Source organism: Lewinella sp. IMCC34183 (genome assembly GCF_003390915.1).
GTDB lineage: Bacteria > Bacteroidota > Bacteroidia > Chitinophagales > Saprospiraceae > Neolewinella.
In genome coordinates, this window is record NZ_QMEM01000002.1 from 115,344 (window position 1) to 173,014 (window position 57,671).

At 64.2% G+C, this 57,671-nt stretch carries 38 protein-coding genes (2 of these 38 cut by a window edge); 18 read left to right on the plus strand and 20 right to left on the minus strand.

The features are described 5' to 3' along the window. From DQG19_RS05825 to DQG19_RS05895, 15 genes are all read left to right on the plus strand, one after another. Nucleotides 1-503, plus strand: partial view of a heavy metal translocating P-type ATPase gene (locus tag DQG19_RS05825; RefSeq protein ID WP_116125299.1) — the final stretch only. The gene continues 1,501 nt to the left of window position 1, outside the view; only the last 503 of its 2,004 coding nucleotides appear in the window; its start codon lies beyond the left edge, outside the window; its stop codon occupies nt 501-503. Between the two features lie 377 nt (nt 504-880). Next, the gene (locus DQG19_RS05830; protein ID WP_116125300.1) at nt 881-1,357 is read left to right on the plus strand and encodes a DUF6428 family protein; all 477 of its coding nucleotides are present in this window, start codon (nt 881-883) and stop codon (nt 1,355-1,357) included. A 3-nt stretch (nt 1,358-1,360) separates the two neighbouring features. Next, nucleotides 1,361-1,681 carry an ArsR/SmtB family transcription factor gene (locus DQG19_RS05835; RefSeq protein ID WP_116125301.1) on the plus strand — a complete coding sequence of 107 codons (321 nt, stop codon included), beginning with the start codon at nt 1,361-1,363 and terminating at the stop codon, nt 1,679-1,681. 106 nt (nt 1,682-1,787) lie between these two features. Beyond that, nucleotides 1,788-2,204, plus strand: a complete 417-nt coding sequence (locus DQG19_RS05840; protein ID WP_116125302.1) for an HYC_CC_PP family protein — start codon at nt 1,788-1,790, stop codon at nt 2,202-2,204. A 72-nt stretch (nt 2,205-2,276) separates the two neighbouring features. Beyond that, a complete protein-coding gene (locus tag DQG19_RS05845; protein ID WP_116125303.1) occupies nt 2,277-5,822 on the plus strand; it encodes an efflux RND transporter permease subunit in 3,546 nt (1,181 codons plus the stop codon). 756 nt (nt 5,823-6,578) lie between these two features. After that, nucleotides 6,579-7,769, plus strand: coding sequence for a TolC family protein (locus tag DQG19_RS21170; RefSeq protein WP_198661667.1), 1,191 nt, complete (start codon nt 6,579-6,581; stop codon nt 7,767-7,769). A gap of 12 nt (nt 7,770-7,781) precedes the next feature. Further along, nucleotides 7,782-9,572, plus strand: coding sequence for an efflux RND transporter periplasmic adaptor subunit (locus tag DQG19_RS05855; RefSeq protein ID WP_116125305.1), 1,791 nt, complete (start codon nt 7,782-7,784; stop codon nt 9,570-9,572). Between the two features lie 10 nt (nt 9,573-9,582). Continuing rightward, on the plus strand, nt 9,583-10,152 hold the full coding sequence (locus tag DQG19_RS05860; protein ID WP_116125306.1) for a helix-turn-helix transcriptional regulator: 570 nt from the start codon (nt 9,583-9,585) through the stop codon (nt 10,150-10,152). An 81-nt stretch (nt 10,153-10,233) separates the two neighbouring features. After that, nucleotides 10,234-10,785, plus strand: a complete 552-nt coding sequence (locus DQG19_RS05865) for a DUF3347 domain-containing protein (RefSeq protein ID WP_157974351.1) — start codon at nt 10,234-10,236, stop codon at nt 10,783-10,785. 64 nt (nt 10,786-10,849) lie between these two features. After that, nucleotides 10,850-11,302, plus strand: coding sequence for a DUF305 domain-containing protein (locus tag DQG19_RS05870; RefSeq protein ID WP_116125308.1), 453 nt, complete (start codon nt 10,850-10,852; stop codon nt 11,300-11,302). A 53-nt stretch (nt 11,303-11,355) separates the two neighbouring features. After that, nucleotides 11,356-11,685 (plus strand): four-helix bundle copper-binding protein, encoded by a 330-nt coding sequence (locus DQG19_RS05875; protein WP_116125309.1) that lies wholly within the window; start codon nt 11,356-11,358, stop codon nt 11,683-11,685. Nucleotides 11,686-11,717: 32 nt separating this feature from the next. Next, on the plus strand, nt 11,718-14,270 hold the full coding sequence (locus DQG19_RS05880) for a multicopper oxidase domain-containing protein (RefSeq protein ID WP_116125310.1): 2,553 nt from the start codon (nt 11,718-11,720) through the stop codon (nt 14,268-14,270). A gap of 27 nt (nt 14,271-14,297) precedes the next feature. After that, nucleotides 14,298-14,852 (plus strand): DUF2231 domain-containing protein, encoded by a 555-nt coding sequence (locus tag DQG19_RS05885; RefSeq protein WP_116125311.1) that lies wholly within the window; start codon nt 14,298-14,300, stop codon nt 14,850-14,852. A 135-nt stretch (nt 14,853-14,987) separates the two neighbouring features. Continuing rightward, nucleotides 14,988-15,209 carry a heavy-metal-associated domain-containing protein gene (locus tag DQG19_RS05890; protein ID WP_116125312.1) on the plus strand — a complete coding sequence of 74 codons (222 nt, stop codon included), beginning with the start codon at nt 14,988-14,990 and terminating at the stop codon, nt 15,207-15,209. 56 nt (nt 15,210-15,265) lie between these two features. Further along, entirely contained in the window at nt 15,266-16,492 is a 1,227-nt protein-coding gene (locus DQG19_RS05895; RefSeq protein WP_116125313.1) for a permease, read from the plus strand. A gap of 211 nt (nt 16,493-16,703) precedes the next feature. Here the strand turns inward: DQG19_RS05895 and DQG19_RS05900 are convergent, their stop codons facing one another. Then, a complete protein-coding gene (locus DQG19_RS05900) occupies nt 16,704-17,399 on the minus strand; it encodes a phosphatase PAP2 family protein (RefSeq protein ID WP_116125314.1) in 696 nt (231 codons plus the stop codon). Further along, nucleotides 17,396-18,583 (minus strand): MFS transporter, encoded by a 1,188-nt coding sequence (locus DQG19_RS05905; RefSeq protein WP_116125315.1) that lies wholly within the window; start codon nt 18,581-18,583, stop codon nt 17,396-17,398. The genes DQG19_RS05900 and DQG19_RS05905 overlap by 4 nt, the downstream gene beginning before the upstream one ends. 134 nt (nt 18,584-18,717) lie before the next feature. On the opposite strand from DQG19_RS05905, the gene DQG19_RS05910 reads away from it, so the two are divergent. Then, complete coding sequence (locus tag DQG19_RS05910) at nt 18,718-19,221, plus strand: DUF3347 domain-containing protein (protein WP_157974352.1); 504 nt, start codon at nt 18,718-18,720, stop codon at nt 19,219-19,221. A 32-nt stretch (nt 19,222-19,253) separates the two neighbouring features. On the opposite strand, the gene DQG19_RS05915 is transcribed toward DQG19_RS05910, so the two are convergent. The 5 genes from DQG19_RS05915 to DQG19_RS05935 all read right to left on the minus strand — a co-directional run bounded on the left by DQG19_RS05915 (nt 19,254) and on the right by DQG19_RS05935 (nt 25,981). Beyond that, the gene (locus DQG19_RS05915) at nt 19,254-19,784 is read right to left on the minus strand and encodes a GNAT family N-acetyltransferase (protein WP_116125317.1); all 531 of its coding nucleotides are present in this window, start codon (nt 19,782-19,784) and stop codon (nt 19,254-19,256) included. A gap of 13 nt (nt 19,785-19,797) precedes the next feature. Beyond that, a complete protein-coding gene (locus tag DQG19_RS05920) occupies nt 19,798-19,998 on the minus strand; it encodes a hypothetical protein (protein WP_116125318.1) in 201 nt (66 codons plus the stop codon). Between the two features lie 84 nt (nt 19,999-20,082). Next, nucleotides 20,083-21,312: an efflux RND transporter periplasmic adaptor subunit gene (locus tag DQG19_RS05925; RefSeq protein WP_116125319.1), complete on the minus strand. Its 1,230-nt coding sequence runs from the start codon at nt 21,310-21,312 to the stop codon at nt 20,083-20,085. Further along, the gene (locus tag DQG19_RS05930; protein ID WP_116125320.1) at nt 21,305-25,606 is read right to left on the minus strand and encodes a CusA/CzcA family heavy metal efflux RND transporter; all 4,302 of its coding nucleotides are present in this window, start codon (nt 25,604-25,606) and stop codon (nt 21,305-21,307) included. Before DQG19_RS05930 ends, DQG19_RS05925 begins: the two co-directional genes overlap by 8 nt. A 60-nt stretch (nt 25,607-25,666) precedes the next feature. Next, on the minus strand, nt 25,667-25,981 hold the full coding sequence (locus tag DQG19_RS05935; RefSeq protein ID WP_116125321.1) for a hypothetical protein: 315 nt from the start codon (nt 25,979-25,981) through the stop codon (nt 25,667-25,669). A 135-nt stretch (nt 25,982-26,116) separates the two neighbouring features. Between DQG19_RS05935 and DQG19_RS05940 the strand changes: the two genes are divergently transcribed. Then, nucleotides 26,117-26,992 (plus strand): DUF6503 family protein, encoded by an 876-nt coding sequence (locus DQG19_RS05940; protein ID WP_116125322.1) that lies wholly within the window; start codon nt 26,117-26,119, stop codon nt 26,990-26,992. Nucleotides 26,993-27,048: 56 nt separating this feature from the next. Further along, nucleotides 27,049-28,323 carry a cation:proton antiporter gene (locus tag DQG19_RS05945; RefSeq protein WP_157974353.1) on the plus strand — a complete coding sequence of 425 codons (1,275 nt, stop codon included), beginning with the start codon at nt 27,049-27,051 and terminating at the stop codon, nt 28,321-28,323. A gap of 32 nt (nt 28,324-28,355) precedes the next feature. Here the strand turns inward: DQG19_RS05945 and DQG19_RS05950 are convergent, their stop codons facing one another. From DQG19_RS05950 to DQG19_RS06010, 13 genes are all read right to left on the minus strand, one after another. Continuing rightward, nucleotides 28,356-29,237 carry an alpha/beta hydrolase gene (locus tag DQG19_RS05950; protein ID WP_116125324.1) on the minus strand — a complete coding sequence of 294 codons (882 nt, stop codon included), beginning with the start codon at nt 29,235-29,237 and terminating at the stop codon, nt 28,356-28,358. 74 nt (nt 29,238-29,311) lie between these two features. Continuing rightward, a complete protein-coding gene (locus DQG19_RS05955; protein WP_116125325.1) occupies nt 29,312-31,603 on the minus strand; it encodes a glycoside hydrolase family 2 protein in 2,292 nt (763 codons plus the stop codon). Nucleotides 31,604-31,663: 60 nt separating this feature from the next. Further along, nucleotides 31,664-32,302, minus strand: coding sequence for a hypothetical protein (locus DQG19_RS05960; RefSeq protein ID WP_116125326.1), 639 nt, complete (start codon nt 32,300-32,302; stop codon nt 31,664-31,666). 137 nt (nt 32,303-32,439) lie between these two features. Beyond that, on the minus strand, nt 32,440-33,009 hold the full coding sequence (nudK, locus tag DQG19_RS05965) for a GDP-mannose pyrophosphatase NudK (RefSeq protein ID WP_116125327.1): 570 nt from the start codon (nt 33,007-33,009) through the stop codon (nt 32,440-32,442). Then, on the minus strand, nt 33,002-33,358 hold the full coding sequence (locus DQG19_RS05970; RefSeq protein WP_116125328.1) for a DUF4406 domain-containing protein: 357 nt from the start codon (nt 33,356-33,358) through the stop codon (nt 33,002-33,004). The genes nudK and DQG19_RS05970 overlap by 8 nt, the downstream gene beginning before the upstream one ends. Nucleotides 33,359-33,415: 57 nt before the next feature. After that, a complete protein-coding gene (locus tag DQG19_RS05975) occupies nt 33,416-33,997 on the minus strand; it encodes a Crp/Fnr family transcriptional regulator (protein WP_116125329.1) in 582 nt (193 codons plus the stop codon). 33 nt (nt 33,998-34,030) lie between these two features. Continuing rightward, nucleotides 34,031-42,745, minus strand: coding sequence for a PKD domain-containing protein (locus tag DQG19_RS05980; RefSeq protein ID WP_116125330.1), 8,715 nt, complete (start codon nt 42,743-42,745; stop codon nt 34,031-34,033). Nucleotides 42,746-42,786: 41 nt separating this feature from the next. Further along, on the minus strand, nt 42,787-43,989 hold the full coding sequence (locus tag DQG19_RS05985) for a PorP/SprF family type IX secretion system membrane protein (protein WP_116125331.1): 1,203 nt from the start codon (nt 43,987-43,989) through the stop codon (nt 42,787-42,789). Nucleotides 43,990-44,413: 424 nt separating this feature from the next. Then, complete coding sequence (locus DQG19_RS05990; RefSeq protein ID WP_116125332.1) at nt 44,414-45,571, minus strand: aldose epimerase family protein; 1,158 nt, start codon at nt 45,569-45,571, stop codon at nt 44,414-44,416. A 124-nt stretch (nt 45,572-45,695) separates the two neighbouring features. Continuing rightward, the gene (locus DQG19_RS05995) at nt 45,696-47,396 is read right to left on the minus strand and encodes an arylsulfatase (RefSeq protein ID WP_116125333.1); all 1,701 of its coding nucleotides are present in this window, start codon (nt 47,394-47,396) and stop codon (nt 45,696-45,698) included. 210 nt (nt 47,397-47,606) lie between these two features. Beyond that, the gene (locus DQG19_RS06000) at nt 47,607-48,650 is read right to left on the minus strand and encodes a sugar phosphate isomerase/epimerase family protein (protein WP_116125334.1); all 1,044 of its coding nucleotides are present in this window, start codon (nt 48,648-48,650) and stop codon (nt 47,607-47,609) included. Nucleotides 48,651-48,681: 31 nt separating this feature from the next. Beyond that, nucleotides 48,682-51,552, minus strand: coding sequence for a PQQ-dependent sugar dehydrogenase (locus DQG19_RS06005; protein WP_116125335.1), 2,871 nt, complete (start codon nt 51,550-51,552; stop codon nt 48,682-48,684). Nucleotides 51,553-51,758: 206 nt separating this feature from the next. Then, nucleotides 51,759-57,671, minus strand: the 3' end of a protein-coding gene (locus tag DQG19_RS06010; RefSeq protein ID WP_157974354.1) for a PKD domain-containing protein. Its footprint extends 9,591 nt past the window's final position; 5,913 of the gene's 15,504 nt are visible here — the last part of the coding sequence; its start codon lies off the right edge, out of view; its stop codon occupies nt 51,759-51,761.

Here is a 57,671-nt window from a genome sequence, read left to right on the forward strand (position 1 = left end):
CGGCCCTGCGTGAACTGGGCATCAAACGCATGATCATGCTCACCGGCGACAACCAGCGAGTAGCGGATGCCGTAGCCCAGGATATTGGCATCACCGACCCCCTAGGCAGCCTTCTGCCCGAGGACAAGGTCGCCGCCATAAAGCGCCTCAAGCAGGAGGAGGGCCGCGTGGCGATGATCGGCGACGGCGTCAACGATGCGCCCGCCATGGCCAGCAGTACGGTGGGCGTGGCCATGGGGGCCGCCGGCTCCGACGTAGCCCTGGAAACGGCCGACGTGGCCCTCATGGCCGACCGCCTCGACAACCTGCCTTTCGCTATCGGCCTTAGTCGCGCCGCCCGCCGCATCATCCGCCAGAACCTGTGGATCAGCCTGGGGGTAGTGGCTATCCTGGTTCCCCTTACGCTACTCGGTATTGCTAACCTGGGGCCGGCGGTGATCGCCCATGAGGGATCTACTATGGTGGTGGTGCTGAATGCGCTGCGGTTGCTGGCGTATAAGTAGGGTTGCTGGCCTGCGGCGCGGTCAAGGGTTTACCACAAAGGACGCAGATGGGCGCAAAGTTTTCGCGGAGGTAGTGATGGTGCCTGGCCTGCGGCCTTTTCTTTTGTTTTACACAGATTCTCACAGATTGGATGCACAGATTCTCACAGATTTGCGGCGGTGCCGCATGGACAGGCCACCGGCCCGTCAAGAATCCGTGAAATCCCGAAGCACTGCGGGACAATCCGTGCTAATCTGTGTGCTAGCGAAGCGATCCGTGGGACGCAGGCCATCTGTGTGAAACCAGAGCCGCTAGCAAACAATTCACGCTAAGCAACCTTCAATATAGTAATATTGCTATATTGCGAATCATTACCGACTCCTTTATCCCTCTACCCATGAAATTATCTGACCTGAAATCCTTCCTCGGCCAACGGGAAAACTTTACCATCACCCTACCCGACGGCACCCTGGTCCCCAGCCACTTCCACGTCACCGAAGTGGGTGAGGTAACCAAAAACTTCATCGACTGCGGCGGCACCCGCCGAATGGAGCGCGTAGCCAGCCTGCAACTCTGGAGCGCCGGCGACTACGGCCACCGCCTGGCGCCCGGCAAGCTCATCGGCATCATTGAAACCGGTGAGCGGGAACTCGGGATGGGCAACCTGGAGATCGAAGTCGAGTACCAGGGAGCGTCCACCATTGAGAAGTTTGGCCTGGAAGTATCCGGCGACACACTACAGCTCACCACCAAGCTCACGGACTGCCTCGCCAAGGACAAGTGCGGCGTCCCCCCCGCCAAGAAGACCATCTCCCTCGGTACCTTTACCGCCAAAACCGCCAGCTCCTGCACCCCGGGAAGCGGCTGCTGCTAGACCATGGGCGTCACCAAAACCGAGGCTTACACCGAGCGTCAACTCCGCCGGGCCAACCTCTGCAAGGCCCTCGGCCACCCGGCCCGCATCGCGATCCTCGAGCACCTGCTGGCGGCCGATTGTTGCATCTGCCAGGACCTGACAGGGGTTATCGACCTTTCTCAGCCCACCCTTTCCCGTCACCTGCTGGTATTGCGGGAGGCCGGACTCATCTGCGGAACGGTCAAGGGCAACAGCCGCAGCTACTGCATCGGCCGGGAGCGGTGGGAAATCGCCCGGAAAGAGATGAGCAGCTTCTTTGGTGAACTGTCGGCCTGCAAATAGACGCACAGGGGGGGCAACCTCCGCACCCCTCCGCGCCAGCCTCTACTTACCTCTCCGCAAAACGAAACACCCAATTAAATTGTATCCAATTCGTTAGCTTAGGACCGTGAATCGCATTCTTCCCCTCTTTCTTGCCCTGATCATGCTCGTCGGCTCCGTCGGCGTGACGGTCAACCGGCATTTCTGCATGGGGGAACTGAAGTCGCTGACGCTCTTCGGGAAGACGGAAACCTGCGAGATGGACCGGCCCGCCCCCGCGGCCTGTCCCATGCACGCCACCGCAACCAAGAAAAAGGGTTGCTGCGACGACGAGCACGAGTTCGTCAAGTGGGACGACGACCGCCAGGCCGCCGAGTATGCTCCCCTGCCGCCATTGGCCTGGACGTTGCCGAACCCACCGGCAGCGAATTTCCCCGACGTACCCCTGCACCTGCGGGCGCGCCGGAATAAGCGCTTCGAAAATTACCGACCGCCTCCGCTGTTGATCGATGTACCGATCCACTGGCAGGTCTTCCGCTTGTAGCTCTGCTTATCACTTCATTTACCTCTGCCGCGCCGCGGCAGGGGCTGTATTCGTTGTGATAAGCCCAACTGAATGTTAGCTGCAAGTATTCGTTTTTTCCTGGAGAACAAGCTGGTCGTCTGGCTGCTGCTCCTCGGTTTTATCGGCTGGGGACTGGCGACCGCGCCCTTTGACTTCGACCTGCCCGGCCTGCCGCGCGACCCGGTGGCCGTGGACGCGATACCCGACATCGGCGAGAACCAGCAGATCGTCTTTACGCCCTGGCCGGGACAGTCGCCGCAGGACGTGGAAGACCAGGTCACCTACCCCCTCACTTCGGCCCTGCTCGGCATTCCCGGCGTGCGCAGCGTACGCTCGACGTCCATGTTCGGCTACTCGAGCATCTACCTGATCTTCGAGGAAGACGTGGAGTTCTACTGGTCGCGCAGCCGCATCCTTGAGAAGCTCAACAGCCTGCCGGCGGGCATTCTCCCGGAGGCTGCGGTACCCGCACTGGGTCCCGACGCCACCGCGCTCGGACAGGTCTACCAGTATACCCTCGAGGGTCGCACCCCCGAGGGCGAGCCCGTGGGTGGCTGGGATCCAGACGAGTTGCGCTCTATCCAGGATTACTACGTGCGCTACGGCCTCAGCGGCGCGGCCGGCGTAAGCGAGGTAGCCAGCATCGGAGGCTTCGTGAAGGAATACCAGGTGGACGTGGACCCGGAGCGGATGCGCGTCTACGGCATCACCCTCGACCAGGTGATGCAGGCCGTACGGAGCAGCAACCAGTCGGTCGGTGCCGCTACCCTGGAAATCAACCGCGCCGAGTACTTCGTGCGCGGCGTCGGCTACATCGAGAACCTGGAGGATCTGGGTTCCGCGGTCGTATCCGAGGTCGACAACGTGCCGGTGCGCCTTTCGGACATCGCCCGCGTCAACGTAGGCCCCGCCGAGCGCCGCGGCCTGCTGGACAAGTCTGGCGCGGAGGCGGTGGGCGGCATCGTCGTGGCCCGCTACGGCGCCAATCCCCTCGAGGTGATCGACAACGTCAAGGCCAAGATCGCCGAGCTGCAGCCCGGGCTACCGCGCCGGGAGCTGGAGGACGGGACCATCAGCCAGGTGACCATCGTACCCTTCTACGACCGCAGCGGGCTCATCCGCGAGACTCTCGGCACGCTGGAGGAGGCCCTAACGCTGGAGATCGTCATCACGGCCATCGTGGTCATCCTGCTGCTGTTCAACCTGCGGTCCTCCCTGTTAGTGGCGGGCCTGCTGCCCGTGGGAGTCCTGATGTGCTTTATCGCCATGCGCTACTTCGGGGTGGACGCCAACATCGTGGCCCTGTCGGGTATCGCGATCGCCATCGGTACCATGGTCGATATGGGCATCGTGCTCACCGAGAGCATGGTCTATCGCCTCGACAACGCGCCGCCCGGCGAGAGTAAACGCGAGAGCATCTACGAAGCGACGGTGGAGGTGGCCTCGGCGGTCATTACGGCGGTGGCGACGACGATCATCAGCTTCCTGCCGGTCTTCACCATGGAGGCGGCGGAGGGCAAGCTGTTCCGGCCGCTGGCCTTCACCAAGACCTTCGCCCTGGTGGCGGCCATCTTCGTGAGCATCGCCTTCATCCCGGCGCTGGCGCACCAGCTGTTCGGGTTGCGGCGGGGCGCGGGTGCCAGGCCCCTCCTCAAGCACGGGTTCAACGTGGTTCTGGCCCTGGTGCTGGCCTGGTTACTCGCCGGGCTCTGGCGGCCCCTGGGCGTCGAGGCGAGCCAGTTGCTAAACTTCCTGTTCATCGTCGTGGTGGCCGGGGGCTTCCTGGGACTATTCTGGGCGGTGATCTACTGGTACGAAAACATCCTCCGGTTCCTGCTGCGGGTAAAGTTGCTTTTCCTGCTGTTCGTCACGCTGATCGTCATCGCCGGCGTGGGCGTGTACCGCAACATCGGTCAGGAATTCATGCCGGCCCTCGGGGAGGGGGCCTTCCTGCTGATGCCGACCGCCATGCCGCACGCGGGCGTCGCCGAGAACCGGGAGAACCTGCGGCTGATGGACATGGCCGTGACGAGTATCCCCGAGGTAGCGTCGGTGGTGGGCAAGGCCGGTCGGGCCAACAGCGCCCTGGATCCCGCACCGCTGTCGATGTACGAGAACATCGTGCAGTACAAAAGCGAGTACCAGACCGACGCCGACGGGCACCGGCTGCGCTTCCGGGTCGACGGGGAGGGCAACTTCGTGCGGCGGTCCGAGGACGGGGACCTCATCCCCGACCCCGACGGGCAATACTACCGGCAGTGGCGCGACCACATTCACAGCCCCGACGACATCTGGGACGAGATCATCGCCGCCGTCAACCTGCCGGGCGTGACCTCCGCCCCCAAGCTGCAACCCATCGAGACGCGCCTGGTGATGCTGCAGACGGGTATGCGCGCGCCCATGGGCATCAAGGTGCGCGGTACCGACCTGCGGCAGATCGAGGCCTTCGGGCTGGAGCTCGAGCGGGAGCTGAAGAACGTGGAGGGCGTAAAGGACGCCGCCGTGTACGCCGACCGCATTGTCGGCAAGCCCTACCTCTTGCTGGAGGTGAAGCGCGACGCCATCGCCCGCTACGGTCTCTCGGTAGGCGCCGTACAGCAGCAGATCATGGCCACCGTGGGCGGTATGCTGATGACCACCACCGTTGAGGGGCGGGAGCGGTACGCGGTGCGGCTACGCTACCCCCGTGAACTGCGCGACGACCCTGAGAGCATCCGCCGCATCCTGGTGCCGGCGGGCGACGGGCGGCAAATCCCGCTGGGCGAGCTGGTCGACGTCGGCTACGAGCAGGGGCCGCAGATGATCAAGAGCGAGGACGGCTTCCTGGTGGGCTACGTGCTCTTCGACCGCCTGGAGGGCTACGCCGAGGTGGAGGTGGTCAACAACGCCCAGAACTACCTCGCCAGCCTCACCCGCACCGGCGAGCTCGACATCCCCGGGGGCATCAGCTACTACTTCGCCGGCAACTACGAGCAGCAGGTGCGGGCCGACGCGCGACTGAAATTAGTGCTACCGATCGCCCTGGGACTGATCTTCCTGATCCTGTACTTCCAGTTCCGTTCGGTGACCACGGCGTTGATGGTCTTCAGCGGGGTATTCGTGGCCTTCTCGGGCGGCTTCCTGCTGCTGGGCGCCTACGCCGAGCCGGGCTTTCTGGACTTCAGTTTCTTCGGCGCCAACCTCCGGGACCTCTTCCAGATGCGCACCATCAACCTGAGCGTGGCGGTGTGGGTCGGCTTTCTGGCCCTCTTTGGCATTGCCACCGACGACGGGGTGCTGGTGGCCACCTTCCTCCGCGACAGCTTTGAGCGCAACGAGCCCACTTCGGTACCGGAGATCCGCGACGCGGTCGTGGAAGGCGGCGTACGGCGTGTCCGCCCGGCGATGATGACCACGGCGACCACCATTCTGGCGCTGTTGCCCGTCCTGACCGCCACCGGGCGTGGAGCCGATATCATGCTTCCCATGGCCATCCCGAGCTTCGGCGGCATGCTGCTGCAGGTGGTGACCATGTTTACCGTGCCGGTACTGTGGAGCCTGCGGGCGGAGTGGCGGCTGAAGCGAAGGAAGAGGGCGGAATTACGAAATGCGAAGTAAGAAATGCGAAGTATGAAGGTGATAACGGGAAATAGTAACGGTGCCGGGCGGGATGTTGGGCGGGCTGCTGCCGTTGAAGTTTCTAACTGCGGAGAGCGGGCTGAACTGCGGCAAAATCTGTGTGAATCCGTGGCCGAGCGAAGCACATCTGCGCGGCCGAGGGCCAAGTATGAGCAATCAGTGCCGCCGCCGGTGGGCCTGCGGCCTTATTCCGTTTCCCACAGATTCGCACAGATTGTAGGCACAGATTTGCACAGAACGGGTAGTCGGGTCCCGTACGGAGAAAATCCGTGTAAATCCGTACCTGCGCGCAGCGCATCTGTGGGCCGGAGGCCATCTGTGAGAAACCAGTGCTGCGGGTCCGAGGCCGTTGGAGGGTTTCACCGCGGAGGGTGCGGAGGGTTTCGTGGAGTGGGGACTGTGCTGCGGGCAAATCCGCGCAAATCTGTGGCCGAGCGAAGCGAATCTGTGGGCCGAAGGCCATCTGTGAGAAACCAGTGCTGCGGGCCTGAGTCGCTTGGAGGATTTCACCGCGTAGCGTTTCGCGGAGTGGGGACTGTGCTGCGGGCAAATCTGCGTAAATCTGTGGCCGAGCGAAGCGAATCTGTGGGCCGGAGGCCATCTGTGAGAAACCAGTGCTGCGGGCCTGAGTCGCTTGGAGGATTTCACCGCGGAGGGCTTCGCGGAGATGCTACCGTATGTCACCGGTCGGGATCTCATCAAGAATCGCGTACGGGCGCACTGCTTATCCTGGTCTTGATCCTGCTGGCAAGCCCGGTGGCAAGCGCGCAATCCCTGGACAGCCTACGCAACCTGCTGCGGGAAAACAACCCCCAGCTGCTGGCGCTGGCCTTCGACTACCGCGCCGAGCTGACCACCGGTGCCCAGTTGGCCCAGCTTCCCGACCTGGAGATCATGGGCGGGGCCTCCATCCTGCCCGTCGAAACCCGACTGGGGCCGCAGATCGCCCGGGCCGGGGTAACCCAGATGCTGCCCTGGCCCGGCACGCTGGCGGCCATGTCGCGGCTGGCCGACGCCCGGGCCCGTCCCCTGCTGGAAGAGGCCGCCGCCCTGCAGCTGGAGCTGATCTTCCAGCTGGAGACCACCTACTACCGGATCGTGGAGGCCGAGGCCACCGTGGCCACGCTGCAGACCAGTCTCCGATTGTACGAGAGCCTGCGGGAGATCGCCCTGGCCCGTGTGGAAAATGCGCGCGGCAGTTCGGTGGAGGTCCTACGAAGCGAAATGGAAACCAACGCAACCCTCCGGCGCATCGAGGCCCTGCGCGCCGAGCAGGCACTGGCGTGGACGGAGATCGAGGAGCTAGTGGCCACCGCCCTGCCCCGGGTGCTGGTCGTGCCGGAGCTCCGTGCCCTTCCCCCGTTGCCCGCAGATTCGCTGTTTACCGACCATCCGCTCGTCCGGATCTTCCGGCTGCGGGAGGAAATTTCGCGGCAGTCGCTGGAGATGAACGACCTCGAGGCCCGTCCGGACTTCGGCGTGGGGGTGGACTACATCGTCACCGGCCCGCGGACCGATATGGAGCCGGAGGGCAACGGTCGCGATGCCATTCTACCGAGGGTAATGGTGCGCGTACCCCTTTCCAAAGGTAAGTACGACGCCCGCCGGCAGGAGGAAGCCGTGCGTCTGGAAGCGATCGCCGCCCGCCGCCGGGGGGTGGTCAACCAGCTCCGGGCGGCCCTCGAGCGGGCGGTGATCGCGGCCGCGGACGCGGACGCCCGCATAGCGTTCCTCGATCGGCAGGTCGAGCTGACCGGGGCCGCCCTCGACATTGCCCGCAGTGAGTACGCCAATTCCCGCCGCCCCTTTGACGAGGTCCTACGCCTGCAGGACGAATTGGTCGGGTACCGGATCGAGGCCCTCGCCGCACAAACCACCCTGTTCATCCAGGTCGCTACGGCGGACCGCTACCTGCCCCGCCGCTAACCTAAACCAACCATGAAGACGCAAACAATTCTCTACCTGCTTTTCGCGCTGCTGATCGGCCTCTTCGGCGGATACCTGCTCTTCGGGCGGGGGGACGCCGCCGAGGAGCACGACCACGCTGCCACGGACGCGAATACGACGCAGGGCGCCGAAGTATACACCTGCTCGATGCACCCGCAAATTCAGCGCGACGAACCCGGTGACTGTCCGATCTGCGGCATGGACCTCATACCGGTGGGCGCGGCCGCCGCCGCCGATCCGGCCCTGCTGACCATGACCGAGGCGGCCGTAGCCATGGCCCGGGTACGCACCACCACGGTGGGTGTGACGGCATCCTCCGCTGGTGGGACGGCGTCCGGAGGCGCCCTGACCCTCACGGGTCGCCTGGCCGCCGACGAGCGCACGGCGGCGGTGGAATCCGTCGACTTCGGCGGTCGCCTGGAGCAGCTGTTCATCACCTTTGCGGGGGAGGAAGTCCGGGCCGGGCAACGCATCGCCACCATCTACTCCCCCGAACTGGTCGTCGCGCAGGAGGAGCTCCTGGAAGCCCTTCGCCTGCAAACCCTCTCGCCCGACTTGCTCACCGCCGCCCGCAACAAACTGCGGAACCTGGAAATCAGCGACGAGCGGATCGCTGAATTAGAAGCGTCGGGGGAGGTGATCACCAACTTTCCGGTATTCGCCGACCGAGGCGGCACGGTACGCGAGGTACGCGCCCGGGTGGGCGACTACGTGAGCGCCGGGGCCGCATTATACACCCTGACCGACCTCAACCGGCTGTGGGCCCTCTTCGACGCCTACGAGCGGGACCTTGGCGCCATCGACGTCGGTGACCCCGTTGCCTTTACGGTAGCATCGCTGCCGGGACAGACCTTCCAGGCGCGGGTGGCGTTTATCGATCCGGTGATCGATCCGGCTACCCGGACCGCAGCGGTGCGGGCGGAGGTAGTGAACCGGCGGGGGCGCCTCAAGCCGGAGATGTTCGTCACCGGGCAACTGGAGACCTCCGCCCGGGGCGGATCGCCGACCGCGGACGCGGAGCTCACCGTGCCCCGCACCGCCGTGCTCTGGACGGGCGAGCGCTCGGTGGTGTACGTGGAGGTGGCCGACACGGAGGTGCCGACCTACGAATTCCGCGAGGTGGAGCTCGGCGATGCGGTGGGCGACGGGTACCGGGTCGTCTCCGGCCTCAGTCCCGGGGAACGGGTCGTCACCAACGGTGCCTTCAGCGTGGATGCCGCGGCCCAGCTCCGCAACCAGCTAAGCATGATGAACCGCGACGTGGTGGTGCAGGGGGCAGCCAGAGCCGCCGCACCGGGAGCCGGAGGTCCGACCCCCGCCTACCGGGAAGGTACTCCGGAAGCCTTCCGCGATCAGCTGACCGCCGTGGCCGATGCCTACCTGTCGCTCAAGGATCGCATGGTCGCTTCCGAGACCGCCGGTGCCGCGGTACTAAACCCCCTGCGCGAGGCGATCGGGGCCGTGGATATGGCGCTGCTGCGGGGCGACGCCCACGGCTACTGGATGGACCAACTGAGTGCGATGAACGAGCACCTCGAACAGCTGGCCGCCGCCGTCGACGTCGACGGACAACGCCGACAATTTGGCTATTTCTCGCGGGCACTGATCAACGCGCTGACCGCCTTCGGCTCGGGGGAGCAGCTGTACCTACAGCACTGCCCGATGGCCTACGACAACCAGGGGGGAGACTGGATTAGCCAAACGGCCGAGATCCGCAACCCCTTCTTCGGAGATGCCATGCTGACGTGCGGGTCGACTACGGACACTCTTGCGCCCCGGTAAACAAGAAATTATGCCTAATTTAACTACGTTCTACATTGATAATATGGTCTGCGACCGCTGCAAGCACGCGGTCCGCCAAACCGCGGCTCACCTCGGATGGCGGATCAAGCGCCTCGAGTTGGGGGAAATGACCGCATGGCCGCCCAACGGGGAGCGGGACCACCCACGCCTCAGGGGGCAACTCGAAGGCCTGGGCTTTCGCGTGCGGACGGACGCGGGGGGCGTGGTAGCGCGGATCAAGGGGCTGATCGTCGATTATGTGTATGACGACCTGGCCAAGTCGGAGACTACCCTGTCGCAGCTCATCATCGCCGATATCGGGCAGAGCTACCCCCACCTCAGTCGCTTGTTCCGGCGCGAGGAGGGGCGGACCATCGCCGACTACTACCTGGCCCAGCGTATGGAGCGCGCCCGCAAGCTGCTGGCCACGACCGACGAGCGGGTGTCGACCATCGCCTATCGCCTGCACTACGGAACCGCCGGGCGGTTTGCCGCCGTGTTCCGCGAGATCATGGGCTGCTCGCCGACCGAATACCGGCAACACGGCACGTATACGCCGCGCCCCCTGGACAGCCTGTGACCGCAAAATGTGAACAGGCATAGCAAAAAGTGAGTAAGCCAGATGCCGGGTTTACCGGTTATTACGGTACAACTACCGCATATGAAGCCGCTAACCTTTGCTACGCTACTGACGCTGTCCCTCGCAACCCTCTCCTGTGGGAGCGGCGACGCCACCGAAAATGCGACCGAGGTCGGGATAGAAACCCCGGCACAGCACCGGGAGTCCGAGGCCGCTGCCATTGACATCGCCGACGCCGAATTCACCGATCCGCTGGTGGACAAGGTGTTTCAGAACTACCTCAACCTGCGCAGCGCCCTCGTCAACTCCGACAGCGGCGAGGCGGCTACCGCTGCCGGCAACCTGGCCGAAACCTTCGGGAGCGACCGCCGGGAACTGAAGCAACTGGCCCGGCAAATCGCCGACACCGACGACCTGGCCCGGCAGCGGGAGCACTTCAGTGCGCTGACCGGACAACTGGGAGACCTGATCAGGGAGCAGTTGAGTGCTGGTACCATCTACCGTATGCACTGCCCGATGGCCTTTGACGGGGAAGGGGCCGACTGGTACTCCGAGGTGAGCGAAATCCGCAACCCCTACTTCGGAGATAAAATGCTGACCTGCGGCAAGGTGGAGGAGGAGATCGGCGGCTGAGCCAGGTCCGCCTTCGTTTACGGATCTGCCCGGCACCCGCGGCCGCGCCAAACTGAATCGCACTATGAACCCCTACCTGAAATTCGGCCTGATGATGGCCAGCTCCTTCGTCATCATGTACGCCGTCATGTTCCTCAACGTCGACGTGTTCGACCACGTGATGCTGAGCCCCACCCGCACCTACATGACCTTCCTGATGATCGCGCCGATGGCCATCGTCATGATGGGCTTCATGTGGCATATGTACAAGAACAAAGCTTATAACTACGCGATCCTGGGCGTGGCGGTAGTAACCTTCGTGCTTTGCTACGTCGGATTGCGGCAGCAGATCCTGGTGAGCGACGTGCAGTGGATGAAGGCCATGATCCCGCACCACTCCTCCGCGATCATGGTCAGCCAGAAGGCGCACCTGAAAGATCCCGAAGCCATCAAGCTGGCCGAAGAAATCATCGAAGCCCAGGAAAAGGAGATCGCCGAAATGAAGCGCATGATCTACCGCCTGGAAAACCAAGAGTGACTCGCAACCCGCAACCCGCAACCCGCAACCCGCAACCTAAAAAGACAACAACCATGAGTGCCCCCCTTAACGTAAACTACCTAGACTGCATCCAGGCCTGCCAGAAGTGCCTCCTCGACTGCAAAGTGTGCCTGACCAAGATGGCCGGCATGGAAAGCATGAACGACTGCCCCTGGTGCTGCATCCAGTGCATCGAGGTGCTGGAAGCCAGCATCGGACTGATGGCCGCCGACAGCAAATTCGCCGCCGAGCACTGCGCGCTGTGCGCCAAGGTGTGCGACTACTGTGCTGAACAGTGCGCCGAGCACGACCACGACCACTGCCAGCGCTGCGCCGAGAGCTGCCGTGAGTGCGCCGAGGAGTGCCGCAAGATGGCCGCCTGATCCCCACCCCGTTAACCTAACCCAATCGCCCCGTGGGAATCTTCCCCCGCCAACTTCTCGGATTGGCCCTGTCGCTGCTGTCGCTCACCCTCGTGGCACAGTCCCGCAAGGGTACCCTGGACCTGATACCCGGACAAACGATCCCGGGCTTCGACGGGCAGGTCGTGAGCTACTACCTGTCGGTGGCCGATACGGTGGTCAACTTCACGGGCAAACCCACGCGCGCACTGGCTACCAACGGGCAGATTCCCGCCCCGGTACTACGCTTCACGGAGGGCGATTCCGCGCGGCTTTACGTGACCAACCGCACCGAAGGAACCGTATCCTTCCACTGGCACGGCCTGCTTTTGCCTAACAAGTACGACGGGGTACCGCTACTGAATACCACGCTGATCGAGCCGGGGGACACCTACGTGGCTTCCTTCCCCATCGTGCAGCACGGAACGTACTGGTACCACTCGCACACGGAGCTGCAGGAGCAGAAGGGGCTGTACGGCCCCATCGTGATCCAACCCCGTAGCGGGGCGGTGGCGGATAAGGAGAAGGTGGTGGTGCTCTCGGACTTTACCGAGCAACGGCCCCACGAGGTGCTGCGGCAGATCAAGCGGCACACCGACTGGTTCGCCATCAAGCGGGATGCCCTGCAGAGCTACGCAAGGGCGTTGGCGTCGGGCAACCTGGGTAAGCAACTCTGGCTCGAGTGGAACCGGATGCCGGGCATGGACCTCGCCGACGTCTACTACGATGCCTTCCTGGCCAACGGTCGGCTGGCCGACGACTATGCCGACTTGGCCGCCGGGGAAACCCTGCGGCTGCGGGTCGTAAACGGCTCGGCCAGCTCGCACTTCTGGCTGCAGTTCGCCGGTGGGAAGATGAAGATCGTGGGCGCGGACGGACTCGAAGTAGTACCCACCGAAGTGGATAAGCTGCTCATCGCCACCGCGGAAACCTACGACATCGAGGTCACCCTGCCCGCCGACGGCCGCTACGAATTCCGCGCCACCTCGTGGGACCGCTACAAGCACACCTCGGTGTGGCTGGGCAGCGGTACCGAGCACCCGGCTCCCGAACTGCCGCCGGTAGACTACTACGCCCTCACCCAGGAAATGCAGGACATGATGGACGGCATGCCGGGCATGCAGATGGGCAAGGCCCCGTCGAACGTGCCGGAGGCCGAGCTGTACCCCGCCGGGCAGGCGCCCACCAACGCGGCCATTCAGATGCAGTCTATGATGGACATGGGCATGTCCATGGAAGGCATGAACCACGACGGGATGGACCACGGGGCAATGAAGCAGGAAACTATGGACCACGAAGCCATGAAGCAGGGAAATATGGACCACGAGGGGATGGACCACGAGGGGATGGACCACGAGGGCATGGACCATTCCGGTATGGACCACGAAGCCATGGGGCACGATATGCCGGGTATGCAGTCGGACACCGCCACGGACGGTAAGACCTACCGGGCCGCCGAGGAGGACGGCAAGCAGATGGATACGGCAGCGATGCCCGGCATGGGTACGGAGCAGCCGATGGGCGTGATGATGACCGGCTACTACGAGCTGCAGCAGGAGTACCCGCAGGAGACCATCTTCGACTACAATATGCTGCGGTCGCCAGTAGCCACCGAGCTGCCCGACGACCGGCCGGTGCGCGTGGTGCACCTCTACCTGGGTGGTAATATGCTGCGCTACGTGTGGATGATCAACAACAAGCCGCTCTCGGCGGCGGACAAGATCATGGTGGAGCGCGGAGAGAACGTGCGCTTCGTCTTTCACAACACGACGATGATGAGCCACCCGATGCACCTGCACGGCCACTTCTTTCGCGTGATCAACGCGGCGGGCGCCTACGCCCCGCTCAAGCACACGGTGAACGTGGCGCCCATGGAGACCACCATCATCGAGTTCGCCGCCACGGAGGACAAGGACTGGTTCTTCCACTGCCACCTGCTGTACCACATGATGTCGGGCATGGCCCGGATCATCGGTTACGGAGGCAGCTCGGACCTGCTCATCGCCGACCGGGCGGACTACGACAAGTTCGCCATGGACGACCGGCAGTACTTCGGTACTGCGACCCTCTCGGCCATGAGCAACGCATCCTGGGCCGACTTCGCCTGGTTCAACCTGAACAAGGAGTTCAGCCTGGAGGGGGGGGCGGACTACTCCGGCAACTTTGAGGTAGAGGGCAAGGCGATGCGCTACCTGGATCCGCGGCAGTACTGGTCGGCCTACGTAGGCGCCGAACTGGACGGCGAACGGGAGATGGATGCCGAGACCGGCCGGGAACAACTGCAAACCGAAGCGGTGGCCCTGGCCGGCGTACGGTACTTCCTACCAATGATGGTGTGGTCGGACCTGCGGGTGGATCACCGTGGCCGTATCGAGCTGCAGCTCGAGCGGGAAGATATACCCCTGACCAGCCGGTGGCGCGCTTCGGCCGGCGGCCGGTACAACTTCATGAATCAGCAGCTGGAGTACACCTTCGGCACCAGCTACATCCTGGGGCAGTACTGGGGCGTGGCGGCGCGATACGACAGCGACTACGGGCTGGGGGCCGGCCTGCAGATCGTTTGGTAACTTGTTCAACCCCTCAAAGACGACGCTATGAGACGCCTCCTCTTCTCCGGTATACTCGCCAGCTTGTTTCCCCTGGTGGCCGTCGGCCAGCAGTTGCAGGAATCCTCGGTGGTGAGCCCCTCGCTTTCGGAACTTCCTAACCTGCACCCCCTGGTGGTGCACGTACCGATCATGATGCTGGTACTGGCTGTGGTCACGCAGCTAGCCTCCTTCTTCGTGTGGAAGAAGCAACTCGACTGGGTGACCTTCCTCATGCTGGCGGGCGGGGTCGTAGGGGCCTTCCTTGCGGGCGAGGTCTTCCACCCCCACACCAAGGGCCTCACCGATGCAGCCCAGCAAACCATGAAGCTCCACGATACCTGGGCCGACTATACCATCTGGAGCAGCGTCGTCGCGTTGGTGCTGAAGGGGCTCAGCCTTTTCGTCCTTGCGGGTAAGCGCTGGCTGGAGATCGTGACCACGCTGGTCCTCGCCTTCTCGGCCGTGGCCGTGTCGATCACCGGCCACTACGGCGGCACCCTGGTCTACATCCACGGGGTGGGCGTGCAGGGGAATTACGTCGAAGCCGAACACCAAAAATGACCACTATGAAAGACTGCTGCCGACCCGACCAAAAGCCCGGCCCCGTTAAGCGGGTACTCAACAAGCTCACCACGATCATCCTTGCCGCGCTGGCGATAGCGGCGCTGCTGGCGGTCCTGTTCTAACCAACCTATTATGAAAACCTACCTCTTCAAGACCAACATCAACTGCGGCAACTGCCTGCGCAGCGTGACCCCCTTCCTGAACGAGAACGAGCACATCAAGAGCTGGCAGGTCGACCTGGATAGCGACGACCGTATCCTAAGCGTAGAGGGCGACGACAAACTGACGGCCCACGACGTGACGGTAAGCGTGGACGAAGCTGGATTTGACGCCCGGGAGATCGAGCGGGCCTGAACCTGACGCACATCCGATGTGTGGCACATCCGATGTGCGTCTGCAAACCCTAACGCATGAATACGTTTCTTTCCCAGTGGGGCGAAGCCGCCTACACCTCCGTCGGTTTTTTTTGGATGGCCCTGTGGGCCTTTGCCTTCGGTTACCTCGTCAGTAGTATGATCCAGGTGCTGGTGACGCAGGAGCGTATGCAGCGGGCCATGGGTGGAGAGGGTGCCCGGCAGGTCGGGCTGGCCGCCTTATTCGGCTTCATCAGTTCCTCCTGCAGCTTCGCGGCGCTGGCCACGACCAAGTCCCTGTTCAAGAAAGGCGCCGGCTTCGTACCCTCCATTGCCTTCCTCCTGGCGAGCACCAACCTGGTGATCGAGCTGGGGGTGGTGATCGCGGTCTTCCTCACCTGGCAATTCGTGGTGGGTGAGTACGTCGGTGGCCTGTTGCTGATCGGCTCGGCGTGGTTGTTCATCCGACTTACCCGGCCTAAAGCACTGATTGAGGAAGCCCGCGACCGCCTCGGCGGCCAGGACGAAGATACCGACAAGGACCTCCCCAACTGGAAGGAGCGGCTGGTCGAGTACGACGCCTGGAAAAAGATCGGCAAGCGCTACCGCATGGAGTGGGGGATGGTGTGGAAGGACGTCACCGTAGGCTTCACGATCGCCGGTATCGTGGCGGTGTTCATCCCCACCGGCTTTTACGAAACGCTGTTCATCGGCACCGGCGGGGACGGCGGCTACACCTTCCTACAGATCCTGGAGCACACCCTCGTCGGGCCGGTGATGGCCTTCATCACCTTCATCGGCAGTATGGGCAACATTCCGCTGGCGGCGGTCCTGTTCGACAACGGCGTGAGCTTTGCCGGCGTGATGGCCTTCATCTTCAGCGACCTGGTCGTTTTTCCCGTGCTGCGCATTAATGCGAAGTACTACGGGTGGAAAATGGCCCTGTATATCCTGCTGACGCTCTTCGTTTCGCTGGTGGCCACTACCCTGGCCCTCCACTACGGCTTTTCGCTGGCGGGTCTGCTGCCGCAAGGGGCCGGCCAGGGCGGCGGCATCACCGACCAGCAGTTCTTCAAGCTCGACTACTCCTTCTGGCTCAACGTGGCCTTCGTGGTCGGTTCCGGCGTCCTTTACTGGCTCAGCACGAAAAAGATCAGCGACGACAGCCTGAAAGGCATGCACGAAATGCCCGACAAGGGTTGGGTAGAAACGGTGCTCTTCTGGCTGGCCATGGTCAGCTACGCCTGGTTGCTGGGGGGGCTGGCGATCAAGTTTTTCGGGTAGCCCTGGCCTACGCCAGCCCCCCGCACATCCGATGTGCACCACATCCGATGTCGGGGGCGACGGCGCGCGGGTGCCGGGATTTCCCAGCAATTCGGTCGTTTTCCGGCTACCACATCGGATGTGCGCCGGCGGATCAGGCGGTTTTTAGGCCAGCGTCCTTGCCACATCGGATGTGCAGCACATCCGATGTACACACGCAATCGGCGGCAGCCTACACCCTAATCGTGTTATCTACCGGACCCGACCGCCACGTATCGCTCAGGTACACCCGGATCAGCACCATCAGGCAGACCAGCCCCACGAAGAAGCCCGCCAGCACGTCCGTAAACCAGTGCGCCCCGAGGTATACCCGCGAAAACGGTACCGCCAGCAAAAGGGCAAGACTGAACAGCCCTATCGTCCACCGCAGGGCGTCGGCCTTCCAGTTCATGCGGGCCATCAAAAAGACCAGGAAGCCAAAGAAGGTCACGTAAAAGGTAACGTGGCCGCTCGGAAAGCTCTGAAACTTGGCATTCGTCACTACCTCGACCAGGTCCGCGGTGGGGCGGGGCCGGTTGACGGCGATCTTCAGGCCGTAGACCACTATTCCGGACAGTAACGTCAGCAAGGTGAAGCCCGCCTCCCGCCGCGCGTGGATCAGGTACAGGATAAAAGCCGCTCCACCGACCGCGATCCCCGGCATATAGCCGTCTCCGAACCAGCTGGTGGCCTTCATCAGGGCGTTGAGGATCGGGTTACGGTGCTCCTGCAATTCCTCGGAGAAGTGGACGTCAACGTACGTCACCCCCATCAGCTGTACGAAAATGGTCAGCAACAGGAATCCGACCAGCAGTCCGGCGATGACGTAAAACGCCAGACGCTTGTCGCGATTGAGGTAGGTATACAGCCGGCGTAGGTAATCGATCATCCCGGAAAGTACGTTTTGCCGGCGTCGCGAATCCGGTTGACGTACAGGGCTACCGCCAGCGCCAGTACCGCCGTCCCGGTGAACACCGCTACCGGACCCAGAAAGACCCAGGCCAGCCCCGCGGCCGAACTGGCGACCAGACTGGCAACGCTCTCGCCGGCACTCACCGTACCGATGGCCGTGCCCGTCTCGCGCTGGGGTACCAGATGGCTGATCCAGGCCTTGGCCACCCCCTCGGTGGCCGCCGCGTAGAGTCCGTAGGCGGCAAACAGCACCCCGAAGTGCCACCACGTCGCCGCGTAGGCCAGACCGAAGTACACCGCGGCAAAGACGAGCAGCCCACCGACGTAGACCTTGCGGGGACCGAAGCGGTCCGCCAGTCCGCCGAACGGATAGGCCAGCACGGCGTAGACCAGGTTGTAGAATACGTACCAGCCGATCAGCGCCGTATCGCTCAGGCCCGCCTCCTTGAGCATGAGCAGCAAAAACAGGTCGGAACTATTGATAAGGGCTAAGGCGATGAGCCCCCAGAAGAGGCGGCGGTAGGCGGCACCGGCGGTGCGGATGTAGCGCACGAACTCCAGCAATCCGGGGCGCCCGCCCGACTGTGGCGTGGTAGCCTGTTCCTTCAGCAGCATCGTAGCCGCCACCGCGAGTAAGCCCGGCACCGCCGAGACAATGAACAGCCAGCGGTACTCGCCCGGATATGCATAGAGGAAGGCCAGCGCGATCAGGGGACCCAGCGCCGCACCGGTGGTGTCCATGGCGCGGTGGAAGCCGAATACCCGCGCCTTCGTCTCCGGGCGGGCGGCTCCGGCCAACAGGGCGTCGCGCCCGCCCGTACGCACGCCCTTGCCCAGGCGCTCGCCGGTCCGCGCAAGGAATACCCACCAAGGAGCGGTAAAGACGGCCATGAGGGGCTTGGCGATGGCGCTGATACCGTAGCCGATCTGTACGAAAGGGAGCCGGCGCCCGGTGCGGTCCGACCACTGCCCGAAGTAGCCCTTGCTCAGTCCGGCGGTAGCCGAGGCCACCCCCTCCAGTACACCGATGCCGGCGATGGAGAAGCCGATGCTTTCCAGGTACAGCGGCATCACGGGGTACAGCATCTCGCTGGCCACGTCGGTGAGCAGGCTCACCGCGCCGAGCAGGACGACCGTCCGGGTGATGATCTTTTCGCGCATGCGCAAACAACGTTTCCGCACATCGGATGTGCGGGACATCCGATGTGCGGCGGGGACGCAAAATATCCGTCCGGCAAAGCGGTGACCGCCCCGCCGCCCTCCGTCAGAATATCAATCTACCAACTGCCTACATCATGACCACTACGTTCCTTCGCTCGCTCATTCTGCTGTCCCTGTTCGCATTGACGACCTGTCAGGAAGCCTCTCCCACCGCCCCGGGCCAGGAGACTCCGGTACAGTTCGGCGACGCACAGGTGGATAGCATCTACCACAATTACCTCGATCTCCAGCAGGCACTGGCCAACTCCGACCCCGAACAGGCCGCCGCAGCCGCCGCCCAGCTGAATGCCGGATTCAGCGCCAGCCAGGCGGAACTGCGGTACCTGGCCCGCCACATCGCGGCCAGCAACGACCTGGAGGTCCAGCGCCGGTACTTCTTCCCGATGACCGATCAGCTCGAACCCGTATTCAGCAGCCGCATGACTCAGGGCACCATCTACCGTATGCACTGCCCGGCGGCCAATAACGGGGTCGGCGCCGACTGGTACTCCGCCGTCACCCAGGTTCAAAACCCTTACCTGGGCACCGCCGCACCCGCCTGCGGCAAAGTCGTTTCCCACCTCAGGGGCCGGGGATAACCGTCCGGCAGGCGATCCCACCCAGCCGTCCGCTACAGCTCCTTACCCATCCGCCACATACCCCGGTACGCGGGGAGCATACGCGGCATCTCGAGGGTAAAAGGTGCCAGGCGGGCAAAGCCCAGCCGCTCGTAAAAGGCAAGTGCGTCGGCGGCGGAGTCCATGGCTTCGAGCCACAGGAGCTTGTCGCCCCGCTTCCGGCACTGCGCCTCCACGAATTCCAGGGCGCGGGAGCCGATGCCCCGCCCCGCTACCGCCGGGTCGAGGTAAAGGCGGTGCAATTTTGTCGCGTTCAGGGTAAGTCGGTCGGGTGCGGGTCGGCCGGCGACGCTGCGGACGATCCCTACGGGCTCGTCGTTTAACTGAATGAAGCGGTAGTCGGCATCGGGTTCGGCCAGTTCGCGGTGCACGTTTTCCGGGCTGTACTGGGCGTCGACGTACCACGCGCCACCGTCGGGCCAGAGGTAAGCGTACACCGGGGGGTAGATGCGGCGCATGAGCGCGTAGAGCGTGGGCTGCTGATCCGGCCGGACCGGCACGAAAGAGAGAGTTGAACTATCCATCGAAAGAGCTTGACTAACCGGCCCGGTCCATCCACCACATCTTGGCCTGCCACAGGGCCTTGCGGAGGAGGCTTTCCCGGTCCTCCCCGGGCTGCTCTTCGCGTAGGCGATTGGCGATTTCGACGGCCATTTCCTGTAATTCCGGCTCGCGGTCGTTGAGCTCGTCGCCGAAGTCCGCGCGGGTGATCGGCCGGGTGGAGGGATTGTCGTTCAAGGCTGGCACTGTGGGTGGGCAGCAAAGGTACGCACATCGGATGTCCCCCACATCGGATGTGCGGGACATCCGATGTGCGGTGCCTCAGTGTTCGTGCCCGAGCTCGCCCGCCATGCCCTGCGCCTGTACGTAGTAGGCGTTCTCGGTCACCAGCCGCAGGCCGGCCGGCAGGGGATCCACGAAGCGTACGGCGGTGTAGCCGTCCTCGGTCGCCCCGGGCGTGACGCGCAGGGGCGTGAAGGCGACTTCATCTCCCCCCGCGGACGGGTCGGCGGCGTAGACGTAGCTGAATTCCCCCTCCCGCACCACGGCCCCCTCGGGCAGGGCGGTAGCCGTAGCGTTGTCGAGCCAGATGCGGGCGTTGGCGAAGCGGTCCCGGATGAAGGGCGGCTCCTCCCCCACCAGGTGGGCGTGTACGCGGACGGTCTTGTTCTCGGGATTGAATTCCTTGCCGATCACGTGGACCTCGGCTTCGTAGACCTTATTGTTCAGCGAGGGAATGCGGTAGGTGACCCGCTGCCCTTCCTCTACCCGGCCGATGTCGCGCTCGAAGACGTCCAATTCCAGGTGCAGGTGCTCTTCATCGATGAGCTCCATCAGCTGCGTGCTCGGCTCCACGTACATCCCCGCGTGCAGGGCGATGGTGGTGATGTAGCCCGTCCGCGGCGCAAAGAGCGTGATCCGTTGGGTGATGCTTTCCGGCGTCAGGTCGGCCGTGCGGATGCCGAGGTACTCCAGGCGTTCCCGCAGTCCGGCCAGGGTGGCGGTGCGGGCGGCTACGCTTGATTCCAGGCGCTGGACGGTGTTGAGCACGCCGGCGGAGTCAGCGTACAGCTGTTGCTGCCGTGCCAGGTCCTGCCGCAGGTAGGTGAGTTCGGCCTGCGCCTCCAGGTACCGTTGCTGCAGGTCGATGAAGTCGGGATTCTCCAGGTAGCCCAGTACGGCACCCCGCTTAACGTAGTCGCCCTCCACGTAGTTGGCCACGTCGCGCACGAAGCCGGAGGCACGGGCGCTCACGGCGGCGTAGGCATTGGGGGGCAGGCCCAGGCTGCCGGTGGCGGTGAGGTAATCGTTGAGTTTGAGCTGCTGGGTGTCGCCGAAGGCGATGTCCATGGCGGCGATCTGCTCGGTCGACAGGTGGATGCCGCCCCCGTCGTGGTGGTCCTCGTCGACGTGCCCGTCGGCCGGGGCCGCCGCGGAGGCGTCGGGTTCGGGCGGCGCGGCGCAGGTGCCAAGGAAAGCCAGGAACAGGAGCAACAGCAGGTTCCGGCTTCCGGGCCCCGCGGGGAAATGGTTAGGCGTGGGGTTATTCATTGCGCAAGTATTGGAGCCGGAAGACGGCCAGGTTGTGGGTCAGGGTTTCGGAGAGAAGCGACTGCCGGTTTTCGGCCAGTGTACGGAGGGCATCAAGCACCTCGAGGTAGCTCAGTTCGCCGGCGCGGTAGCTCAGCCGCGCGACGCGGGCCACTTCGGCTACGGTGCCGTCACCCCGGTCGCGGTAGAAGGCGATGTTGTCCGCCGCCGCCCGGATCTCGGCGGCTAGGCCCGCCCGGTCACGAGAGTAGGCCAGCCGGGTATTTTCAAGTCGGGCTTCGGCTGCTTCCACCTCGATGCGGCGCGCCTCCACGCGCCGGCGGTTCGGGCCGGTGAAGAGCTGCAGGCTCATGCCAGCCTCGAGCCCGCTCAGGTAGCCGCCCTGGTCAAACCGCTGGGCGGAGTACCCGAGGCGGAAGGCGGGCAGGGTCTGGGCGGCGGTCACGTCAACGGCAGCCTGGCTCTCGGCCACCCGCTGGCGGGCTAGGGCAACGGCGGGGTTTCGCTCCGCGTCCGTATCGGGCAGCGGGAACGCGGTCACCGGGATAAGGGTGTCGGCGGGCAGGATTACGCTGCCCGTGAGGAGGCCCAGTTGCTCCTGCAGGCCGTCGCGCAAGATCTGGTTAGCATCGTCTTGCTGGCGTACCACCTCGCGTTCGGCCGCGATGCGCAGGGGCTCCAGGCGGCTGCCGGCACCCGCTTCGGCCCGGGAGGCGGCGATGCGGTAGTACTCCTGGTACGTGTCGAGCAACCGGAGATAATGACGGTGGAGGGCCTCGCGGTACTGCAGGCGCGCGTACAGGGTACGCAGCGACAGCCGCAGCTCGGCCGCGGTCAACTCCCGCTCGGCGAGGCTGCCGGCGACTACGGCATCCTGCACGGCGTTGGCGGCGCGGAGCGCCTCGGGGTGGTCGAAGCGCTGCACCAGGCTGAGCTGGTTGACCCGCTGGTTGTTGGCGCGGAAGAGCCCGTCGCCGTTGTAGCTGAGGTCGGTGGTTCCGGGGGCGTAGGGCAGGTCCTGTAGCGTACGTCCGCTCGCGGTGAGGCGGTCGGCGGCCCGCAGACCGGGATTGGCGGCCGAGCCTGCCTGCACCGCCTCTTCCAGGGAAAGCCGTTGCACCTGCGCCGTGGCGCCCGCGGCACAGAAGAGCAGGGGCAGCAGGACCACCAGTCCACGGGCGGTGCCCCGCCGGCGCTGCCAGCCCTCCAGCCAGCTGTAGCCGATGGGCAGGATGACCAGCGTGAGGAAGGTAGCGGTGATGAGGCCGCCGATCACCACCGTGGCCAGGGGACGCTGTACCTCTGCGCCGCCCGAATTGGACAGGGCCATCGGCAGGAGGCCGAGGGAGGCCACCGCCGCCGTCATGATGACGGGCCGCAGCCGCACGCGCGTGCCCTCGACGATGCGGGCGCGCACGTCGTCCCAGCCCTCGGCCTTGAGCTGGTTGAAGTAGCCCACCAGCACGATGCCGTTGAGTACCGCCACGCCGAAGAGGGCGATGAAGCCGATACCCGCCGAGATGCTGAAGGGCATATCGCGCAGCACCAGCGCCCATACGCCGCCGATGGCCGACAGCGGAATGGCCACGAAGATCAGCAGCGCCTGCGGGAAGCTGCCGAAGGTGAAGTAGAGCAGAATGAAGATCAGCGCCAGCGCCACGGGCACCGCCACCGCCAGGCGGGCGGAGGCGGCCTGCAGGTTCTCGAACTGCCCGCCGTAGGTGAGGTAGTAGCCGGCCGGAAGGTCCAGGTTGGCGTCGAGGGTACGCTGGATGTCTTCGACCAGGGTTTCCACGTCGGTATCGCCGACGTTGACGCCGATGACGGTGCGCCGGTTGGTGTTCTCGCGGCTGATCTGCATGGGGGCGTCCTTCAGCTGTACGGAGGCTACTTCGCGCAGGGGTACCTGCCCACCGCCGGGCAGCGGGATGTAGAGGTTGGCAACGTCGTCGATGCCGGTACGCTCGTCGGTGCCCAGGCGCACGGTGAGGTCGAAGCGCCGCTCGTTCTCGTAGATGGTGCCCGCCGACGCCCCGGCAAAGGCCGCCCCCACGACGCGGTTGACGTCGCGGACCTGCAGGCCGTACTGGGCGAGCTTACCGTAGTCGAAGTCGACCACGATCTGCGGCATGCCGGTCGTCTGCTCCACCGTGACGGTGCTGGCGCCGGGCAGGGCGGAAATGAGGGCCTGGGCGTCGCGTGCCTTGCGGTAGGCGAGGTCGAGGTCGGGGCCGTAGAGCTTGACGGCGATGTCGGCCTTGGTGCCGGTCATCAGCTCGTTGAAGCGCAGCTGGATGGGCTGGGAAAACTCCAGTCCCAGGCCGGGGAAGATCCGCAGCGCCTCCTCGATCGCCTCGAACATCCCCTGACGGTCGCTGGCGGTCTCCCATTCGTCGCGCGGCTGCATCACGAAGGTGTAATCGCCGGTCTCCACGGGCATCGGGTCGGTAGGGATCTCAGCCGAGCCGATGGAGGTGACCACGTCCATCACTTCGGGAATCTTTTCCAGGATACGACGCTGCACCTTCTCGGTCATGTCGACGCTCTCGGCCAGGGACGTGCCCGGCGGCATGATCTGCTGCATGGCCAGGTCGCCCTCCTCGAGGGTGGGGATGAACTCGCCGCCCAGGCGAGTGAATTGCCACCAGCTGAGCAGAAAGAGCGCGGCGGTGGCCACCACGAAAACGGCCTTGAAGCGCAGGGCTGTCCGCAGCAGCGGCGCGTAGCCCCGCTGGAAGAAGCCGATGATGCGGTCGGCGACGGTCCGCTTGCTGACCACCCGCTTACTGAGGAAGAGGGCGGAAACGGCCGGCACGTAGGTCAGGGAGAGGATGAGCGCCCCGGTGATGGCCAGCATGACGGTCTGCGCCATGGGCCGGAACATCTTTCCTTCGATACCGACCAGCGCCAGGATGGGCAGGTAGACCAGCAGGATGATGATCTCCCCGAAGGCCGCCGAACTGCGGATCTGGATGGAGGCGGTCTCGACCTCGGCGTCCATCTCCGCCGTCGTGAGGGTCTGCCCGGCCCGGCGCACGCCGAGGCGGTGGACGATGGCCTCGACGATGATCACGGCCCCGTCGACGATCAGGCCGAAGTCGATCGCGCCCAGGCTCATCAGGTTGGCGGAGATGCCGAGCACGTTCATCATGGAAATGGCGAAGAGCATCGCCAGCGGGATGACGGAGGCGACGATCAGTCCCGCCCGCCAGTTGCCCAGCAGCAGGACGAGGATGAAGATCACGATCAGGCCGCCTTCGATGAGGTTGGTCGCCACCGTGCGTACGGCGGTGGAGACCAGCTTGTCGCGCACCAGGTAGGGCTCGACGGTGACGCCTTCGGGCAGCGACTTTTGCACCTGGGCGACGCGCTCGCGCACCCGCTCGGTGACGGCGGCGGAGTTGGCGCCGCGCAGCATCATCACGCGACCACCGACGGCCTCGTGACCGTTGCGCACCAGGGCCCCGTAGCGGGGGGCGGCCCCGAAGCCCACGGTAGCGACGTCGCGCACCAGGATGGGGCGGCTGCCGCGCACGGCCACGACGATGCTGCGGACGTCTTCGAGGGTGCCGGCGATGCCGTTGGTGCGGATGTAATAGGTGCGGGGGTTCTTCTCGATGTAGGCCCCGCCGGTATTTTCGTTGCTGTTCTCGAGGGCCGCGAAGACCTCGGGGATGGTCACGTTCATGGCCTTGAGCTGAACCGGGTCAACGGCTACCTCGTACTGCTTGAGGAGGCCGCCCAGGGTATTGACCTCTACCACGCCCTCGATGCCGGAGAGCTGGCGGCTCACGATCCAGTCCTGGAGGGTACGGAGTTCCGTATCGCTGTATTCGTCCTCGTAGCCTTCTTCGACCTGCAGTACGTACTGGTAAATCTCGCCGAGGCCGGTGGAGATGGGGGCCATCTCGGGGGTGCCGAGGCCGGGGGGGATGTTCGCCTCGGCCTCGCGCAGGTGCTCGCTCACGAGCTGGCGGGCGAGGTATATGTCGGTGTCCTCCTCGAATACGACCGTCACGACCGACAGGCCGAAGCGGGAGATGGAGCGGATCTCGACCAGGTCCTGCAGGTTCTGTAGGGCCAGCTCCACGGGGGTGGTGATGAACTGCTCGACCTCCTGGGTGGCGAGGGTCGGCGAGGTCGTGATGACCTGCACCTGGTTGTTGGTGATGTCGGGGACGGCATCGATGGGGATCTGCCGGAGCGAGTAAATGCCCCAGACGATGAGGCCGAGGACGCACAGGCCGACGAGGAGCTTATTCCGAATGGAATAGCGAATAATTGCATCAAACATAGGGAAAAGCTAAGTCTAAAACCGAGTAAAGTGGACAGGGGTATCCCGTGGTTTCGCAGACTAGCTTCGGGGGGGTTGGATGTCGGACGCCGCGGCCAGGAGGGGGGTCCAGATTGGCGTACAGTCGGGGCGGGTTTGCCCGGCGGGGGGCAGCGGGAGCACGACGGGGGCGACCGGGGCGGAACCGAAAACAGTCACGACGGTACCGCAGCAGGCGCAACTACAGAGGGGGGTGCAGTCGTCGTGGTCCGCGGGGGCGTCGTTCTCGTGGTGGGCGTCACTGCCCGTCACCACGTCGTTGGCGGCCAGGTCCTGGCACGGGAACAGCGACAGAACGACAAGCAACAGGGCCATAAAAAGGGCGGGCAGGCGCATACGCAGGGAATACGCCCGGGCGGGGGGATTGGTTGAGCGGGGGATGCACATCGGATGTGCAGCACATCCGATGTCGACTCCGCGCAGCCGCGAACCTACTCCCCTACCCCGCTGTCTCCCTGAAAACCCCCGCCCATGCGTTACCTGCCCCTGCTCGCGCTGCTGTTTTGCCTTGCCTGTACGTCGGAACCGAAATCGAGCGCCCCATCTGACGACGGCACCGCCCAGGAAGCCGGTTCCCCCTACGCCGACCGGATCGAAGCGGCCTACGAACGCCTGGAAGCCGACACCGCCGGCCGGCGGGTGCTGCTCGCCATCGAGGCCCACGGTGGATTGGAAGCGTGGTACGGAAACGGCCCACTCTACTACCACTTCAATTATCAGCCCCTCGACGACGGCTCCCCCCGCAATACCCTGGCCTACAACGACTACGTGAACAGCCGTGCCGTGCACCTGCTGGCTACCGATACGACGCAGCGGTTCGGTTTTGACGGTACGGAAGCTTGGTCCACCACGGGCGAGCGGATCGACGGCATGAGCCCCCGGTTCTGGTCGCTTACGCCCTACTACTTCGTAGGCCTGCCCTTCGTACTGGCGGACGCCGGCATCATCCTGGATACCCTGTCCCCCGCCTCCCTCGATGGCACGACGTACGACATGGTCCGCGTGACCTACGAAAGCGGTACCGGCGACGCCGACGGCGATTACTACGTGCTCTACCTCAACCCGGATACCGGACAGCTGGATGCCCTACGGTACGTAGTATCCTACCCCGGCTACTTCCCAAACGGCGGCCATACGCCGGAAAAACTGATGCAACTCACCGGCAAGACCAAGGTCGACGGCGTCACCCTGCCCACCGGCTACGCCACTAACTACTGGAACGACGGCGACCCCGGTGAGCGCGTGACCGATATTCAAGTCACCGACTACGCCTTCCGGCCGGAGCTCGGCGGTGACTTCTTCGCGATGCCCGATTCCGCGCGTACCTTCAACGACTTGCCGCAGTAGCCTTTGCACATCGGATGTCCTGGACATCCGATGTGCGTGTTCCCAAAACGCCCCGTATGGATATTTTTCACCTGTTCGCCATCCTCGTCGTCTTCACGGCCGTATTTAGCTACCTGAATACCCGCTTTCTTCAGATCCCGGCTACCATCGGGCTGTTCGTGGCCGGGACCCTTTTTTCCGTGGTCGTCCTGATCGTCGGGCATTTTTACCCGGAGGTAATTGCGTACGACCGCCAGGTCTTGGAACAGATCGACTTTTCGGAATTCCTGCTCGAGGGCATCCTGAGCTTTCTGTTGTTTGCCGGCGCCATCAACCTGGATCCCGAGGAGCTAAAGGCCCAACGCGGCCCCATTCTCCTTTCCGCCTTCGGCGCCACGCTGCTGTCGGCCACGCTGGTGGGCGGGCTCACCTACTACGTGCTGCAGCTGTTGGGTACGCCGATACCCTTCCTGCACGCCCTGATCTTCGGAGCGCTTATCTCTCCGACGGACCCGGTGGCTACCCTCGGCATACTGGAGCACACCTCTATATCCGAGTCGCTCAAGACCAAGATCGCCGGCGAGAGCCTCTTCAACGACGGACTGGGCTACGTGGCCTTCCTGATCCTGACCCGGATTGCCGTGCCGGTCCCCGGGGCGGAGGAAATTACTGCCTGGTCTGTCGGTTTAATCTTCGTGCAGGAAGTGTTCGGGGCGGTGGTGCTCGGGTACCTGCTGGGGAAAATGGTGTCCTTCGCCCTTTCCACCATCGACAATTACCAGACGGAGGTGCTCATCACCCTCGCGATGGTACTCGGGGGCTACACGCTGGCTAATTCGTTGCACATCTCCGGCCCGCTGACCGTCGTGATCGGCGGCATTGCCCTCGTCCGGGGGGTCGACGACCGGCAGGCCGTTTCCGATACGACGCAGGATTACCTCGTCAAGTTCTGGGAACTCGTTGACGAGCTGCTGAACGCGGTGCTGTTCCTCCTGATCGGGCTATTCATCCTGCAGGTAGAATTCCACTGGTTCATTTTCGTAGCCGGTATCATCGCGATCCCGATCGTGGTGCTTTCCCGCTTCGTATCCCTCAAACTGCTGATCGAGTCCGTCAAGCGGCGCTTCCCCTTCGAGCGCCACGCGGCCACCATCATGACCTGGGGCGGCCTGCGCGGCGGTATCTCCATCGCGCTGGCGCTGAGCCTGGCACCGGAGATCAGCAAGGACCTGATCCTCGGCATCACCTACATCGTGGTGCTCTTCTCGATCGTGGTGCAGGGACTGACCCTGCAGGGCTTGGTGAAGAAACTGGAAGACGAAACCCACGAGACACCGGCAACCGGCGCATAAGTGGGGTAGATCGTCACGGCTGCCCGGTAATGTCAGTTGCGCGGACGCAACGAGCCGTTCGTCTCCAGCACCTTGCGGAAGAACAGTACGTGATAGGGCAGGGAGTTGCTCCAGTAGGGCCAGGAATGTCCGCCCGGGCGCTCCGAGTAGTCGTGTGGCGTGCCGTTGAATACCAGCCGCCGGTGGAGCTCGCGGTTGGGCTCGATCAGAAAATCATCCACTCCGCAGTCGAAGATCAGGGCCACGTCGTTGGCCTGCATGCTATCGGCGTAGGAGAGCACGTTCGCTTCCCGGTAGACCTCCCGGCCGCCCTCCTTCGGACCCAGTATGCGTGCGAAGGAGCGGCCCACATCCTCGGTAGCCTGCGGGGGCAAGTTCCAGCCCGCCATATCCGGATTCAGGGCACCACTCATGCTGCCGGCCGCGCAGAACAGGTCGGGGTGCCGGGCCGAGAGGTAGAGGGAGCCGTAACCGCCCATGGAGAGCCCCGTAACCACCCGGCCCTCCCGCCTCGCGATCGTCTTGTACCGCCGGTCGATGGTGCCGATCACTTCCTGGGTGATGTAGGTCTCGAACTGGCTGTCTTCCAGCACCGGGCTGTCCAGGTAGTAGCTGAACCACTCCCCTTCCGGCATCACGATGATGAGGTGATTTTCGTCAGCGAGCCGGGTCAGCATAGCCGGCTCCGGCAACTTGAGGATCCAGTCGTCGAAGTGCCCGAGCCCTCCGTGCAACAGGTAAAGGACCGGATGCGCTCCCCCCTCCGTTTTGTAGGAGTCGGGCAGGATAACGACGGCTTTGTAGTCCTTGCCCATGACGGTGCTGGGAACCTGAATGGTGTCGACCGTCGCGGCGGTAGCGGTAGCCCCAAACAGCAAAAGACAGAATAGCAAACTCGGGATACGGGGGATCATAACATCAGTTTGCAGTAAGGTATAACATTGTCTCGAAAAGAGACAATACGGATTCCCGGCCGCTCCGCTCCGCCCTATTCCGTGCCGAATAACCCCAGGTCGAAGGATAGATTTCTACGATCCTCTACCCCCTTCACCCGTACCGTGATGGTGTTCTCGCCCTTTTCCAGCTGCCCCAGCGCGTCGTCGATGCGCCGGACGGTATAGTGTCCGAAACCACCGCCGCCCACGGGCACGTCCAGCACTTCCTTTCCGTTGAGGAATACGGTGAAGTCCACGCTGCCGTTGACGTATTCGGCGTAGAGGTGGGTGGGGGTCCGGTCCGCGCGAAAGGTCCGGGTGAGGTAAAGCGTCCGTTCGGGATTCCAGCCGTTGCCCCGGGGCTGGAAGAAGTCGGCGTAGGTAGCAAAGGGACCGTTTACGGTGCGCAGGTTGGCGGTCTGCGGCAGCGTACCGCCGGTCAGTAACTGCCCATCTTCCGAGGTGGTCATTTGCCAGCGTTGCGGCGCGTGTTCCGACTTGTCCAGTAGCGACAGGCGGCGGGGCGCGGGTGCGTAGAGTTCCTCGAACAGCCTGGGAGCGGTGACGGTATCCAGCTTCAGCACCTCGCGGTCGTAGGTCATCAGGCCGTTCACTTCCCCTTCCACGTCGGTAGTCTGGGTATAGACGGCCGCGGAAAGCCCTTCGGCACGCAGCCCGGCCAGGCCCTCAATCAGGGTTTTGAACCCCCCATTGAGCTCCTCCTGGTTGGTGAAGCTCTGGTAGCCCCAGTTGCGCTTGTTCCACCAGAGGTGATCCTCGACAACCAGTCCCAATCCGCCGAACTCGCCCAGTACCGAGGCGCGGTCTTCTTCCGGAGCTTCCATGCCGGGTCCCGGATACAGGTGGGCATCGTACATATCGCCGGCGCCGCGGTCGGTCCAGCCGCTCGGGGCATCGACCAGGCGCGTGGGGTCGTAGCTCCTGGTCCAGTCGGCGATCCGCTCCGTATCGTACTGCCCCCACCCCTCGTTGAAGGGGACCCACACGACGATGCTGGGGAAATTATAGTAGGCATCGATCATCTCGCGGTACTCCCGCTCGAAGTGTATGCGGTCGGCGAAGGGCTGTTGGGCGTCGGTGGCGGCTTCGGGCGATACACCCGTCCGGTCGTTGATGTAGCCGCTGGGCATATCCTGCCACACCAGCACGCCCAGGGTATCGCAGGCGTGGTAGAAGGTAGCGGGCTCGGTCTTTACGTGCTTGCGCAGCATGTTGAAGCCCCACTTTTTGGTCATCTTGATGTCAAAGACCATCGCTTCCGGCGTCGGGGCGGTGTACAGGCCGTCCGGCCACCACCCCTGATCGAGGGGACCGAACTGGAAATAGGGCTGATCGTTGAGCAGCATGACGGTGTGGCCGTTGGCGTCCTTGCCCAGCGAAATCTTCCGCATCCCCGTGTAGCTGCCTACCGCATCTAGGGCAGTAGCCCCGTCCAGCAGCCGCACCGAGACCCCGTAGCGGTAGGGGTCTTCCGGCGACCACAGGTGTACGTCTGGCAAGGTTACCCGGCCGGCACCCAGCCGACTCCCGGCGGGGAGGTCGATATCCGTAGTTGCCACTTCGCGACCCGTGGCGTCCGTGATGGTCACCCTTGCGCTGCGGTCCGCGGTGAGCCCGGAAGTGTGGACCACTACGTCCACGGCGGAAGCATCGACATTCGGGGTGATTTTCAGATCGGTGAGGTGTTCCCGGGGAACTACCTCCGTCCAAACCGTCTGCCAGATGCCGGTGACGGGCGTGTAGAAGATGCCCCCCGGCGCGTTGACCTGTTTGCCGCGGGGTTGCAGGCCAGCGTCCGTTGGGTCCCAGACGCGCAGGCTCAGCACCTGCGTCCCCCGCCCCGTTAGAAAGGGAGTGACATCGAAACTAAAGGGTACATAGCCGCCCTCGTGCCCCCCCACCACTTCGCCGTTGAGGTAGACCGTGGCGCGGAAATCCACCGCGCCGAAGTGCAGCAGCAGCCGATCGCCGTTACCGAGGCGTGGCGCGGGAAACTCCCGGCGATACCAGAGGTACTGCTCTTCGCCGACCAGCTTTTTGACGCCGCTCAGACTAGACTCCACGGCGAACGGGACCAGTATCGTACCGTCGTAACGCCGGGGGGGAGTAGATTGGGAGAGGGGGGTGATGGCGTATTCCCATTCCCCGTTCAGGTTGGTCCACTCGCCGCGGGTCATCTGGGGGCGGGGGTACACGTCCCAGGGCTGGTCGCGGTCGACGCGGTCGGTCCAGGGGGTGGAGAGTTCGAAATCCAGTACGTCCGGCTCCTGGGCACACAGCGCGAGGGAGAACAGGACAAGGAACAGGCTAAGGGAGGTACGCATGATTAGTGGGTCGACTTGGTGTACCACCAATATAGGTACCCGCCCGTCGGGGATGCCTCCCTAGTCGCAGCCCAGGGAGCGGGTACCCTGCTGGGGGCTGAATCCGTCCTGGTCGTAGATCACCCGGCCTTCGCCCTCTTCGATCCAGGTGCCGTTGGGGTTGCCGTTGTTGTCCAGCATGAAGTTGGCAAAGTGCAGGTTGTTGATGCCTCCTTCGGTCAGCTCTCCGGAGATCACGTGCACGAGGGTCGCCTCTGTCCCGAAGTATTCACTGTCCACTTCGACAAACACCGAGAAGGAGCAGTCGTCGCCGACGATGAAACTGCCGAGGCCGCTACCCGTTTCACCGCCGTTGCGGTAGTCGACCTTGAGGGTCAGTTCCTCGCTGTCCTGGTCGGAGAAAGTGACGTAATAGTCACTGAAGTTCATACCGGGTGTATCGCCCGGGCGGTTGCTTTCCAGCAGTATGAATGCGCTGGCGAGGTAGGTTTCCTCGATGTCCGGCGGGTTGGTGCCGCCGTTGATCGGCATCCCGAGCGTCTCCATCTCATCCAGGATGCTCTGGGGTACGAGGTCGGTGATGTCGCGGGTGAGTCCGTCCTCGTTGGTCGTGGGGCCGAACTTGTCCTTTTTGCAGCCGGGCAGGGCCAGCAGTCCGATGCAAACGAAGAGGAGTGAGGGGAAATAGCGTGTAGTCATAGTGGGAGTTGTTTACTGCGACCGCTGCGGGAGCGGCGTTACCCATTTATCACTTACCCCGGTTTGGTAACCGCCGGTTTGAGGTTTTTTGTCCAGACCACATCGGATGTCCGGGACATCCGATGTCGTCGGGAGCATCACCGCAGGAAGAGCTGCTGCAGCAATACGATCGTCTTGGCATCACGTACCTCGCCCCGCTCCAGCATATTGCGGGCCCGGTCGTACGTGACCTCAAGGACCTCGATCTCTTCCTGCTCCTCGGCGAGACCGCCGCCCCGGGCCACCCGGTCCTCCGGCCGGTACCGGGCGAGAAAGAAGTGCAGTACCTCGGCGACGGAGCCGGGGGAGGTGTAGGCTTCGTATATCTTCTCCATCTCGCCTACCCGGTAGCCGGTTTCTTCCAGTACCTCCTTGCGGATGCAGGTTTCCGGGTCCAGCTCATCCAGGATACCCGCGCAGGCCTCGACCACGAACCCATCTGGATTACCGTTCACGAAGGTCGGCAGGCGGAACTGCCGGGTCAGGATCACCGTCCTGCGCTCCGGATCGTACAGAAGGATGGCGGCACCGTTGCCTCGGTCGTAGGCTTCCCGTTCCTGGCGTTCCCACTTGCCGTCGCGACGCAGGTAGTCAAAGGTGTACTTCTTCAGGGTGTACCAGTTGTCGGATAGCAGTTTCCAACTGACGTTGCGAATGCGGTCATGCATCGGCCGGGGGGATTTCGTCGAGCGAAAAGTAGACCGGCAGGCCCAGGCTACGGGCGACCTCCACGTCCTGGTCCGCTCCCCGCGAATCTCCGGGTATGCGCAGGACCGCTCCGCAACTCCGCAGCAGGCGGTGGGCTACCGGGTAGGATTCGTCGTAGACGGCGTCGCCCACTCGTTCCAACCCCGCGAGCTTCATCAGCGGCAGGGCTACCCACTCGCCGATGATGGGCACGTGACCCCGCCGGTATACGGGAAGGGCGTAGGACTGCAGGCGGTCGAGGTTCTGCCGGATCAGGCCGGGATCGTCGCTGGTCCCGCCGCGGTAGGGTCCGGATATCATGATCATCATGGTCGTATCGTTTGGACCAAAGGTCAGTCCCGCCGATTGGAAAACCCTTAATCTACCTTAAGGATTCTGCCCCGCGGCTTCCCGCCGCAGCGTGCTCAGAACTTTCGGGCTGATGCCCAGATAAGAAGCGATGTGCTTCTGGGAGACCTTCTGGTCCAGGTCGGGATACCGCTCCGTCAGGCGGCGGTACCGCTCGGCGGCCGGCAGGGAAATCGCCTCCTGCACCCGTACCTGCTCCCGGATATAGCCCCCTTGCATAAGGAGCCGGAAGTACCGTTCGAACTTTGGCATAACCTCAAACAAGCGGTCGTAGTCCGTCCGGCTGATCATCCAATACTCCGTATCCTCCAGCGCCTCGATGGTCGTTTGGGACGGCAAGTTGTTGATGAAGCAGTTCATGTCGGTCAGCCACCAGTCGGCAAAGGCGAACATCACCGTCAGCCGCTTCCCGCTGTCGGTAGTGTAGTAGCAGCCCAGGGAGCCGCGTTGAATGAACCATAGCGTAGCACAGCGATCGCCCGCGCGCAGGAGTACTTCCCGGCGCCGTACGCTACCGGACCGCAGGAAACCGGCCAATGTGGTCGTTTCCCTGCGGTCCAGCGTCACGTGACGCCCGATGTTGGCGAGTAGCAGCTCCATGGATAGGTTGTCCGGTTTACCCGGACAAGGTACCTACCGCAGGAGGGTGATGTAGCCCGATTTGGCGATCACGCCCCGCTCGTTCGGCATGCCGGTCCAGTTACGGCCGTTACGGAAGTGAGCGCGGTGTACGCGCCAGACGTAGGTACCGGGCTTGGCGGGCCGCCCCTGGTAGGTGCCGTCCCAGGCCTCGGTAGGTGAGCCTTCCGCGTCGAGGGCGTCGGATTCCCAGACGAGCTGGCCCGTACGGGAGTAAACGCCAATGTAGAAGTCATCCAGGCCGATGCCCTTGGGCTTGAAGATGGACTGCTCGGCTACGGTGTTGTCGTCCGGGGTAAAGATGTTGTGGATAAACAGGCCCACAAGCTGGTCGAGCTCCACCGGTTTGGTGACGGTATCCTGGCAACCGTAGGCATTCTCTACCCAGTGCCAGACGGTCTTGTCAAAACTTGACATGTACCGGTGGACCGGATCGCGTGCCTCGCTGCCGTGTCCGTCGCCGAAGTCCCACCCGAAGCGCACGGCGTCACTGGTCGACCGGTCGGTAAACTGGAGGGTGTTCATCGGCTCGTTCGGGGCATTGTCGAAGTAAAAGTCGGCAAAGGGCCGTGGGTAGATCTCGACGAAGTTGCGCGCCACCAGGGTATCCGCGCAACCGCTGCCGTTGCCCACGATGACGGTCACGTCGTAGCTGCCCGGGTCGTCGAAGCGGCGCGAGAAATTGGCCTCCTCGCTGGAGTAACCGTCGGAGAAGCTCCAGTGAATGTATTCCGTGTGGGAGCTGACGCTGGTAAAGGGCATCTCCCCGGCGGTACAGCCCGCCGTGTCCGGAATGCTGAACTCCGCTACCGGCTCGCCGTAGATCGCCAGCGGGGCCGAGGTTTCGGCGGTACAGCCGAAGGCACTGGTAGCCGTCAGGTTGACGTTGTAGGTGCCCGCTTCGGTGTAGGTCACGCAGGGGGTGTTGATGCCCGTCGTCTCTCCGTTACCGAAGTTCCAGGCGTAGCCCACCGCCCCGCTGCTGCGGTTGGTGAAGCACACCTGCTGCGGCAACCCGCAGGCCTTGTCAGCCTCCGCCGTAAAGGCTACGCTGGGCAGGGCGTGGACCGTCACCGGAGCGAAGACGGTATCCTGCGCACAGCCAAATTCGTCACGCACCGTCAGGCGGATCCGGTATTCGCCGGGTACGGTGTAGGTGTGGGTGGCCGGTTGTTCACCCACGGCGGTGTTCCCGTCGCCGAAGTCCCACAGGTGGGTACCGGCTCCGGTAGACTGGCTGCTGGGCCGTACCTCCAGCGGCGCGCAACCGCTCGCGCGGTCCAAGACGAAGGAGGCCGCGGGAAGGTCACGCACGGTGACGGTGCGGGTGAACGTACCGGGACAATCCACCCCGGGGGCCGTTGCGGTCAGGGTAACGGTGTACGTGCCGGGGCCGGGATAGACGTGGCGCGGCGCGGCCGGCCCCTTCTCGGTGTGACCGTCGCCGAAGTCCCAGCGCAGGCCGGTGACGTTCCCCGAGGTACTGCGGAAGGCTACCGCCTCCCCGGCACATACCGTTTCGGCGGCCGTAAAGGATACCTGCGGCGCAGGGTGGACGGTCACCAGCAGGGTGTACTGCTCCCGGGCGCAGCCGTTATCGGCCGTCAGGGTAACGGTGTAGGTACGTACCTGCCCGGTAGTATTCGTAAAGGTGTGGAGGGGGTGCTCCGCCTCGGAAACCGAGCCGTCGCCGAAGTCCCAGGTGTAGGAGGTCCCGCTACCCGGGCGCGTCAGGTTGCGGAAATTTACCGTGAGCGGCGCGCAACCGTCTTCCGCATCGGCGGTAAATCGGACGGAAAGGTCGCTGGGCTGTACCCGTACGGTACGCGAGAGGCTATCCGCACCACAGCTGTTGGTGACGACGAGCTTGACCTCGTACTCGGTGATTTCCGACCCGCGTGCGACGAAGGTGCGGACGGGCGGACGTACTGCGGTGGAGAAGCGCTGGCCGTCAATGTACCAGGCATACCGCAGACCGGAACCCCCTGATTGATTGTCGAATGCCACCTCCAGGTCGGAACAGCCATCCGCGGCGGAAAGAGTAAAGGCGGCCACGGGGGCGCTCGGAACGAACACCGGCAGGGAGTACGTGTCGGTACCGCAGGCGTTGCTGACCCGCAGGGTCACCTGGTAGGTGGTGTCGGTTTCCAGCGCGGGGAAGCGGACCGGTTCCGGATGCTCCAAGTTGCTGGTAGTTCCGTTTCCGAAGTCCCAGAAGTAGGTAGCCTCCGGACTGTTTGCGGCACTTCGGTTAGCAAAGCCATAGGGTTCATCGGCGCAGGCCGGACTGCCTTCGGCGACGAAGGAGGCCTCCGGAGCGGTGGAAATGCGGATTTGCTTGATTACCGTGAAGGAACAGCCGGCCTGGTCGGTCGCCGTCAGTCGGATGGCATGAATACCGGGAGTGGAGAAGGTGAGTTCCACGTTGCGTTGGCGGACGGGGGGACTGTCGTCGGTACGCCAGAGCAGATCGGCACCCGACGCGCCACTGGCGGAGAAGAAAACCGGCTCGCCGAGGCAGGCCGCATCGGGGCCTACGATCCCCACCACCGGACGGGGCCGGACCTGGACGGTAAAGTCGGCCGAGTTCGAGCAGGTCATTCCGGACGGTCGGTAGTAATAGGTCAGGGTATAGGTGCCAGCGCCCAGGCTGCTGGGGTCCATCACGCCCGCCGGATCGGTAACCCCCGGTCCTCCGTACCAGCCACCGGTCGGGCGGCCGTTGTCCAGGACGAAGTGCGTTTCGGTCTCACAGACCTCGAGAACCTGGCTGGTCAGCCGTATTTCGGGCCGTTCGATCACTACCACTTCACGGTAGCCGGTCACCGAACAGGCTCCGGAAGCGTAAGTATAGGCGAGTACCGTGGTGCCCGGCCCCGCCGCTACGGGGTCCAAAAGTCCGTCTTCGGTAACAATGCCCGGGCGCCCGCGGGCGTCCGACCAGGTACCACCGGCCGGTTGGGGAGCGGATAGCGCGAAGGCGCCATCCAGAATGCAGACCGTATCGCGGCCGCCCATCGTCAACTCCGGCATGGGGTCGATGACGAAGGTTTCGGATACCGTATCGCGGGCACACCGTCCGAAGCCGATCAGCGTAACGGTATAGGTACCCGGTGTACGGTAGCGGATACCGCTCGGGCGGCGGTCCGTGGACGTTTGGGTGTCCGCGCCGGGAAAGTACCAGCGCAGGGAATCGTACTCGGCGGCATGGGTAAAGACGGCGCGGGGCGTAAGGGTGGCCTCGGCACACTGGTCGGCCAGCGGATCGAGCTGCAGAGCAGGTTGGGGACGTACCCGCACCGTGTCGGTCCAGGCGACCGATGCACAGTAGCCCTTGTCCAGCTCCGCCCGCAGAACGTAGGTACCCGCGGCAGCGAACGAAAAGGTCGGCGTGGCAGACCGGTCGTCGTCGATCGTGGCGGTCGTAGCGGGCTGCACCGACCAGCGGAAGGCCACGTCGCCGGGGGTGCCATTGCGTACGGTCACGGTGGCGGGGCCCGTCAGGCAGAGCTCATGCTGTACTAGCTCGATGTCCGCCACCGGGGGGGCGGTAAGCATGAAGGTGTCGCGAGCTACGGCCGTACCACAGGGTCCGGTTGCCGTAACCGTCACGTGGTACCGGCCCGGCCCGAAGGTGGCGGGATCGGGGGTTAGCTCTGTACTGGTGAAGACTGCTTGACCGAGTTCGTCGGTCACTACCCAGCGCACATCGGATGTGCGGGAGTAGTCGGCGGTAAACCGTACGGCCGCCGGTGCGCAGGCATCGGGTACCGGCTGCAGGCGTACGGTGGGTGCCCGTCCGACCGTGATGATGGTGTCGCGGGTACCGATGCCGCAGGCTCCGTTGTCGACCTCGAGGCGAAGGGTGTACGCTCCGGGAGCCTGGTTATCGACCAGCTCGAAGGTCACGGGACTGCCGCGCCGGGTAGCCAGGTGGCTGCCGTCGGGACGAAACAGGTGGAAGGTGACGCTACCGGGGGCATTGCCGCCGGCATCCCGTGCCGTGATAGTTTCCCCGGGACAAAGGTCCGCACCGTCCAGACTCAGGTCCGGACGCGGGGGCTCGTTTACGGTAAAGGTGTCCCGCACGCTGATGCCCTGCGGGGCACAGTGACTGTAGGCCGTGGCCATAAACAGGTAGGCAGCGGGGCCGGTCAGGTCAATCGGCTCCGCACGGTGGCCGCCCGAGTAAATGATTGCACCTGCGTCCGCGCCCGAAAGAACGGTGAGCGTCCAGCGGATGGAGTCCAGCCGAGAGGTATCGGCCCCGTAGCTGATGTCGGGAAGTACTTCGGTGATGTCACAGCCGTCGGGAAGACTGGCGATGGTGACCACCGGCGCGGCATCTACCATGACGGTCCACTCCCGGGTTTCGTTGGTACAAGCGCCATCCGACACGGTTGCCGTAATGGTATAGGCTCCTGCGGGTCCGGCCAGACTGATTTCCGGGGCCGCGGCCGTCGCATCGCTGATGGTCACCCCGTCCATGGGGGCAACGCTCCAGGCGTAGGTGAGACCCGGGCCGGTCGAACCGTTGGTTACGCTGACGGTCGCGCCGGTACACGCTACCGAATCGCTCAGCGACAGGTCGATCCGGGGAGGAGCGGGCCGGTCGAAGGTGACGGTATCCGTCACCTCGCCGCAAATCCCGTAGACGCTCAGGAGTACGGTGAGGTCGTCGCCGTAGCCGGAAAGGGTCACGCGACCGGGGTCGCGGTCCGTGGAGAAGGCCGGGGAGCTGCCCGCAGGGAAGGCCCAGCGTACGGAATCGATGCCCTCGCTACCGGACATATAGTCGGCTGTAGGGTCGAAGCCGTCTTCGTCACAGGCTACCGCGATCGGCGCGATCTCCACCCTCGGCGGAGCCGTGAGCGTGACGAGGGTGTCCCAGGTAATCACTCCACAGGCGGGGGTCTGTACCTGGGCGGTAATCGTATAAGTGCCCGGGGCGATAGACTGTCCCAGGGTGAATACCGGGCTGGTCTTGCGGGTGCGGGTAAGCACGGCTCCCGTGGCGTCGGTCACCTTCCACTGGTAGCTGCCCGCCGCTCCACTACTGCGGTTGATGATGGCGATTTCCGTATCTCCGTCGTGGCAGTAGTCCGTCGTGGCCACCGAAAGGTCGATAGCGTGGCTATCGTGTACCGTAAAGGTGCGGGTCGCGGTAGTGGTGCCACAGTTGTTGGTGGCAATCAGGGAGAGCGTATACGTGCCGGGACGATCCACGGACAGGGTGCCCGGATCGGAAGTGGTAGCCACCACGGTAGTGGTGCTCCCGTCGCTTAGTTCCCAGCGTACGTCGCTGAGGGGGGCGGTGCCGAGGTCGTAATCCGGCATGACGTCGATCCGGTCACAGGCATCCGCGATGCGGTCCAGGCGTACTTCCGGACGGTCCTGCACGACCACGGAGAACTCCGTTTCGTCCGGCGCGCAGACGGGGCTGGTGGCCCGCAACGCCAGGCGGTAGGTACCCGCCGGCACTCCGGCGAAGGAAATCTCCGGGCGCTGGGCGCCGGCATCGCTGAAGGTGATGCCGGGGTGGGAAGCGGTCCAGCGCAGGTCCAGGTTGTCACCCGTGACCCCGCCGGTTACGGAGAGGACATCACCCGAACAGACGGTATCCCTTGGCAGGTTAACGGCGATGGCCGGCGGGCGGGACACGACGAACGTCTCGGTGACGGTCGTAGCGCCACAGGCGGTGAAGGCTGTCAGGCTGACCGTGTGGCTGCCGCCTTCGTAGCGTACCGGGGGGGGCGTGGCCCCCGTAAAGGTGGACGGTGGCGTAGCCGTGGCAAAGCTCCAGACGTAGGTGGTCACCGGGGAACTACAATCAGCCCGGCTGGCGGTGAAGTTGATGGCCTGCGCCCCGCAGAGGGTGTCGACCGGAGTAATAGTCAGCTCGGGGGTGCCGAGTACCATGACGCGTTCGCTGTGCATGCTGCTGCTACTGGTACCGCAGCTGCTGATGATTTCGAGGGTCACGGTGTAGGCGTCGGCCCGGGTGAGCTCGATGACCGGCTCACGGCTGCTGGCAGAGGTCCCCTCGATGAAGGCGTATCCGCCGGGCCCGCAGTCCGGGGCGTCCGGGGTAACAATCCAGCGTACCTCGGCGGGCGAGCAGCCATCCAGGCCGGTACTCAGGTTGTCGGGACGCAGGATCAGGCCCGTGGACGCACAGGCATCCGTGGGGTCTACGGTGAAGTCGGCTACTGGTGCTTCGCGGACGCATACGGTGGTCTGGTCGCTATCGGAGCAACCCGAGTCGGTGGTGTAGGTGTAGGTTACGGTATAGGTGCCCGGGGTATCGGCCCGGAAGGTGCCGTCGGGGGCAACGAAGTCGCCCGACCACCGGCCGCGGTCATACCGGTCGAAGGGCTGGCCACTGAGCTGGATCTCCTGATCGACGCAGGCCTCCCGCGACCGCCCGGCGTCGGCTATGGGTTGTGCCTTGACCTTTACACTGATGGTGTCGGCCGCATCGCAGCGTCCGGCGGGATCGGTTCCCTGTACTATTACGGTATAGCGACCGGGGCGGTGGTGACTGAAGGTCACTTCCGGCCCGGTAGTCCCGGACAGGTGGTCGCCGGTCCAGGTATAGGTGGCACCCCCCGTGGCCGTAAGCGTCACCGATTCACCGGCACACACTATCGCGTCGCCGGCTACCACCTCCACGGGCGCCTGCTCCTCCACCACGACCGGGTAGGTAGCGGAAACGGAACAGCCCAGGGCGTTGGTAGCCGTAACGGTATAATCGCCACTCATGGCCGGAGTGGCATGGGGGCGTACCCAGGAGGCGGTGGTGGCTACGAATCCATCCGGACCCGTCCACAGGAAGGTCATACCGTTGCCCCCGCCCTCGAGGCTGGCGGCGATACTGGTGGAGGCACAGGTTTCGCGGGTAACGGCGATGGTGGGCAGGATGGCCGCGCCGAAGATCTCGAAGGTTTCCGTGGTCGTAGCCGTACCGCAGCTGTTGGTCACCGCGACCGAAACCGTGTAGGTGCCGGGGCGGTCGAAGGTGACCGGGCCCGGCACGCGGGCGTGGGGGTCACCGCCGGTACCGCCGCCGAAATCCCAGGCGTAAGTGGGCGGGTCGGAACAGTCGTCATTCATGGTCAGGAACGGCTCCACGGTGATGGGACCGGGCATACAGGTGTCGGGAATTTCCCGGATCGCCAGTATGGGGCCTTCGGCCACGGTGAAGCTCTGGTAACTCGTGTCACTGCCGCACTCATTGGTCGCTACGAGTCCCAGCCGGTACTGTCCGCTGGAGTCGAACCGGATGCGGATGTCGCGGTCGGTCAGGGAGGGGGTTGCCGAGCTGCCCCCGCCCAGGAGCGTATAGCCCGCCTCCTGCGAACCGCAGTCCGCGGGCAGGTAATCGACTAACCAGGTGTATTTCATATCTCCACTGCAGTCCACCGCGGTACCGGAGGTGTTGGTGGTCCGGACGGTCATCGGGGTACAGATCTCCGGATCCTCGTTGACGGCGGTAAAGCTGCTCTCCGGAGGACCGAGGACGCAGATGTCCTTGCTCAGGGGTGGGGAACTACAGGCGTTGGAGGACCGTGGATTGTAGTAAAGGGTGACGGTGTACTCGCCGGGTTCCAGGAAGCGAATGTCCAGCCCCTCCTCGTCGGTGACCGAACCGGAAACGATCTCGTACTTCGATTCGTCGGCGGAGATCACCCACCGAGTCATCATGTCGAAGCTACAGCCGTCCCCCACGGCGTACAGCGCGGGCTCAGACTCATTGCGCACGCTCACTACGCCGTTCACGCAGGTGGTTTCTTCGGCCGTAAAGTCCATCTTGGGTACCTTATTGGCGCGGATGATCGTGCCCCCCGACTGGGTAAAGCACGGGTTGGTGGCCTCAAAGTGAATGTCGAAATAGTTGTTGCTCGTCTCCGCGCTCTCGCAGGGGCTCTTCGTGAGGTGGTAGACGAATTCGCTCGGCGGCGGGTGGTTGAAGTAGGTAGTATCCCCTATCCCGTCGTTGACCCATATCTTGTAGGTGGTCCCCGGGGGATTGGATTCGGTACCGGAAATGGTGAAGCGGACATCCTCCGGTACGCAGGCGATCTGGTTACTCACCGGTACGATGTTACCGCCCGGGTTACTGCCGTAGAAGAAGGGGAAGGTATCCTGCGCCCAGCAGCCGCTGGCGCCGCGCACCGACAGGACGATGTCGTAAAGCCCTACCTGGGTGTAGGTATGGGTGGTGCCGTCGGGCAAATCGGCATCGGCGTAGAGGGCGCTGCCGTCGCCCCAGTCGATCGTGTAGAAGGTGTTGTCGGATTGGGTGGAGGAGGTATTGTCGATGACGATATCGTAACTGGGATCGTCGGTCGGCGCGCAGTTCACGAAATTGAAGATGCCGATGCTCTCGATGGAGGGGTCCGGCAGCACGTCGGGGCTGACGGTGATCAGCTGGGTCGTGGTGTCCGGCACACAGCTTCCTCCCGTGATCAGGGTCACCGGGAAGGTGTAGGAACCGGGGGCTTCCGCATCGAAGATGTGGGTAGGATTGCGCTCCGTTGAGGTCTGCCCGTCGCCGAAAGTCCACTGGTAGCTTCCCGCCGTAGGGAAGGTGGGTACGAACCGGATTTCGTTACACGAGGTGGTCACGTAAGTAAAATCGGCCGGACAGCGCTGGCCGGCGAGGCCGGCGGCGATCAGGGTAGAGAGGATAAAGAGCAGGGTCCGCATAGTCAGTCGTTGGCTGGTCCAGAAATGGGGTGGCGGTCAGGTCAGAAGCTGACGGGGCATTTTGCCCCCGGATAGAGTTCGTTCTTATTGATCATGCGGCACCGCGACTTCAGGTCGGCGAGCATGATGCGGCAGTTGACCTCGACCGTTCCCAGGGAGGCCGTGGCGTTCACTCCGCTGAGGGGTACGTCGTAGGACAGGCCTACGATCCACCCGGTTTCGCGGTCCTTCCAGCGCCGGCCGACGTCGAGGAGGGTGCGGGCGTCCAGGCCCCAGGACAGGATGAGGGCGTTGGAATTCCGGCCGCCGATGACGCTACCGTCGTTGGTGGCCGGGCGGCGGGGCGTGTTGAACTGATAGAAGGCTCCGGTGTAGAAACCCTTCCCAAATAGGTAGGAACCCACCGTAAAGAGGTTCATCTTGCCGTCGTGCTGTGTGTCCCAGCGAAACTGGGGTGCCACGGAAGTAGGCGTATAGTGTTTCGTCCCGCGCATGGAGCTGATGCTCCGCGTAAAGCCCATATGCAGGGTGGTCCGGCGGGGCAGAAACGACTCGGTCGACTCGGGGTCGAAGGCGATGTCCGGCTCGTTGACGTTCGAGAGGCTGGCGCCGAGGGTGAAGATGGTGTAGTCGTGGACGCCGTGCTTCCAGGCGCCGCGCACCATGGTGCCGATGTTCACATTGGTATAGGGGCCGGTACCGACATTGACGATCTGCGGGGGGCTGATCACGCCCGCCACTGGATCCACCTGGTAGGCGAAGAAGTAGTGCCCGCTCACCAGCGTGCTCTGCATCAGACTGAGCTGGGAGCCGAGGCGCACGTCGAGCCGGCTGAGGCCATGCGAGGTGCGCCGGTCGGGATCGAGTACCGAGTACTCGAAGGCCACGGCCAGGCCGCCACCGGTCGTCTTGAGCGGGGCAACGCCCGTCTCGTCCTGAAACAGTGATCCGGCCACGCCGAAAGTGGCCCGCTCCATATCGCCGATACACGGCAAACGTTGGTTGAGGGTCACGTTGTAGGTCCGGAATCCGCCCTGAAAGGGCATGCTGCTGGCGTCGGGCAGGCCGAACCACTGGTCGCGGTAGTTAAGGATCAGCTGGGTGCCAGCCTCCAGACCGGCGTAGGCCGGGTTCAGGTAGACGCGGTTGGCGTAGAACTGGGAGAAGAATGGATCCTGGGCCAACGCGGGCAGGCCGAAGAACAGTAGAGCGCCAAAAAACAGATTGCGTAGCGGTAGATTCATAAGCAAACAATTGCTCCGAACCCACTCCCCGCCGGCCCAACCATCGCAATGGCACGCGGGCACCGGGGCACCTCCACGTCAGGCGGAGGTACGTACGTTCAGATTCTAGGTGTTTGTTTACGGGTGATAACCCAGCCTCAAAGCGACTGCGGCAGCCCGGCACATACCGGTTCACTGCCTAATCCGACGCTCTGTTATACCGGGTTGTCCCCCGTGTACAGCGGTTAGAACGTCGGATTTTCCGCCCAGATTGCCACCTTAACGAATCGTTTTGCCCCAGCCGCGGGCTTACGAGAATGCTACGTCGGCGTCACGTACGCACACAACATCCTTCCGCCACGGAAGGCGGATACGGAATTTTACACCGACAACGTGTTTTGACCTACTTAAGTGCCCCCATCGGTAACCGGGGGGGCAGGCGGCGCTAGCGGGTACCGAAGGTGTAGACCGTCGTGCTCTCGTAGATATCGCCCGGCTCCAGGATGGTAGAGGGGAAGTCCTCGCTGTCCTGGTTCGGCGAATCGGGGAAGTGCTGGGTTTCCAGGCAGAAGCCGGTCCGGTAGGCGATCGGCTGATCGCCCTTGCCGGTCAGGGTACCGTCGAGGAAGTTGCCGCTGTAAAACTGGATTCCGGGCTCGGTGGTCTTCACGTCTAGGGTCCGTCCGCTGCCGGGCTCGTAGACGAAGGCCGCCTCGTGCAGGCCGGAGCCGCTGGCGTCGAGTACGTAGTTGTGGTCGTAGCCCTTGCCCAGGGTCAGCTGCTCGTTGTCCTGGTCGATGCGGTCCCCGATGGGGGTGGCCGACTGGAAGTCGAAGGGCGTACCCTCCACGTCGCGCAGTTCCCCGATGGGGATGAGCGTCTCGTCGACGGGGGTAAACTCGGCGGCGTTGATCGTCAGCTCGTGGCCGAGGATGTCTCCGCTGCCGGCCAGGTTGAAGTAGGCGTGGTTAGTCAGGTTGACGGGGGTCGCCTGGTCGGTGGTAGCCTCGTACTCCAGCGTCAGGGCGTTGTCGTTGTCGAGCCAGTAGCGTACCGTCACGTCCAGCTTGCCGGGGTAGCCCATCTCGCCATCGGGGCTGGTGCCGGTCAGCTCTACGCCCACACGGTCACTTTCCTCGAGGGCCCGCATCTGCCAGAGCTTGCGGTTGAAGCCCATATTGCCGCCGTGTAGGCTGTTGGGGCCGTCGTTGGTAGGCAATTGGTAGGTTTCCCCGTTGAGGGTGAATTGCCCCTTGGCGATGCGGTTGCCGTAGCGGCCGATGAGGGCACCGAAGTAGGGGTTGTCGCCGGTGTAGCCGCTCAGGCTGTCGAAGCCCACCAGTACGTCCGCCAGTTGGCCGTCGCGGTCGGGCGCGTAGATGTGGGTGATGATTCCGCCGTAGTTGATGACGCTGACGCGCATGCCATTCTCGTTCTCCAGGGTATACTGGGTCACCTCCCCTTCGTCGGTGCTGCCGAAGGCCGTCTCGGAGACGCTGAGGCCGGGCCCCTCGCTATCTCCGGTAGAACCGGTATCGGCGGTGTCGGCCGGGCCGCAGGCAAACAGGAGACAGAGGACCAAAAGGAAAAGACTGAATTTCATGGCATGATGTTTTGACGGCGGCCGCGACCGCGGCTCAATAATAGTCATTTTTACAATTTTCAGGAATGCCAGCGTGCATTCGTGGCCAGCCGGACCCTCCCAAGCCGGGGGGACGGTTGCCGCCTCACTCCGACATGGATCTCCCGCCCAGGTCCACGTAGCCCACCGCCTCGGCCTTCTCCTGCCACCGGGCCCTCAGCTCTTCCACTTTCTCCGGATATTCGGCGGCTAGGTCGTTGGTTTCGGTGAGGTCCTTCGAGAGATCGTAAAGCTCCCAGGGCTGGTCGGCCCAGCGTACCAGCTTCCAGTCGCCTACGCGGACGGCCTTCCCCCTGTCGTGTTGCCAGAACAGCACTTCGTGCGGCTCGCGGCGTTGCCCCTTGATGAGGGGCAGCAGGCTCTTGCCCTCCAGGGCGGGAATGTCGCGGTCGGCGTAGTCCATGGGGTACTCCGTGCCGGCGAGGTCGAGAAAGGTCGGCATCAGGTCGATGACGTGACCGGGAGCCCTGACCAGCGATCCCGCTTCGGCTTCCAGGCCGGCCGACCAGTGGACGATCATCGGGGTGGCGTTGCCGCCGTGGTACGACCAGGCCTTCCAGAACCGGAAGGGGGTATTGGCCGCGCCGGCCCACGCCTGTCCGATACCGGCCATGGTGGTCTCCGGTCCGGGGTGTTCGTAGTGGTCATCGGTGTATTCGATCGGCGTTCCGTCGTGGGTGAAGGCCGGCCGGTCGTAGCCCGGGTCGTACATCCGCTCGGGACTGGCACCGTTGTCGGCTAGGAAGATGATGACGGTATTCTCGTACTCCCCGGTCGCCTTCAGCTTATCGATGAGGCGGCCCACCCCGGCGTCCAGGTGGTCCACCATGGCTGCGTGGACCTCCATGTGTTCGCTCTCCCAGTTCTGGTCTTCCACATCGGGCCACTGCCGGTCGGATTCGTTGCCGCCGTCCGGACTTACGGAGGAGTCTATCAGCCCCATCTCCACCATGCGGGCGTAGCGCTCCTCGCGCAGGGCGCCCCAGCCGGCGTCGTAGCGGCCTTTATACTTGGCGATATCCTCGGGCAGGGCGTGCAGCGGCCAGTGCGGTGCGGTGTGGGCCACGTAAAGGAAGAAGGGCTCCTCCTTTTCGGAAAACTGGTCGATAAGCAATTCCGCCTTGTCCGTGATGAAGTCGGTCATGTAGAAGTCCTCCCCGATCGAGTCGCGCAGCGGGGCGTCGTTGTGTACCAGACTGAAGGGGTTGAAGTAGTTCACCACTCCCCAGACGATGCCGTAGAATTCGTCGAAGCCCCGGTGATTGGGGTAGGTTTCCAGGTCGCCATAGACTTCCGGTCCGTTCTGGTTGGCCAGCCACTGCAGGTGTTCCTGGGGATCGGGCAGCGGCTCGGCGTGGGTCAGGTGCCACTTTCCGGACATGCCGGTCTGGTAGCCATCGGCTTCCAGGGCCTCCGCGGCCGTGACGCAGTTGAAGTTCATGCTGGGTCCGTTGGTCTGCAGTCCCACCTGGTGGGCGTAGAGTCCCGTGAGGAGGGACGCGCGGGTCGGGCAGCAGCGCGCGTTGTTGTAGAACTGCGTCATCCGGATACCGTCGGCGGCCAGGGCGTCGATGTTCGGCGTATTGATCTCGCCGCCGTAACAGCCGATATCCGAGTAGCCGAGGTCGTCGGCCATGATGACCACGATGTTGGGGCGGTCGTCCGGGGCCGGTGTCCCGTCGGCCGTCACACCGGTTCCGGGCGAGCGGCCACAACCGGCCAGTAGCAGCAGGGACAGAAAACAGGCCAGCGAAACGCCCGCGGAAGGTGTTGGGTAAGGTTGCATCGGGTATAAATATACTAAATCGATTAAGCAAACCTACGGCGGAAGTCATACGCGTTTATCCGAGCGGCGGCGCGCGGGTGCGGTGTGGCTACCGGGGGCGGCTGCCACCGGTTCCTTCCGGCAGGCTACGGAGAGCTGCCGTATCAACTTCAGCGGGTAACGCTCGATTGGCAGGGAGCCAGCTACCGGCACCCGGGGACTGGGAGCAGCTTACCTGGCCTGCGCCAGCGCCTCGCGACAGAACTCCAGGCAGCGGGCAACCTCCTGTACGGCATCGGACCCCTCGGGTACCTCGTACTCCAGCTCCACGGTGGCTGGGAAGTTGTACTTGCCGCGCCGCATCAGGTCGAGCATTTCCGCGATGGGGGTATCGCCCTCACCCCACGGCAGGTTCTGCTGCCCGTGGGCGGGGGTGGTCCGGTCCTTGGTGTGCATGCTGGCGATACTGGCGTGTTTACTGCGCATGAGTTCGAGCGGATCGTAGCCGGCGGCCACGTAGTGGCCGGCATCGAAGTTCAGGGCATTGGCGGCACTCTGCCGCAGTGCCGTGTCCCAGAAGTCAGGCGTCTGCTGGGTGTGGCCGTGGTAGGCAACGCGCACGCCGTGCTTGCGGGCCATCTCACCCAGCTTGGCGGTCCAGGCGTCGTCGCCCGGGTGCTCCAGGGTCACGTGGCTGGCGCCGAGCGTTTTGGCGGCGCGCAGGCCGTAGTCGATCTCGGCGTCGGAGTTATTCTTCCCGAATGCACTGGGCTTGAACCCATAGATGCTTACGCCGGCGTCGGCGTACATCCGCCGCAGCTGGCGGAATTTCTTCATGTCCGCGCCGGCCCGCCACACGGCCACCGCCCGCTGGTGGTCTTCCAGCGCGGCGCGCATTTCTTCCAGCTCGGCCTTTTCCGTATCGGAGAGCTCGCCGTCGCGCTGCTTGCGCATCATTCCGTACATCTTGCCGCGGTCCACGGAACTCTCGGGGGCCCCGGCGAAGGATTCGGCCGGTTCGCCCATTAGCTCGATGGCACTGATGCCGGCGTCGGTGACGTACCCCAGGGTAGCCTCGGCGCTCTGGTCAGGCATACTGCGGAAGGAGTAGGTGATCGTGCCGATCTGTACGCCGTTGATCACCGAGTTCGGCTTGTTGTAGTAGCGCAGGATGGCCGGCGCGGCGTGTACGGCCGGCGTGGCGATGAGGAGTCCGCCGGCGACGGCCGAGGTAGTGCGGAGAAACTGGCGGCGGGTGGTTGCTTTCGTTTGCATGATCGTGTATTGGTACGTGCCGGGCGGTAGCCTACCGCGACAGTTGGTTGGTATTCATAAATTCGATCCCCTGCAGTTCTACGAGGATCTGCCCCTGCTTGGCCTCGGGGTTCCGCACCACGAAGTATACGTCGTGCATTCCCGTGGCCCCGTCCACCGGCACGGTGAACGTAGGACGGAACTGGTCGCGGATGCTCCAGATGTTGGGTTCGGGGCCTTTCTTGCCACCCGCCTCCCAGGCCGCGAGAATCTTCGTCAGTTCGGCCCGCAGATCCACCTCCTGGTGGGCCACCCGCTCGGTGGTGCCGAGCAGGTCGCCGTCGGGGGAATCCAGGCGCACCTCGATCGTACCGCCGGCCGCACCGCTGCGGTTATTCGCCTCCGCGCCGATCACGATCGCGCTGATGCCCGTCAGGTCCAGATTCTGGTAGGCGACGTAGCCGCCATCCTCGACCACGTTGAAGGAGCGGCCGGGCGTGGTCAGCAACTGGGTGCCCTGTTGCTCGTCGGGGGCTTCCACGTTAAGTTTCGGATTGCGGAGGGGGATGATCTTCTCGGCCGTCAGCGGCGACAGGCTACCCGTACCGCGGTCGGTATAGGCGGCGCGCAGCAGGTAGCTTCCCTTGCCGTTCTCCCGCTCCGGTACCCGGGTGACGTAAGTGCCCGAAAGGGGAACGCGCTGCTGATCGGGGCCCGGGCCGGTCAGGCTCAGGATGTAGTCGACCATCTTGCCAGCATCGCGCTCGGACAGGTCCGGGTGGGCGCTCATAGCGTGATCGCCCCACAGGCCGACGCTGCCTTCGATAATGCGCTTTACGATCACCGGCTTCTGGCCGGGGTCACCGGCGTACTTTTCGGCTACGGCCTGGTAGCTGGGCCCCACGGAGGACACATCCACACGGTGGCAGGAAAGGCAGTCGCTCTCATTGATCAGGCTCTTGCCCTGGGCGAAAATGGCCCACTCGTCGCTGCTCACGTGGTTCTGTGCGATCGCGATGGGATCGTAGCCCTCGGGAGCGTAGTCGAAGTTTACGGCCACCGCCTCGGCGGGAATGGATCCGTCGGCTACCGAGCCGTCCTCGGGGTCGGCCACCTGGATGTCGTACCGGAGCTCGCTGCCGGGAAAGAAGAAGGACCGGTTGCCCTCCGCGATGGCGATGTCCACTTCCGGGGGCGCATTGCCGGCCAGGATCGTAAAGGACTGTTGATTGGTATTGCCGGCGGCATCGGTGACGGTCAGGTCGGCGGTATAGGTACCCTCCTCGTCAAGGGTTACGCTCGGGTTGGCGTCGTCAAAGGTTTCGGAGTAGCCGTTGTCGGAGGTGACCGTCCAGCGGTACTCCAGATCGTCCTTATCGTAGTCCTCGGTGCCCTCGGAGGACAGCTGTACGGTCAGCGGTAGGGCACCGGCGGTCCGGTCGGCACTCGCCGCCACCACGGGGGCCCGGTTGCCGCCGTTGTATTCGATACGCTTTATCTGGGCGTTCTCGTTGCCCCGGAACCAGGCCGAGCCGTACTCGAGTACGTAGAGGCGTCCGTCGGGGCTGAACTGCATATCGATAGCGCTGGAGAAGTTTTCGCCGGGCAGGAAGGGCTCCATACCGACGTAGTCTCCGTTCTCATCCATCTCCACTGCCATGATCCAGCCGCGCATGAATTCCACGGCCAGCCACTTGCCTTCGTAGTAGCTGGGAAAGCGGTATTCGGAATCGGCGAAGTCGGCCTGCCGGTACACCGGTCCTCCCGTAGCGCTGCGGCCCGAACTACCCATCAGGGGGAAGTCCTCGGAGTAGGAGTACGGATACCAGATGAAGGCGGGTACGGGCTTGGGGAGCTCGGTCAGGCCGTCGTTGTTGGGGGAGGTATTGACGACATTGTTGACGTCGAAGGGTCCGCTGACCGAGTCGGTAGCGTAGTCGTAGTCCGTGTACGGAATATTGTCGCCGATAAAGTAGGGCCACCCGTGGAAGCTCGCTTCCTTGGCCTGGTTGAACTCGTCGTAGCCCCGCGGACCGTAGCGGCTGTCCTCGCTGGCGTCGGGGCCTACCTCGCCCCAGTAGATGTAGCCGGTTTCACTGTCGACGCTCACGCGCCAGGGGTTCCGGTGCCCCATGGTATAGATCTCTGGGCGGGTGCCCTCGGTGCCCTCCGGGAAGAGATTGCCTTCCGGTATGGTGTAGCTGCCATCGTCTTCGGGGTGGATGCGCAGGATCTTGCCGCGCAGGTCGTTGGTGTTGCCGGCGGTGCGCTGGTCGTCGGAGTTTTCGTGACCGGGCCGCTCGTCCAGGTTGGACGTACCGATCGGCGGGTTGGCGGTGTTGTTGCCCACGGTCAGGTACAGGTTACCGCTAGCATCGAAGGTGATCCCGCCGCCCGTATGGCAGCAGACCTCGCGCTGGGCCGCGTACTCCAGTACGACCTTCTCGCTGTCCAGCTGCAGCGCGTCGCCGTCGAAGGTGAAGCGCGACAGCACGTGCTTCGGCTCGTCGGGGTCGGCGTATAGCATGTATACCCAGTGGTTCTCCGCGTAGTCGGGGTCGGCCGCGACGCCCATCAGGCCTTCCTCAGCGGGCCGGGTAGCCCCCTCCTTGTTGGTGTATATGGTATTTACGGGGATCGTTCCCACGGTCCGCATTTCCCGCTGCGCCGCGTTAAAGGTCTTTACCCCGCCCTTGCGCTCCACGATCATCATCTCATCTGGGGTGAGGAAGGTGAAGGCCATCGGCTCGTCCAGGCTACCGGGCTCGCTCAGGACCGTCGTAGTGAAGCGGTTCTCCTCGGGCAGGGTACCGTCATCGACGCCTGCCTGTGGGTCCGACTGACAGGATGTGATGATCCCCAACGTACCGATACACAGGAGTAGCCGGAGGGAAGTTAGACGAAGGAGGGGTGTGGGGGTCATGCTTGCTTGATCGAGGTTAGTCGTATCCGGTAAATTGTGACCGGCTACGGCGGACCAAGATAACTAAGTTCCCCCGCTGTGCAATTACCCGGTTACACCCGGAGGTCGCCGGGGAGTACCCAAACACGGAGGCTCCGGGAGCGCCCTGTGGCGGTCATCCCGAAGCCTCTGCGTTACGGCCTGCCGCCGCACCTGCGTGTACCGCCCTACCGTACGAGCGTGAGGTAGCCGGTGTGCGACATCCGTCCGTTCGCGTTGCGCATCCCGATCCAGGGCTTGCCGCCCCGGAACTCCGCCCGGTGGACGCGCCAGACGTAGGTGCCGGCCATCATCGGCTTGCCCTGGTAGGTTCCGTCCCAGTGCTCGGTGGGACTGCCGCGCTCGTCGAGTTCCATCGACTCCCAGACCAGCTGCCCGGTACGGGTGTAGATCGCGATGTAGTAGTCGGTAAGGTTCAGTCCCTTCGGCTTGAAGATGTCCTGCTCCGCGATGGTGTTGTCCACGGGGGTCAGGATGTTCGGGATGTACAGGCCGCCGTACTCGTCCAGGTCGAGCGGAAGCGCCAGGGAATCAACACAGCCGAACTCGTTTTCGACCCAGTGCTTGACCGTGGTGCCCTCCGGCGACTCGAAGTCGTGGGTGGGGTTGCGCAGGTCGCTGAACTGGCCGTCGCCGAAGTCCCATCCGAACACGACCGCATCCTCGCTGGCCAGGCTCTCGAAGGTCAGCCGCGACGTGCCGCCGACCTGGTCCTCGACGTAGTCGAAGTCCGCCGTCGGGGTGGGCAGAACCGTCACGATGTTCTCCACCGTCAGGGTATCCGTACAGCCGATGGCGTTACCGGCCACGAGTTGTACGCTGTAGTTGCCGCTGCGGGAGAAGGAACGCTCCAGCTCGGCGACGTCGGCAGTATAGCCGTCCGAGAATTCCCAGTCGAAGTAGTCCGACCATGAGCTCCCGTTGACGAAGGGCAGCGTCAGGGGGCCGCAGACCACCGTATCCAGGACGTCCAGGGCCGCGACCGGCGGCTCGTAGACCGTGAATTCCAGGGCCTCGGTGGTCGAGCAGCCGTAGTCGCTGGTCGCCGTCAGGTTTACGGAGTAGGTGCCGCGCTCGTCGTACAGTACGGCTACTTCTTCCAGGTCGGAGGTCTGCCCGTTACCGAAGTCCCAGCTGTAGTCCACGGCCCCGCGGGAGTCATTGTTGAAATATACTTCCTGGGGTATGGCACAGGCATCAAAGGGCTCGGCCACGAAGGCGGCTTCGGGTACGCCGTGGACCCGGATGGGCACCGTGACGACGCCCGTACCGCAGCCGGCACGGCCCTCGGTGCGCAGGGTCACCGTGTAGTCACCCGGCGTGTCGTACACGTGGGTACCGGGCTGGACCTCCGTCGAGGTGGTGCCGTCGCCGAAGTCCCAGAAGTAGGGACCGTCACCCGTGGAGGTGTTGGTAAGTTCAACCGGCAGCGGGGCACAACCCTCGTAGGTGTCGGCGGTGAAGGAGGCGGTAGGACCACCACCCACCGTAAGTTCGGTGGTATAGGTGGCGGGACAGTCACCGGCTACCGACGTGCCCGTCAGGGTGACCGTATAGGTACCCGGGGCGGGGAAGGTATGCGAAGGATTCTCCTCACCGGCCGCGGTAGTACCATCGCCGAAATCCCACCGTAGGTCCGTCATGCGGTTGGCCTGTGCCGTGAAGGTCACGGTTTCGCTGACGCATTCCCCCCCGTCGGTGGTGAAGGAGAGCTCCGGCTCCGGATATACGAACACCGGCATGCGGGAGGTACTGCTGCCACAGGCGTTGGTGGCGGTCAGGACAACGAAGTACTTCCGGACGGTGGCGTCGGGATTCGCGAAGGCGTGGCGCGGGGAGTCCTCCAGGGAGGTGGTGCCGTCGCCGAAGTCCCACCGGTAGGTGGTCGCATCGCGGGCGTCGGTCATGTTGGTGAAGGTGATTTCCTCACCCGGACAAGCCTTATCCATGTCCGCCATGAAACGGGTGAAGGGCGCCGGTGTCACGTTGACCTCGCGGATCACGGTCGTGGTGCAGCCCTGGTCCGAAGTAGTGGTCAGCGTCACCGTTCGCGTACCGGTAAAGGTGAAGGTCGGGTTTTCCTCCTCCGAGGTGCGCCCGTCGGAAAGCTCCCACAGGAAGCTTACCGCGTGGGCACCCCGGTGCGTAAGCTGGGTCGGTTGACCCTGGCAGATGGTCGCGGGCAGCTCGATGGCGGGGCGCGGCCGGGGCCACACGTGGACGGTGAACGTCCGCTCGGTGGTGCAGCTGCCCCCCGCTTCGCGGTAGTGGTAGGTGAGTTCGTGATCGCCCGGGCCGGCTAACTCGGCGCTGAAGACACCGGAGGTGTCGGTCACTCCGGTTCCGGTATACCAGCCTCCCGCGGGCGAGCCCACGGTAAGGGGGAAGGCGGTCTCGCTCTCACACATCTCCAGTTCGGTGGCGGTGAGGGTCACGTAGGAGAGGTCAATGACGTGAATCTCCCGGCGCGCCACCGTTTCACAGGCGCCCGAAGTGTATACGTACTCCACGGTCGTAGTGCCGGCTCCGGCTGCGGCGGGGTCAAAGGTGCCGTCGGCGGTAATCACCCCGGCGCGGCCGAGGGCATCACGCCACTGGCCCCCGGCGGGGGTCGGCGTGGTCAGCGTGAAGGGACCGTCTTCCGTACAAACGGTGTCGCGCGGCCCCAGGTCGATGACCGGCATGGTATCGATCACGAAGCTGTCCTCCAAGCGGGTCTCCCCGCAGGCGGTGTAAATGTTCACGCCGTACCGGAAGGTGCCCGCACCCCGGTAGCCCACATCGGCGGGGAACAGTTCCGTGGAGGTCGGCCGGTCGCTGCCGGGGAAGTCCCACCGGACGCTGTCGGCCACCGTACCGTCGTAGTCGATACCGGGCGTGATCAGCTGGTCGCCGCAGTACTCCGTAAGGTCCGCCAGCGTGGGCTGCGGAGTCGGACGGGCCGTGAGGGTGTCGCGCCACACGGAGATGCCGCAGGCCGGGCTAGAGGCCGTCAGAGTCACCACGTAGGTGCCCGCGGTCGTAAACTCGAAGTTCGGCTCCCGCGCCGTACGGTCGAAGGCGGTGACGCCCGGTCCGGCCACGGTCCAGTCGAAGGTCAGGTCGTCGCCGGTGGTCCGGTTGGTCACCGGTACCGCGAAGGGCAGGGCACAGTTGAGACTGCTGTCCAGGGTCACGTCGAGGACCACGGACTCCAGAATCCGGAAGGTATCGCGGCTCCGGTCGGTCGCGCAGGCGTTGGCTACCGTGGCTTCCACGGCGTAGGTGCCGGGGCCCAGGGTCACCGGATCGGGCCGGAACCCTTCGTGGGTGAATACTGCGGTGCCCGCGGCATCGCGGATCGACCAGCCGATGGAGTCGATGGCCGCCGGGTCCGAGGTCACGGCGGACAACTGTACGTCACCGGTACCGCAGTAGTCGGGCTGGGCGTCCAGTACGATGGTCGGCGGGGTCACGAGCGTGATGATCGTATCCCGCACGACGGAGCCGCAGGCGGGGTTGCCGGCTTCCAGACGGATCGTGTAGGTACCGTCCGGCAGGCTGCCGGCGAAGGCGAAGCGGGCCGGCGATTTGGTGCGGGTCATCACGGGCGTTCCGCTGGCGTCCAGGACCGAGATCGTGAAGTCGGTCACGTCACCGGCCGAAGCCTCCGTTACGGTCAGGCTGCGGTCGGCACAGACGAGCTCACCCGTCAGCTCCATCCGGGGCACCGGGGGGGCGTATACCCGGAAGGTGTCGCGGTCGACGTCCGTACCGCAGGCGTTGGCCACGCGGGCGTCCACGGCGTAGTGGCCGGGAGCGAGCGTGGTCGGCACCGGATCGGGCCCGGCGTGGGTGTACACTACCCCACCGTCGACGGTGCGGATGGTCCAGATAAGCGAGTCGGTGAAGGTCGTGTCGGTCAGGGTGGCCGCGAGCAGCACCTCCGCCGTACCGCAGTAGTCCGGCTGCCGATCCAGGGCGATGGAGGGCGCGGCGGTGCGCCGCACGATCGTGTCACGCTGCAGGAAGCCGCAGACCGGATTGCCCGTAGTCAGGCGCAGGGTGTAGGTCCCCGCCGCGTGCTCCGGCCCGAAGGTGAAGGTAGCGGGTGAGGTGTTGCTGCTGAAGAGCGGCGTGCCGCTCGCGTCGAGCACTTCGAAGCGCGGGTCAGCCGTGTTACTGCTGGCCGTGAGGGTACCGTCGCCGCAGACCAGATCGGCATCCAGCGTGAAGTCGGGGATAGCGTCGTCGTAGATGCGGAAGGTGTCCCGGTCGACGGCAGTACCGCAGGCGTTGGTCACCGTAGCCGCTACGGCGTAGGTGCCGGCGGGCAGGGTGACGGCGTCGGGACGGAAGGTGGTACTCGCGTACACCTCCGTACCAGTAGCGTCAACGATCCACCAGTCGATGCGGTCCATGGCCGCGGTGTCGGTCGTGGTGGCGGAGAGCTGGATCTCCGTGGTACCGCAGGCGTCAACTACGGGGTCCAGGGCAATAGCCGGAGCGGCGCTCAGGCGCACGGTGGTGTCGCGAGTAACGGTGCCGCAGACCGCGTTGCCCGCCGTCAGCCGTACGGTATAGTCGCCGTACGGGAGGTTGTCGGCGAAGGTGAAGGTCGTCGGCGAGTTAGTGCTCGACAGCACTTCGGTACCGTCGGCGGCGTGGACCGTGAACCGGAATTCGTCGGCATCGCCCGTCGAGCTATTGATGACGGTGAAGGAGCGGTCGCTGCACAGCAGGTCGGTGCTCAGGGCAAGACCGGCGGTGGGCGCGGTGAAGATCCGGAAGGTATCGCGGTCGGTGTGCACGCCGCAGGCATTAGCTACGGTGGCTGCTACGGCATAGGTGCCGGGGGTCAGGCGGGCGGACGCGGGTGCGGTGCCGGTGAAGGCGAAGCGTTCGGTGCCGGTTTCGTCGGTAATGACCCAGGTGACGGAGTCAGCTTCCGCGGCGTGGGTGAGCGTGGCGGCAAGCTGCACGTCGGTAGGGCCGCAGTGGTCCGGCTGGGGCTCCAGGGCAATGGTCGGAGCCGTGGTGTAGGTCACGGTGGTATCCGTCCGCACGGTTCCGCAGGCGGGGTTGGTGACGGCCAGTTCGACCGTGTAGTCACCGAATGCCTGGCTGCCGTCGAAGGTGAAGGTCGCCGGCGATACGTCGCTGCTGAAGACAGTCGCACCTGCCGCGTCGCGCACCGTGAAGGTGAAGGCCGTGGCGTCGCCCCCGGAGGTAGTCGTAGCGGTCAGGGTACCGGTACCGCAGAGCAGGTCCGTATCCAGCGTGAAGCTGGGCTCGGGTGTCTCGAAGAGCCGGAAGGTATCACGGCTCGTGTCGCTGCCGCAACTGTTCAGAACGGTAGCTTCGACAGCATAGGTACCGGCGGGCAGGTTGACGGGACCGGGGGTGAAGGTAGCATTGGTGAATACTACCGCACCGCTGGCGTCGGTGATACTCCAGCCGATGCTGTCGATGAAGGCCACATCGGATGTGGTCGCGGAGAGCTGTACCGTTCCCGGTGCGCAGTCGTCGGCTACCGGATTCAGGACGATGGTCGGCGGGGCGCTCAGGCGCACGATCGTATCGCGCGTCAGGGTACCACACTGCGGGTTACTGACCGACATCCGGACGGTATAATCGCCGGGGGCCTGTCCTACGCTGAAGTTGAAGGTGGCCGGTGAGGCATCGGTGCGGTCGAGGACGGTACCCGAGGCGTCCAGCACTTCAAAGGTGAAGTCGGTAACGTCACCCAGGGAGGTATTCGTGAGCACGATCGACCCGCCCTGACAGACCTGGGCTGCGTCGATGACGAAGCTGGGCGCGGGCGTCTCGAAGAGCTGGAAGGTATCGCGGCTCGTGTCGCTGCCGCAGCTGTTCAGGACCGTGGCCTCTACGGCGTAGGTACCGGCGGGCAGGTTGACCGCATTCGGGGTGAAGGTCGAGTTGGCGTAGACGATGGTGCCGGAAGCATCCGTGATCTGCCAGCCGATGCTGTCGATGAAGTCCACATCCGATGTGGTCGCAGACAGCTGCACCGTACCCGGCGCACAATCGTCGGCTACCGGATCGAGCACGATGGTCGGCTCGGCGCTCAGACGGATCGT

Bases quoted from the DNA above. Each gene is read 5' to 3' on its own strand.
- DQG19_RS05935 (WP_116125321.1), bottom strand. From the start codon at position 25,981: ATGCGCCTGCCCGCCCTTTTTATGGCCCTGTTGCTTGTCGTTCTGTCG.
- DQG19_RS05960 (WP_116125326.1), bottom strand. From the start codon at position 32,302: ATGACTACACGCTATTTCCCCTCACTCCTCTTCGTTTGCATCGGACTG.
- DQG19_RS05900 (WP_116125314.1), bottom strand. From the start codon at position 17,399: ATGATCGATTACCTACGCCGGCTGTATACCTACCTCAATCGCGACAAG.
- DQG19_RS06005 (WP_116125335.1), bottom strand. From the start codon at position 51,552: ATGACCCCCACACCCCTCCTTCGTCTAACTTCCCTCCGGCTACTCCTG.
- DQG19_RS05995 (WP_116125333.1), bottom strand. From the start codon at position 47,396: ATGCAACCTTACCCAACACCTTCCGCGGGCGTTTCGCTGGCCTGTTTT.
- DQG19_RS05940 (WP_116125322.1), top strand. From the start codon at position 26,117: ATGCGTTACCTGCCCCTGCTCGCGCTGCTGTTTTGCCTTGCCTGTACG.
- DQG19_RS05875 (WP_116125309.1), top strand. From the start codon at position 11,356: ATGAGTGCCCCCCTTAACGTAAACTACCTAGACTGCATCCAGGCCTGC.
- DQG19_RS05845 (WP_116125303.1), top strand. From the start codon at position 2,277: ATGTTAGCTGCAAGTATTCGTTTTTTCCTGGAGAACAAGCTGGTCGTC.
- DQG19_RS05975 (WP_116125329.1), bottom strand. From the start codon at position 33,997: ATGGAGCTGCTACTCGCCAACATCGGGCGTCACGTGACGCTGGACCGC.
- DQG19_RS05910 (WP_157974352.1), top strand. From the start codon at position 18,718: ATGACCACTACGTTCCTTCGCTCGCTCATTCTGCTGTCCCTGTTCGCA.
- DQG19_RS05915 (WP_116125317.1), bottom strand. From the start codon at position 19,784: ATGGATAGTTCAACTCTCTCTTTCGTGCCGGTCCGGCCGGATCAGCAG.
- nudK (WP_116125327.1), bottom strand. From the start codon at position 33,009: ATGCATGACCGCATTCGCAACGTCAGTTGGAAACTGCTATCCGACAAC.
- DQG19_RS05870 (WP_116125308.1), top strand. From the start codon at position 10,850: ATGAACCCCTACCTGAAATTCGGCCTGATGATGGCCAGCTCCTTCGTC.
- DQG19_RS05955 (WP_116125325.1), bottom strand. From the start codon at position 31,603: ATGCGTACCTCCCTTAGCCTGTTCCTTGTCCTGTTCTCCCTCGCGCTG.
- DQG19_RS05945 (WP_157974353.1), top strand. From the start codon at position 27,049: ATGGATATTTTTCACCTGTTCGCCATCCTCGTCGTCTTCACGGCCGTA.
- DQG19_RS05865 (WP_157974351.1), top strand. From the start codon at position 10,234: ATGAAGCCGCTAACCTTTGCTACGCTACTGACGCTGTCCCTCGCAACC.
- DQG19_RS05860 (WP_116125306.1), top strand. From the start codon at position 9,583: ATGCCTAATTTAACTACGTTCTACATTGATAATATGGTCTGCGACCGC.
- DQG19_RS05890 (WP_116125312.1), top strand. From the start codon at position 14,988: ATGAAAACCTACCTCTTCAAGACCAACATCAACTGCGGCAACTGCCTG.
- DQG19_RS05930 (WP_116125320.1), bottom strand. From the start codon at position 25,606: ATGTTTGATGCAATTATTCGCTATTCCATTCGGAATAAGCTCCTCGTC.
- DQG19_RS06000 (WP_116125334.1), bottom strand. From the start codon at position 48,650: ATGCAAACGAAAGCAACCACCCGCCGCCAGTTTCTCCGCACTACCTCG.
- DQG19_RS05855 (WP_116125305.1), top strand. From the start codon at position 7,782: ATGAAGACGCAAACAATTCTCTACCTGCTTTTCGCGCTGCTGATCGGC.
- DQG19_RS05895 (WP_116125313.1), top strand. From the start codon at position 15,266: ATGAATACGTTTCTTTCCCAGTGGGGCGAAGCCGCCTACACCTCCGTC.
- DQG19_RS05905 (WP_116125315.1), bottom strand. From the start codon at position 18,583: ATGCGCGAAAAGATCATCACCCGGACGGTCGTCCTGCTCGGCGCGGTG.
- DQG19_RS05950 (WP_116125324.1), bottom strand. From the start codon at position 29,237: ATGATCCCCCGTATCCCGAGTTTGCTATTCTGTCTTTTGCTGTTTGGG.
- DQG19_RS05885 (WP_116125311.1), top strand. From the start codon at position 14,298: ATGAGACGCCTCCTCTTCTCCGGTATACTCGCCAGCTTGTTTCCCCTG.
- DQG19_RS05985 (WP_116125331.1), bottom strand. From the start codon at position 43,989: ATGAATCTACCGCTACGCAATCTGTTTTTTGGCGCTCTACTGTTCTTC.
- DQG19_RS05970 (WP_116125328.1), bottom strand. From the start codon at position 33,358: ATGATGATCATGATATCCGGACCCTACCGCGGCGGGACCAGCGACGAT.
- DQG19_RS05990 (WP_116125332.1), bottom strand. From the start codon at position 45,571: ATGAAATTCAGTCTTTTCCTTTTGGTCCTCTGTCTCCTGTTTGCCTGC.
- DQG19_RS05980 (WP_116125330.1), bottom strand. From the start codon at position 42,745: ATGCGGACCCTGCTCTTTATCCTCTCTACCCTGATCGCCGCCGGCCTC.
- DQG19_RS05925 (WP_116125319.1), bottom strand. From the start codon at position 21,312: ATGAATAACCCCACGCCTAACCATTTCCCCGCGGGGCCCGGAAGCCGG.
- DQG19_RS05835 (WP_116125301.1), top strand. From the start codon at position 1,361: ATGGGCGTCACCAAAACCGAGGCTTACACCGAGCGTCAACTCCGCCGG.
- DQG19_RS05830 (WP_116125300.1), top strand. From the start codon at position 881: ATGAAATTATCTGACCTGAAATCCTTCCTCGGCCAACGGGAAAACTTT.